60 protein-coding genes and 1 tRNA gene (1 of these 61 cut by a window edge) are annotated in these 55,402 nt (G+C 76.2%); 39 read left to right on the top strand and 22 right to left on the bottom strand.

Annotated features, from left to right (window positions below; genetic code table 11):
- Both ctaD and serB read left to right on the top strand, forming a co-directional pair.
- Window positions 1–913 carry the 3' portion of an aa3-type cytochrome oxidase subunit I gene (gene ctaD / locus ACI79Z_RS12760; RefSeq protein WP_387985789.1) on the top strand. Its footprint begins 845 nt before the window's first position, so the window shows 913 of its 1,758 coding nt (coding positions 846–1,758); the start codon falls outside the window, past its left edge; the stop codon is at window positions 911–913.
- A 128-nt stretch (window positions 914–1,041) separates the two neighbouring features.
- Window positions 1,042–2,301, top strand: a complete 1,260-nt coding sequence (serB, locus tag ACI79Z_RS12755; RefSeq protein WP_456902837.1) for a phosphoserine phosphatase SerB — start codon at window positions 1,042–1,044, stop codon at window positions 2,299–2,301.
- Window positions 2,302–2,456: 155 nt separating this feature from the next.
- Here serB and ACI79Z_RS12750 read toward each other — a convergent pair whose 3' ends face one another.
- Window positions 2,457–3,023 carry an isochorismatase family protein gene (locus ACI79Z_RS12750; protein WP_387985785.1) on the bottom strand — a complete coding sequence of 189 codons (567 nt, stop codon included), beginning with the start codon at window positions 3,021–3,023 and terminating at the stop codon, window positions 2,457–2,459.
- 14 nt (window positions 3,024–3,037) lie between these two features.
- On the bottom strand, window positions 3,038–4,321 hold the full coding sequence (locus tag ACI79Z_RS12745) for a nicotinate phosphoribosyltransferase (protein ID WP_456902836.1): 1,284 nt from the start codon (window positions 4,319–4,321) through the stop codon (window positions 3,038–3,040).
- Window positions 4,322–4,393: 72 nt separating this feature from the next.
- Here ACI79Z_RS12745 and clpS point away from each other — a divergent pair, with 72 nt between their 5' ends.
- Window positions 4,394–4,690, top strand: a complete 297-nt coding sequence (gene clpS / locus ACI79Z_RS12740) for an ATP-dependent Clp protease adapter ClpS (protein ID WP_387985781.1) — start codon at window positions 4,394–4,396, stop codon at window positions 4,688–4,690.
- Window positions 4,687–5,184 (top strand): DUF2017 family protein, encoded by a 498-nt coding sequence (locus ACI79Z_RS12735; RefSeq protein WP_456902835.1) that lies wholly within the window; start codon window positions 4,687–4,689, stop codon window positions 5,182–5,184. The genes clpS and ACI79Z_RS12735 overlap by 4 nt, the downstream gene beginning before the upstream one ends.
- On the opposite strand, the gene ACI79Z_RS12730 is transcribed toward ACI79Z_RS12735, so the two are convergent.
- Entirely contained in the window at window positions 5,123–5,479 is a 357-nt protein-coding gene (locus ACI79Z_RS12730; protein ID WP_387985778.1) for a hypothetical protein, read from the bottom strand. The two genes, ACI79Z_RS12735 and ACI79Z_RS12730, sit on opposite strands and share 62 nt — an antisense overlap.
- Before the next feature lie 107 nt (window positions 5,480–5,586).
- On the opposite strand from ACI79Z_RS12730, the gene ACI79Z_RS12725 reads away from it, so the two are divergent.
- The 9 genes from ACI79Z_RS12725 (at window position 5,587) to ACI79Z_RS12685 (ending at window position 12,731) form a co-directional block, all read left to right on the top strand.
- The gene (locus ACI79Z_RS12725) at window positions 5,587–6,060 is read left to right on the top strand and encodes a Mov34/MPN/PAD-1 family protein (RefSeq protein ID WP_456902834.1); all 474 of its coding nucleotides are present in this window, start codon (window positions 5,587–5,589) and stop codon (window positions 6,058–6,060) included.
- 159 nt (window positions 6,061–6,219) lie between these two features.
- Window positions 6,220–6,498, top strand: coding sequence for a ubiquitin-like small modifier protein 1 (locus tag ACI79Z_RS12720; RefSeq protein WP_387985774.1), 279 nt, complete (start codon window positions 6,220–6,222; stop codon window positions 6,496–6,498).
- Between the two features lie 47 nt (window positions 6,499–6,545).
- On the top strand, window positions 6,546–7,496 hold the full coding sequence (locus ACI79Z_RS12715) for a PLP-dependent cysteine synthase family protein (protein ID WP_387985771.1): 951 nt from the start codon (window positions 6,546–6,548) through the stop codon (window positions 7,494–7,496).
- Window positions 7,487–8,149, top strand: coding sequence for an HAD-IA family hydrolase (locus tag ACI79Z_RS12710; protein WP_456902833.1), 663 nt, complete (start codon window positions 7,487–7,489; stop codon window positions 8,147–8,149). The genes ACI79Z_RS12715 and ACI79Z_RS12710 overlap by 10 nt, the downstream gene beginning before the upstream one ends.
- Before the next feature lie 54 nt (window positions 8,150–8,203).
- A complete protein-coding gene (locus ACI79Z_RS12705) occupies window positions 8,204–8,941 on the top strand; it encodes an MBL fold metallo-hydrolase (RefSeq protein ID WP_456902832.1) in 738 nt (245 codons plus the stop codon).
- A gap of 109 nt (window positions 8,942–9,050) precedes the next feature.
- Window positions 9,051–10,004: a DNA polymerase domain-containing protein gene (locus ACI79Z_RS12700; RefSeq protein WP_456902831.1), complete on the top strand. Its 954-nt coding sequence runs from the start codon at window positions 9,051–9,053 to the stop codon at window positions 10,002–10,004.
- 114 nt (window positions 10,005–10,118) lie between these two features.
- Window positions 10,119–10,598 (top strand): DUF4262 domain-containing protein, encoded by a 480-nt coding sequence (locus ACI79Z_RS12695; RefSeq protein ID WP_456902830.1) that lies wholly within the window; start codon window positions 10,119–10,121, stop codon window positions 10,596–10,598.
- A 100-nt stretch (window positions 10,599–10,698) separates the two neighbouring features.
- On the top strand, window positions 10,699–11,940 hold the full coding sequence (locus ACI79Z_RS12690; protein WP_456902829.1) for a low temperature requirement protein A: 1,242 nt from the start codon (window positions 10,699–10,701) through the stop codon (window positions 11,938–11,940).
- Window positions 11,941–12,140: 200 nt separating this feature from the next.
- Complete coding sequence (locus ACI79Z_RS12685; RefSeq protein WP_387985759.1) at window positions 12,141–12,731, top strand: QsdR family transcriptional regulator; 591 nt, start codon at window positions 12,141–12,143, stop codon at window positions 12,729–12,731.
- Window positions 12,732–12,735: 4 nt separating this feature from the next.
- Here the strand turns inward: ACI79Z_RS12685 and bcp are convergent, their stop codons facing one another.
- Both bcp and ACI79Z_RS12675 read right to left on the bottom strand, forming a co-directional pair.
- The gene (gene bcp / locus ACI79Z_RS12680) at window positions 12,736–13,218 is read right to left on the bottom strand and encodes a thioredoxin-dependent thiol peroxidase (RefSeq protein ID WP_456902828.1); all 483 of its coding nucleotides are present in this window, start codon (window positions 13,216–13,218) and stop codon (window positions 12,736–12,738) included.
- A gap of 48 nt (window positions 13,219–13,266) precedes the next feature.
- Window positions 13,267–13,671, bottom strand: a complete 405-nt coding sequence (locus tag ACI79Z_RS12675; RefSeq protein WP_387985754.1) for a YjbQ family protein — start codon at window positions 13,669–13,671, stop codon at window positions 13,267–13,269.
- 75 nt (window positions 13,672–13,746) lie between these two features.
- On the opposite strand from ACI79Z_RS12675, the gene rph reads away from it, so the two are divergent.
- The 5 genes from rph to ACI79Z_RS12650 all read left to right on the top strand — a co-directional run bounded on the left by rph (window position 13,747) and on the right by ACI79Z_RS12650 (window position 17,724).
- Entirely contained in the window at window positions 13,747–14,469 is a 723-nt protein-coding gene (gene rph, locus ACI79Z_RS12670; protein WP_456902827.1) for a ribonuclease PH, read from the top strand.
- Window positions 14,466–15,077, top strand: a complete 612-nt coding sequence (rdgB, locus tag ACI79Z_RS12665) for an RdgB/HAM1 family non-canonical purine NTP pyrophosphatase (protein WP_387985749.1) — start codon at window positions 14,466–14,468, stop codon at window positions 15,075–15,077. The genes rph and rdgB overlap by 4 nt, the downstream gene beginning before the upstream one ends.
- An 88-nt stretch (window positions 15,078–15,165) precedes the next feature.
- Window positions 15,166–16,251, top strand: coding sequence for an HPP family protein (locus ACI79Z_RS12660; protein ID WP_456902826.1), 1,086 nt, complete (start codon window positions 15,166–15,168; stop codon window positions 16,249–16,251).
- A gap of 88 nt (window positions 16,252–16,339) precedes the next feature.
- A complete protein-coding gene (locus ACI79Z_RS12655) occupies window positions 16,340–17,542 on the top strand; it encodes a glycosyltransferase family 2 protein (protein ID WP_456902825.1) in 1,203 nt (400 codons plus the stop codon).
- 20 nt (window positions 17,543–17,562) lie between these two features.
- A complete protein-coding gene (locus tag ACI79Z_RS12650; protein WP_387985743.1) occupies window positions 17,563–17,724 on the top strand; it encodes a hypothetical protein in 162 nt (53 codons plus the stop codon).
- A 16-nt stretch (window positions 17,725–17,740) separates the two neighbouring features.
- Here ACI79Z_RS12650 and ACI79Z_RS12645 read toward each other — a convergent pair whose 3' ends face one another.
- Complete coding sequence (locus ACI79Z_RS12645) at window positions 17,741–18,703, bottom strand: hypothetical protein (RefSeq protein ID WP_456902824.1); 963 nt, start codon at window positions 18,701–18,703, stop codon at window positions 17,741–17,743.
- 217 nt (window positions 18,704–18,920) lie between these two features.
- Between ACI79Z_RS12645 and ACI79Z_RS12640 the strand changes: the two genes are divergently transcribed.
- Complete coding sequence (locus tag ACI79Z_RS12640; protein WP_456902823.1) at window positions 18,921–19,847, top strand: DUF6910 family protein; 927 nt, start codon at window positions 18,921–18,923, stop codon at window positions 19,845–19,847.
- An 8-nt stretch (window positions 19,848–19,855) separates the two neighbouring features.
- On the opposite strand, the gene ACI79Z_RS12635 is transcribed toward ACI79Z_RS12640, so the two are convergent.
- Window positions 19,856–19,936: transfer RNA gene (locus tag ACI79Z_RS12635), tRNA-Leu, on the bottom strand.
- A 102-nt stretch (window positions 19,937–20,038) separates the two neighbouring features.
- Here ACI79Z_RS12635 and ACI79Z_RS12630 point away from each other — a divergent pair.
- Complete coding sequence (locus ACI79Z_RS12630) at window positions 20,039–20,269, top strand: DUF3618 domain-containing protein (RefSeq protein WP_387985736.1); 231 nt, start codon at window positions 20,039–20,041, stop codon at window positions 20,267–20,269.
- Between the two features lie 53 nt (window positions 20,270–20,322).
- Window positions 20,323–20,775 (top strand): DUF427 domain-containing protein, encoded by a 453-nt coding sequence (locus ACI79Z_RS12625; protein ID WP_456902822.1) that lies wholly within the window; start codon window positions 20,323–20,325, stop codon window positions 20,773–20,775.
- A gap of 3 nt (window positions 20,776–20,778) precedes the next feature.
- On the opposite strand, the gene ACI79Z_RS12620 is transcribed toward ACI79Z_RS12625, so the two are convergent.
- Window positions 20,779–21,390 carry a TetR/AcrR family transcriptional regulator gene (locus ACI79Z_RS12620; protein ID WP_387985731.1) on the bottom strand — a complete coding sequence of 204 codons (612 nt, stop codon included), beginning with the start codon at window positions 21,388–21,390 and terminating at the stop codon, window positions 20,779–20,781.
- Window positions 21,391–21,511: 121 nt separating this feature from the next.
- On the opposite strand from ACI79Z_RS12620, the gene ACI79Z_RS12615 reads away from it, so the two are divergent.
- Window positions 21,512–22,609 carry an EAL domain-containing protein gene (locus tag ACI79Z_RS12615; protein WP_387985729.1) on the top strand — a complete coding sequence of 366 codons (1,098 nt, stop codon included), beginning with the start codon at window positions 21,512–21,514 and terminating at the stop codon, window positions 22,607–22,609.
- Here the strand turns inward: ACI79Z_RS12615 and ACI79Z_RS12610 are convergent.
- Window positions 22,587–23,168 (bottom strand): histidine phosphatase family protein, encoded by a 582-nt coding sequence (locus tag ACI79Z_RS12610; protein ID WP_387985727.1) that lies wholly within the window; start codon window positions 23,166–23,168, stop codon window positions 22,587–22,589. The genes ACI79Z_RS12615 and ACI79Z_RS12610 overlap by 23 nt on opposite strands.
- A 129-nt stretch (window positions 23,169–23,297) precedes the next feature.
- Here ACI79Z_RS12610 and ACI79Z_RS12605 point away from each other — a divergent pair, with 129 nt between their 5' ends.
- On the top strand, window positions 23,298–24,152 hold the full coding sequence (locus tag ACI79Z_RS12605) for an aldo/keto reductase (RefSeq protein ID WP_387985725.1): 855 nt from the start codon (window positions 23,298–23,300) through the stop codon (window positions 24,150–24,152).
- Between the two features lie 54 nt (window positions 24,153–24,206).
- Here ACI79Z_RS12605 and ACI79Z_RS12600 read toward each other — a convergent pair whose 3' ends face one another.
- On the bottom strand, window positions 24,207–24,746 hold the full coding sequence (locus ACI79Z_RS12600; protein ID WP_456902821.1) for an STAS domain-containing protein: 540 nt from the start codon (window positions 24,744–24,746) through the stop codon (window positions 24,207–24,209).
- A 190-nt stretch (window positions 24,747–24,936) separates the two neighbouring features.
- Between ACI79Z_RS12600 and ACI79Z_RS12595 the strand changes: the two genes are divergently transcribed.
- From ACI79Z_RS12595 to ACI79Z_RS12575, 5 genes are all read left to right on the top strand, one after another.
- Window positions 24,937–26,091, top strand: coding sequence for an acyl-CoA dehydrogenase family protein (locus ACI79Z_RS12595; RefSeq protein WP_456902820.1), 1,155 nt, complete (start codon window positions 24,937–24,939; stop codon window positions 26,089–26,091).
- A 49-nt stretch (window positions 26,092–26,140) separates the two neighbouring features.
- The gene (locus ACI79Z_RS12590; RefSeq protein ID WP_387985720.1) at window positions 26,141–26,827 is read left to right on the top strand and encodes a PaaI family thioesterase; all 687 of its coding nucleotides are present in this window, start codon (window positions 26,141–26,143) and stop codon (window positions 26,825–26,827) included.
- A gap of 1,121 nt (window positions 26,828–27,948) precedes the next feature.
- Entirely contained in the window at window positions 27,949–28,152 is a 204-nt protein-coding gene (locus ACI79Z_RS12585; RefSeq protein WP_387985718.1) for a hypothetical protein, read from the top strand.
- Window positions 28,153–29,310: 1,158 nt separating this feature from the next.
- Complete coding sequence (locus ACI79Z_RS12580; protein ID WP_456902819.1) at window positions 29,311–29,976, top strand: hypothetical protein; 666 nt, start codon at window positions 29,311–29,313, stop codon at window positions 29,974–29,976.
- A gap of 48 nt (window positions 29,977–30,024) precedes the next feature.
- Window positions 30,025–30,636: a hypothetical protein gene (locus ACI79Z_RS12575; protein WP_456902818.1), complete on the top strand. Its 612-nt coding sequence runs from the start codon at window positions 30,025–30,027 to the stop codon at window positions 30,634–30,636.
- Window positions 30,637–30,657: 21 nt separating this feature from the next.
- Here the strand turns inward: ACI79Z_RS12575 and ACI79Z_RS12570 are convergent, their stop codons facing one another.
- Genes ACI79Z_RS12570 through ACI79Z_RS12555 form a run of 4 tightly spaced genes read right to left on the bottom strand, consistent with a single transcriptional unit; the run spans window position 30,658 to window position 33,912 of the window.
- On the bottom strand, window positions 30,658–31,776 hold the full coding sequence (locus tag ACI79Z_RS12570; RefSeq protein WP_387985712.1) for an NAD-dependent epimerase/dehydratase family protein: 1,119 nt from the start codon (window positions 31,774–31,776) through the stop codon (window positions 30,658–30,660).
- A gap of 9 nt (window positions 31,777–31,785) precedes the next feature.
- Complete coding sequence (locus tag ACI79Z_RS12565; RefSeq protein WP_456902817.1) at window positions 31,786–33,075, bottom strand: MFS transporter; 1,290 nt, start codon at window positions 33,073–33,075, stop codon at window positions 31,786–31,788.
- Window positions 33,072–33,653, bottom strand: coding sequence for a helix-turn-helix domain-containing protein (locus ACI79Z_RS12560; RefSeq protein WP_387985707.1), 582 nt, complete (start codon window positions 33,651–33,653; stop codon window positions 33,072–33,074). Before ACI79Z_RS12560 ends, ACI79Z_RS12565 begins: the two co-directional genes overlap by 4 nt.
- A 58-nt stretch (window positions 33,654–33,711) precedes the next feature.
- Entirely contained in the window at window positions 33,712–33,912 is a 201-nt protein-coding gene (locus tag ACI79Z_RS12555; protein ID WP_387985704.1) for a hypothetical protein, read from the bottom strand.
- 216 nt (window positions 33,913–34,128) lie between these two features.
- Here ACI79Z_RS12555 and ACI79Z_RS12550 point away from each other — a divergent pair, with 216 nt between their 5' ends.
- The 3 genes from ACI79Z_RS12550 to ACI79Z_RS12540 are packed head-to-tail and all read left to right on the top strand — an operon-like array spanning window position 34,129 to window position 38,785.
- Entirely contained in the window at window positions 34,129–35,679 is a 1,551-nt protein-coding gene (locus ACI79Z_RS12550; RefSeq protein ID WP_387985701.1) for an MFS transporter, read from the top strand.
- Entirely contained in the window at window positions 35,676–37,358 is a 1,683-nt protein-coding gene (locus tag ACI79Z_RS12545) for an FAD-dependent oxidoreductase (protein ID WP_387985700.1), read from the top strand. The genes ACI79Z_RS12550 and ACI79Z_RS12545 overlap by 4 nt, the downstream gene beginning before the upstream one ends.
- Complete coding sequence (locus tag ACI79Z_RS12540; RefSeq protein WP_387985698.1) at window positions 37,355–38,785, top strand: ATP-binding protein; 1,431 nt, start codon at window positions 37,355–37,357, stop codon at window positions 38,783–38,785. Before ACI79Z_RS12545 ends, ACI79Z_RS12540 begins: the two co-directional genes overlap by 4 nt.
- A 71-nt stretch (window positions 38,786–38,856) precedes the next feature.
- Here ACI79Z_RS12540 and ACI79Z_RS12535 read toward each other — a convergent pair whose 3' ends face one another.
- Together ACI79Z_RS12535 and ACI79Z_RS12530 are read right to left on the bottom strand one after the other, a co-directional pair.
- Complete coding sequence (locus ACI79Z_RS12535) at window positions 38,857–39,327, bottom strand: Hsp20/alpha crystallin family protein (RefSeq protein WP_456902816.1); 471 nt, start codon at window positions 39,325–39,327, stop codon at window positions 38,857–38,859.
- 80 nt (window positions 39,328–39,407) lie between these two features.
- On the bottom strand, window positions 39,408–40,241 hold the full coding sequence (locus ACI79Z_RS12530) for an alpha/beta fold hydrolase (RefSeq protein ID WP_387985692.1): 834 nt from the start codon (window positions 40,239–40,241) through the stop codon (window positions 39,408–39,410).
- Between the two features lie 59 nt (window positions 40,242–40,300).
- Here ACI79Z_RS12530 and idi point away from each other — a divergent pair, with 59 nt between their 5' ends.
- The 4 genes from idi (at window position 40,301) to ACI79Z_RS12510 (ending at window position 42,869) form a co-directional block, all read left to right on the top strand.
- Complete coding sequence (idi, locus tag ACI79Z_RS12525) at window positions 40,301–40,849, top strand: isopentenyl-diphosphate Delta-isomerase (RefSeq protein ID WP_387985690.1); 549 nt, start codon at window positions 40,301–40,303, stop codon at window positions 40,847–40,849.
- Window positions 40,850–40,953: 104 nt separating this feature from the next.
- Window positions 40,954–41,736, top strand: coding sequence for a polysaccharide deacetylase family protein (locus ACI79Z_RS12520; RefSeq protein WP_456902815.1), 783 nt, complete (start codon window positions 40,954–40,956; stop codon window positions 41,734–41,736).
- 108 nt (window positions 41,737–41,844) lie between these two features.
- Window positions 41,845–42,618, top strand: coding sequence for an SDR family NAD(P)-dependent oxidoreductase (locus tag ACI79Z_RS12515; protein ID WP_456902814.1), 774 nt, complete (start codon window positions 41,845–41,847; stop codon window positions 42,616–42,618).
- A complete protein-coding gene (locus ACI79Z_RS12510; protein ID WP_387985684.1) occupies window positions 42,615–42,869 on the top strand; it encodes a hypothetical protein in 255 nt (84 codons plus the stop codon). Before ACI79Z_RS12515 ends, ACI79Z_RS12510 begins: the two co-directional genes overlap by 4 nt.
- A 33-nt stretch (window positions 42,870–42,902) precedes the next feature.
- Here ACI79Z_RS12510 and ACI79Z_RS12505 read toward each other — a convergent pair whose 3' ends face one another.
- From ACI79Z_RS12505 to ACI79Z_RS12495, 3 genes are all read right to left on the bottom strand, one after another.
- Window positions 42,903–45,284, bottom strand: coding sequence for a SpoIIE family protein phosphatase (locus ACI79Z_RS12505; protein WP_456902813.1), 2,382 nt, complete (start codon window positions 45,282–45,284; stop codon window positions 42,903–42,905).
- Window positions 45,281–45,883 (bottom strand): biliverdin-producing heme oxygenase, encoded by a 603-nt coding sequence (locus tag ACI79Z_RS12500; RefSeq protein WP_456902812.1) that lies wholly within the window; start codon window positions 45,881–45,883, stop codon window positions 45,281–45,283. The genes ACI79Z_RS12505 and ACI79Z_RS12500 overlap by 4 nt, the downstream gene beginning before the upstream one ends.
- 101 nt (window positions 45,884–45,984) lie before the next feature.
- On the bottom strand, window positions 45,985–46,551 hold the full coding sequence (locus ACI79Z_RS12495; protein ID WP_456902811.1) for a TetR/AcrR family transcriptional regulator: 567 nt from the start codon (window positions 46,549–46,551) through the stop codon (window positions 45,985–45,987).
- Window positions 46,552–46,626: 75 nt separating this feature from the next.
- On the opposite strand from ACI79Z_RS12495, the gene ACI79Z_RS12490 reads away from it, so the two are divergent.
- On the top strand, window positions 46,627–47,202 hold the full coding sequence (locus tag ACI79Z_RS12490; RefSeq protein ID WP_456902810.1) for a hypothetical protein: 576 nt from the start codon (window positions 46,627–46,629) through the stop codon (window positions 47,200–47,202).
- Here ACI79Z_RS12490 and ACI79Z_RS12485 read toward each other — a convergent pair.
- A complete protein-coding gene (locus ACI79Z_RS12485; RefSeq protein WP_456902809.1) occupies window positions 47,100–48,203 on the bottom strand; it encodes a PucR family transcriptional regulator in 1,104 nt (367 codons plus the stop codon). The genes ACI79Z_RS12490 and ACI79Z_RS12485 overlap by 103 nt on opposite strands.
- Window positions 48,204–48,330: 127 nt before the next feature.
- Between ACI79Z_RS12485 and ACI79Z_RS12480 the strand changes: the two genes are divergently transcribed.
- The 3 genes from ACI79Z_RS12480 (at window position 48,331) to ACI79Z_RS12470 (ending at window position 53,481) form a co-directional block, all read left to right on the top strand.
- Window positions 48,331–49,260 (top strand): proline dehydrogenase family protein, encoded by a 930-nt coding sequence (locus ACI79Z_RS12480; RefSeq protein ID WP_456902808.1) that lies wholly within the window; start codon window positions 48,331–48,333, stop codon window positions 49,258–49,260.
- A 19-nt stretch (window positions 49,261–49,279) separates the two neighbouring features.
- Complete coding sequence (gene pruA, locus ACI79Z_RS12475; protein ID WP_456902807.1) at window positions 49,280–50,905, top strand: L-glutamate gamma-semialdehyde dehydrogenase; 1,626 nt, start codon at window positions 49,280–49,282, stop codon at window positions 50,903–50,905.
- A 200-nt stretch (window positions 50,906–51,105) separates the two neighbouring features.
- Window positions 51,106–53,481 carry an ATP-binding cassette domain-containing protein gene (locus ACI79Z_RS12470; protein WP_456902806.1) on the top strand — a complete coding sequence of 792 codons (2,376 nt, stop codon included), beginning with the start codon at window positions 51,106–51,108 and terminating at the stop codon, window positions 53,479–53,481.
- Between the two features lie 21 nt (window positions 53,482–53,502).
- On the opposite strand, the gene ACI79Z_RS12465 is transcribed toward ACI79Z_RS12470, so the two are convergent.
- Window positions 53,503–54,021 (bottom strand): DUF488 domain-containing protein, encoded by a 519-nt coding sequence (locus tag ACI79Z_RS12465; RefSeq protein WP_387985663.1) that lies wholly within the window; start codon window positions 54,019–54,021, stop codon window positions 53,503–53,505.
- Window positions 54,022–54,095: 74 nt separating this feature from the next.
- Window positions 54,096–54,584, bottom strand: a complete 489-nt coding sequence (locus ACI79Z_RS12460; RefSeq protein ID WP_456902805.1) for a hypothetical protein — start codon at window positions 54,582–54,584, stop codon at window positions 54,096–54,098.
- Window positions 54,585–55,402 lie beyond the last annotated feature (818 nt).

Raw genomic sequence — 55,402 nt, 5'->3', positions numbered from 1 at the left:
CCGCAAGCCGCTGTTCGGCTACAAGGGCATGGTCGGCGCGACGCTGCTCATCGGTGGCCTGTCGCTCACGGTGTGGGCGCACCACATGTACGCGACCGGCGCGGTCCTGCTGCCGTTCTTCGCGTTCCTGACCTACCTCATCGCCGTGCCGACCGGCATCAAGTTCTTCAACTGGATCGGCACCATGTGGCGCGGCCAGCTGACGTTCGAGACGCCGATGCTGTTCTCCATCGGCTTCCTGGTGACCTTCCTCCTGGGTGGCCTGACCGGCGTGCTGCTGGCCAGCCCGCCGCTGGACTGGCACGTCAACGACAGCTACTTCGTCGTCGCCCACTTCCACTACGTCGTCTTCGGCACCGTGGTGTTCGCCGCCTACGCCGGCATCTACTTCTGGTTCCCGAAGATGTCGGGCCGGATGATGGACGAGCGGCTGGGCAAGCTGCACTTCTGGCTGGTGTTCATCGGCTTCCACGCGACGTTCCTGGTCCAGCACTGGCTGGGCACCGAGGGCATGCCGCGCCGGTACGTCGACTACCTGCCCACCGACGGGTTCACCACCCTGCACGTGATCTCCACGATCGGGTCGTTCGTCCTGGGCGCCTCGACCATCCCGTGGCTGTACAACGTGGTGAAGTCGTGGAAGTACGGCCGCCTCGCGCTGCGCGACGACCCGTGGGGCCACGGCAACTCGCTCGAGTGGGCCACCTCCTCGCCGCCGCCGCGGCACAACTTCACCGAGATCCCGCGGATCCGGTCGGAGCGTCCGGCGTTCGAGGCGCACTACCCGCATCTGGTCGAGCGGCTGCACGCCGAGGCGCACGTCGGCAAGCGGCACCAGCCCTACGCCGGTGTCAGCGAGCTGGCCGAGGGCACCGGCCCGCGTCAGGGTCCCAACGACCCCGACCCGTTCTGATCCCCGGGGCCCGGCCCCACGCGATCGCACGTCACGACGACGCCCCGTCGGCTCCGGCCGGCGGGGCGTCGCCTCGTCCGCGGGACCACCGCCCGGAGCCGCCGGGGGAGTGCGGCACCATGGCCGCCGTGCCGCTCGACCCCGCACCCCGCACGCGTCCGCAGGCCGCCCCCGACGGGCCCCGCGCGGTCCTGACGGTCACCGGCGCCGACCGGCCCGGCGTGACCGCCCGGCTGTTCGGGGCCCTCGCCTCCGGCGACGAGGGGCTCCCGCCGGTCGAGGTCGTCGACGTCGAGCAGGTCGTCGTGCACGGCCAGCTGGTCCTCGGGGTGGTCATCGGCGCCCGGCCGGCCGACGGCGCGGTGGACGAGGCCGGCTTCCTCGCCTGCCTGGGCCGGCTGGCCACCGAGGTCGCCCGCGCCACCGGGGTCCGGGTCGAGGTGGAGACCGCCTCCGGTCGCGGTGCCGGCACCACACCCACCGGGCGCCCCCACCACGTGATCCTGCTCGGCCGGCCCGTACCGCCGTCCGCGGTCGCCGGCGCGGCCACCGCCATCGCGGGCGTCGGCGGCAACATCGACGCGATCCGGCGGCTGTCGGACCACCCGGTCACGTCCCTGGAGCTCACCGTCTCCGGGGCCGGGGCCACCGAGCTGCGCACCGCGCTGGCCGCCGTCGCCGCCGCCACCGGCGCCGACATCGCCGTCGAGCAGGTCGGGCTCGCCCGGCGCAGCAAGCGGCTGATCGTCCTCGACGTCGACTCCACGCTGGTGCGCGGCGAGGTCATCGACGAGCTGGCCGCCCGCGCCGGGCGGGCGGCCGAGGTCGCCCGGATCACCGCGGCGGCCATGAACGGGGAGCTGGACTTCGCCGAGTCGCTGCGGGCCCGGGTGGCCACGCTGGCGGGCCTGCCGGTCGAGGTCCTCGACGAGGTGCGCGAGCACCTGGAGCTCACCCCCGGCGCCCGCACGCTCATCCGCACGCTGCAGCGGCTCGGGTTCCGCTGCGGCATCGTCAGCGGCGGCTTCAGCCAGATCACCGACCCGCTGGCCGCCGCGCTCGGCCTCGACTTCGCCGCGGCCAACACCCTCGAGGTCGCCGACGGGAGGCTCACCGGCGGCCTGGTGGGCGAGATCGTCGACCGGGCGGGCAAGGCCCGCGCGCTGGCCCGCTTCGCCGCCGAGCACGGCATCCCGCTGGAGCAGACGGTCGCGGTCGGCGACGGCGCCAACGACCTCGACATGCTCAACGCCGCCGGGCTCGGCATCGCGTTCAACGCCAAGCCCGTGGTGCGCGAGCAGGCGCACACCGCGCTCAACCAGCCCTACCTCGACGCCGTCCTGCAGGTCCTCGGCTTCACGAGGGACGAGGTGATGGACGCGCTGTGACACCGTGTGACTGTGACACCGTGTGATCTGCCGTCCTGCCGGACGGCACCGCGGCCACGAGCCGTACCCCTGCTGCGCTGAGCCCTGCCACGACGTCCCGACCGGAAGCCTCCGGCCCCGCGGTCGGTCCGCCGTCCTGCGCGGGGCGGCTCGCTTCAGGGGCGGGTGACCGTGCCCTCCAGCTCCACGCCGGCGGTGCGCAGCTGGTCCAGCGCCGCCTCGGTCGACGCCTCGGACACCCCCGCGGTGAGGTCGAGCAGCACGCGGGTCGCGAAGCCCGCCGCGACGGCGTCGAGGGCGGTGGCCCGCACGCAGTGGTCGGTCGCGATGCCGACGACGTCGACGGCGTCCACGCCCCGCTCGCGCAGCCAGTCCGCCAGCGGCACGCCGTCGGCCCGCCCCTCGAAGCCGGAGTAGGCCGCCGCGTAGTGGCCCTTGTCGAAGACGGCGTCGAGCGGCCCGCGGTCCAGCGACGGGTGCAGCTCGAGCCCGCTCGTGCCGGCGACGCAGTGCGCCGGCCAGGTCTCCAGGTAGTCGGGCTCCTCGTGGAAGTGGTCGCCCGGGTCGACGTGGTGGTCGCGCGTGGCGACCACGTACGCGTAGTCGGCGGACCGCACGTGCTCGGTGATCGCCGCCGCCACCGCCGCACCCCCGGCCACCGCCAGGCTGCCGCCCTCGCAGAAGTCGTTCTGCACGTCCACCACCAGCAGTGCGCGCGTCACCGCGGGACCTCCGTTCACGCCGTCACCGTCTCCAGTGCGGGTTCCCCGCGGGAGAGCGCCCATGCCTCCTGCGGCAGGGCCTCGCGCGCCCGGCGGTGGTGCGCGGCCGCCGCCTCGAGCGCGTCGGCCGGCGACGACGGCGTCACCACCTCGCCGCCGCGGACCAGCTCCACCAGCAGCCGCCGGTCGCCGTCGCGCGGCTCGACCCGCCCGCTGCTGACCACCTCGGCGGTCGCCGTCCCGTCGGCGTCGTGCCGGCGGACGGCGGTCTTGCGGCCCCCGGTGGAGTTCTTGCCCTCGGAGCGCTTGGCCACCGGGACGCCGTCGCGCTCGACCAGCTTGTAGACCATCCCGGCGGTCGGCGCGCCCGACCCGGTGACCAGCGAGGTGCCGACGCCGTAGCCGTCGACCGGCGCGGCCATGAGCCCGGCGATCGCGTACTCGTCGAGGTCGCTGGTGACGATGATCCGGGTCTTCGTGGCGCCCAGGTCGTCGAGCTGGCGGCGGGCGGCGGTGGCCAGCGTCGGCAGGTCGCCGGAGTCCAGCCGGATGGCGCCGAGCTCCGGCCCGGCCACCTCGACCGCCGTCCTGATGCCCTGGACGACGTCGTAGGTGTCCACCAGCAGCGTGGTGCCGACGCCGAGCGTGTCGACCTGCGCGCGGAAGGCGGCGGCCTCGTCGTCGTGCAGGAGGGTGAACGCGTGCGCGCTGGTCCCCGTCGTCGGCACCCCGTACCGGCGGCCGGCCTCCAGGTTGGAGCTGGCGGTGAAGCCGACCAGGTACGCCGCCCGCGCCGCGGCGACCGCGGCCTGCTCGTGGGTGCGCCGCGAGCCCATCTCGATGCACGGCCGCTCGCAGGCCGCCCCGACCATGCGGGCCGCGGCCGAGGCGATTGCGCTGTCGTGGTTGAGCACCGAGAGGACCAGGGTCTCCAGCAGCACGCCCTCGGCGAAGGGCGCGCGCACGGTGAGCACCGGGGAGCCGGGGAAGAACAGCTCGCCCTCGGCGTAGCCGTCGACGTCGCCGGAGAAGCGGAAGTCGGCCAGCCAGTCCAGCAGCCGCGCGTCGGTCAGGCCCTGCTCGCGGAGGGTGGCCAGCTCCTCGTCGCCGAAGCGGAAGGCGGGCAGCAGCTCCAGGAGCCGGCCGGTGCCGGCGACCACGCCGTAGCGGCGGCCGTGCGGGAGGCGCCGGGCGAAGACCTCGAAGACGCAGTCGCGGTCGGCGGTGCCGTCGGCCAGGGCGGCGGCGACCATCGTCAGCTCGTACCGGTCGGTGAGCAGGGCGGTACCCGTCGGCATGATCCCGACCCTAGGTCGACCGCCGCGACCGCACCCGGGGGACCGGGGGAGCGACCGTCCTAGAGTGGTCGGGTGGCCGGACCACTCGCGCCGACACGGACGCCCGAACCCACGGTCGAGGAGACCGCCGACCTCGACCGGCCCTGGGTCACCATCGTCTGGAACGACCCGGTGAACCTCATGACCTACGTGACCCACGTGCTGCGGGAGCTGTTCGGCTACGACGAGCCGACGGCGACCACGCTCATGCTGCAGGTGCACAACGACGGCAAGGCGGTGGTCAGCTCCGGCCCGCGCGAGCGGATGGAGCACGACACCAGCCGGCTGCACGCCTACGGCCTGTGGGCCACCTACCAGCAGGACGCATGAGGCCGTTCCGCCGCAAGGGGGCCGACGTCGTCGCGCGGCTCGAGCCGGCCGAGGCCGGCGTCCTCGGGCTGCTGCTCGACCAGCTCGAGCAGCTGCTGGGCGCCGACCCCGAGGACGTCGACGGCGACCCGGTGGTCGCGCGGCTGCTGCCGGCCGGGCACCGCACCGACCCGGAGCTCGCCGCCGACTACCGCGAGCTGACCGAGTCGGCGCTGCGCGCGGGCAAGACCGACGACCTGGCCGCCGTCCGGGCCACCCTCCCCGCCGACGGCGGTGAGGTGCGGCTGGACCGGGACCAGGCCGGCGCGTGGCTGCGCACCACGAACGACCTGCGGCTGGCCCTGGGTGAGCGGATCGGGGTCACCGAGGAGACCGAGCCGCCCGAGGACCCGGCCGGCGAGGAGGGCCAGCAGCTGGCCGTCTACTACTGGCTCACCGGGCTGCAGGGGTCGCTCGTCGACGCGGTCGCCGCCGGGCGCGACGCCCGAAGGTGAGCAGCACCAGCGCCGCCAGCAGCAGGTCCAGCACGAAGAAGACCAGCACCAGGCTGGGCAGCTCCAGCTCGCGGACGGCCGCCCCGACGGTGGAGACGAGCGTGACCACCGACAGGGCCAGCACCAGCAGGAGCACCAGCACCCGCAGCGCGACGAGCAGCGCCAGCGACAGGCGGTCGGCGGCGACGTCGCTGCTGTAGTGCCCGCTGCGCAGGGTCAGCCCCCGGATGCCGAGCCACAGCGACGGCAGCGCGACGACGACCACGCCGGCCGCCATGATCAGGTCGAGCACCACGGGTCCGCACCGTATCCGGTCGGTGACGAGCGGGTGACCTGCCCCGGTCGGGCGAGCGTCGCCCGGTGCCCGCGGTGCCGCTCCCGGGCGCCGCCTAGACTGGCGGTGTGCTGCGCATCGACCGCGCGACCTACGACGCCATCGTGGCCCACGCCCGGGAGGACCACCCGGACGAGGCCTGTGGCGTCGTCGCCGGGCCCGAGGGCAGCGACCGTCCCGAGCGGTTCATCCCGATGCTCAACGCCGCCCGGTCGCCGACGTTCTACGAGTTCGACTCGGCCGACCTGCTGCGCCTGTACCGGGAGATGGACGACCGGGACGAGGAGCCGGTGGTGATCTACCACTCCCACACCGCCACCGAGGCGTACCCCTCGCGCACCGACGTTAGCTACGCGTCCGAGCCCAACGCGCACTACGTGCTCGTCTCCACCCGCCACCACGGCCGGGAGACCGGCCTGGCCGGGGACGACGTCGAGTTCCGCAGCTTCCGGATCGTCGACGGCGAGGTGAGCGAGGAGGACGTCGAGGTCGTCGAGTCCTACCTGTTCGGCCACTCGCCGACCACCGTCGTCTACGACTGACCGAGGACCCCGTCCTCCCCACCCCTCGCGAGCCCGGGGCGGGGCCCTGGACGGGCCGGCCGCGGAATGACCCGCGGCGAGCGGGCGTTGCCCGCACCGACACGCGCTCACGCCGAGCGCTCCCGCACGTCCCCACCCTCCCGAGGAGAACCGCACGCCATGGCCATCGAGGTCCGGATCCCGACCATCCTGCGCACCCACACCGGCGGCAACAAGACCGTCGAGGGCAGCGGGGACACCCTCGGCGCGCTCGTCGACGACCTCGACGCCAAGCACCCCGGCCTCAAGGGCCGCCTGGTGACCGAGGAGGGCAAGCTGCACCGCTTCGTCAACGTCTACGTCAACGACGAGGACGTGCGCTTCACCGGCGCCCTCGACACCGCGGTCAAGGACGGCGACTCGGTCACCATCCTCCCGGCGGTCGCCGGCGGCTGCTGAGGCCTCCCGCCCCGCCGTCCCGTCCCCTCACCCGGAAGAGCTCCCGCATGGCCCGCTTCAACTCCCTCGTCGACTCCCTCGGCGGCACCCCGCTGGTGGGGCTGCCGAACCTGTCGCCGACGCCGGACGTGCGGCTGTGGGCCAAGCTCGAGGACCACAACCCGACCGGGTCGATCAAGGACCGTGCCGCGATCTCGATGATCGAGGCGGCGGAGAAGGACGGGACGCTGCAGCCGGGCGCCACCATCCTCGAGCCGACCAGCGGCAACACCGGCATCTCGCTGGCGATGGTGGCCCGGCAGCGCGGTTACCGGCTGATCTGCGTCATGCCGGAGAACACCTCCGTCGAGCGGCGCCAGCTGCTGGAGATGTACGGCGCGCAGATCGTCAGCTCGCCGGCGGCCGGCGGGTCCAACCAGGCGGTCGCGATGGCCAAGGAGATGGCCGCCGAGCACGACGACTGGGTGATGCTCTACCAGTACGGTAACCCGGCCAACGCCGAGGCGCACTACACCGGCACCGCCCCGGAGATCCTCGCGGACCTGCCGTCGATCACCCACTTCGTCGCGGGCCTGGGCACCACCGGCACGCTCATGGGCTGCTCGCGCTACTTCCGCGAGCACAAGCCCGGCGTCCAGGTGATCGCCGCCGAGCCGCGCTACGGCGAGCTGGTCTACGGCCTGCGCAACATCGACGAGGGGTTCATCCCCGAGCTCTACGACCCGTCGCTGCTGGACTCGCGGTTCTCCGTGGGCCCCGAGGACGCCGTCCACCGCACCCGGCAGCTGGTCGAGCGCGAGGGCATCTTCGCCGGCATCTCGACCGGGGCGATCCTGCACGCGGCACTCGGCGTCGCCGACCGCGAGGTCGCCGCCGGCCGCCGCGCCGACATCGTGTTCATCGTCTGCGACGGCGGCTGGAAGTACCTGTCCACCGGCGCCTACGCCGGCACCCTCGAGGAGGCCACCTCGGCCCTCGAGGGCCAGCTGTGGGCCTGAGCCCGGAGCTGCCCGCCCGGGCCCTGCTGTTCGACAACGACGGCGTCCTGGTCGACTCCGACGCCGCCGTCACCTCCTCCTGGTCGCGCTGGGCCAGCGAGCACGGCCTGGTGCCCGCCGACGTGCTCGCCGTCGTACACGGCCGGCGGTCGGCCGACACCGTCGCCGACCTGGTGCCCGGGCCCGGGCGGGCCGCCGCGACGGCGCTCATCGACCGGTACGAGCTCGAGGACGCCGCCACCGTGGCCGCCGTCCCCGGCGCCGCCGACCTCCTGGCCGGCCTGCCCGCGGACGTGTGGGGCGTGGTCACCTCCGGCACCGCCGACCTCGCCACCGCCCGGCTGACCGCCGCGGGGCTGCCGCTGCCCCGCACCCTGGTCACCGCCCGCGACGTGCGCACCGGCAAGCCCGACCCCGAGGGCTACCGCCTCGGCGCCCGCCTGCTCGGCGTGCCCCCGGAGGACACCGTGGTGTTCGAGGACAGCCCCGCCGGCATCGCCGCCGGCCGGGCGGCCGGCGCGCGGGTCGTCGGCGTGGGGGAGCGGGCCCTCGGCACCGGGGCCGACGTCGTCGTCCGCGACCTGCGCGGCCTGTCCTGGGCCGGTGGCGTCCTGTCCGTCCCGGCCGCCGCCCTGCTCCCGACCGGCGGCTAGCCTGGCGCCCGCGATGGACAGCGGATGGACGTGCGACCGGCCGGGGGTCGCGGCATGAGGCTCACGGTCGTGGGCTGCTCGGGCAGCGGGCCCGGCCCCGCGTCGGCGGCCTCCTGCTACCTCGTCGAGCACGACGGCTTCCGGGTGCTGCTCGACCTGGGCAGCGGCGCGTTCGGGGCGCTGCAGGCGCTGGCCGACCCCGACTCGATCGACGCCGTCTACCTCTCCCACCTGCACGCCGACCACTGCCTCGACGTCGTCCCGTTCGTGGTCTGGCACCGCTACTCCGGCCGCTCGTCGCGGCGCCGGGTCCCGCTGATCGCCCCGGCCGGGGCCGAGCGGCGGCTGGGCCTGGTCTACGACGAGGGCGGCGCGCCGCTGACCGACGTCTTCGACTTCGCGGCCACCCCGGTGTCGGCGGTCCTCGGCCCGTTCACCGTGCAGACCGCGCGGACCGCGCACCCGGTCGAGTGCCACGCCGTCCGGCTGACCGCCCACGGCAGCTCGCTGGTCTACACCGGTGACACCGGGCCGTCGCGGGCCGTCGTCGACCTGGCGCACGGTGCCGACGTGCTGCTGGCCGAGGCCGCCCACCCCGACCGGGACGGGCTGCCGCCGGACCTGCACCTCACCGGCCGGCAGGCGGGGGAGGCCGCGGCCGCGGCCGGGGTGCGGCGCCTGCTGGTCACCCACGTGCCCGCGTGGGTGGACCCCGTCGCGCAGCTGGCCGCGGCGCGGACGGCGTTCCCCGGCGCGGAGCTGGTCGCCCCGGGCGCCACCTACGACGTGTGAGCGGACCCCTCGCGCCCCGCGTGCTCGGCGCGGGCCCGCGGAGGGTGGCCGGCGGGGACCAGCGGTGGACTCACTTGCCGCGCCCGTGCCGGGCGGGCACGGTGGGCCGGTGGTCGACGACGAACGGGACGGCGTCCGGCTGACCAGCCTCGACGCGCCGCTGGGGGACGGGCTGGGCGTCACCAAGGGCGACCTGGTCGACCACCTCGACGCGTTCGCGGACCGGCTGGTGCCGCAGCTGGCGGGCCGGCCGCTGTCGGTGAAGCGCGTGCGGCCGGGCCAGGAGCCGTTCATGCAGCGCAACGTGGCCAAGGGCGCGCCGGACTGGGTGCGCACCGTGCCGGTGTGGTCGTCCGGCGCCCACCGCCAGGTGCACCAGGTGCTGTGCGACGACCGCCGGACGCTCCTGTGGCTGGCCAACCAGCGCGCCGTGGAGTTCCACGTCCCGTTCTTCCGCGCGGGCGCCGAGACCGAGCCGACCGGCGTCGTGCTCGACCTCGACCCGCCGGAGGGCGCCGACTTCGCGGTGGTCGTGCGGGCCGCGGAGCTGGTGCGGCGGGCGCTGGCCGACGCCGGGCTGGCCGGGGCGGTGAAGACCAGCGGGTCCAAGGGCGTGCACGTCGTCGTCCCGGTGCGCGGGGCCGGGCCCGAGGACGCCGCCGCCGCGACCCGCGCGCTCGCCGCCCGCGCCGCGGCCCTCGACCCGGACCTGGCCACGACCGCCTACATCAAGGAGGACCGGCACGGCCGGGTCTTCCTCGACTCCACCCGCTCGGGGTCCTCGACGATCGTGGCCGCCTACAGCCCGCGCATCCGGCCGGGCCTGCCCGTGTCGGCGCCGGTGGCGTGGGAGGACCTGCCCTCGGCCCGGCCGGGCGACGTCACCGTGACGACCGCGCCGGACCGGCTGGGGGACGGCGACCCCTGGGCGCGGCTGCTGCCCCCGCCGCAGGCGCTCCCGGCCGACCTCGTCGCCGAGGGCCACACCATCCCGGTCGCGCGGGTGGCCGCGATGCACGAGGGCAAGCGGCGGGCGCGGGCCAAGCGGTCCGCGGAGGGCTGAGCGGGCGACCCGGGGGCCGACGCTCCGGCCGCCGTCGTCCCCAGGGGGGACCCGCGTCCACCACCGGGTGTGCGCGGGCGCGTCCTGTCGGTGCCGACCCGCAGGCTCCCGGGCATGACGCACGACCCGCAGACCACCGCCTGGCTCGACCAGGAGGACGCCCACCTCGCCGCCGTCGTCCGCCGCGCCCGCTTCGCCGTCCAGTACGTCGGGCCGGGGGACCGTCCCGACGAGCCGGCGTTCGGCTACACCATCGGCCTGTTCGGCCTCGGCCACCCCGAGCTGGTGGTCGTCGGGCGCGGGACCTCCGCCACGCACTCCCTGCTCGACGCGGTGGCCCGCGAGGTCGTGGCCGGCCGGTCGCTGGTGCCCGGGGAGCTGCTCGAGGCCGGCCGGGAGGAGCTGGTCGTGGAGGAGTGCCCGAACCCGGGCGAGGTGCTGCTCGGCGCCAACCGCTGGTACCGGCGGCCGGCCGAGTACTCGGTGCCGGCGCACGTGCTCACCTGGGCCTCGCCCGCCGGGTGCTTCCCGTGGGACCCGGACTGGGACGACGGCCGGTGCGGGCAGCCCCGCCCGGGCACGTGGACGGCCTGAGTCCGCCCTGGGAGAACGCCTCTCGTCCCGGGCGCCGGGAGGGGCCAGGATGGCCCGCGTCGCGGGATGCCGGGACGCGCCCGGCGGGCGGGAGGTGCACGTGACCGCGCGAGCCGATCGACCGTCCGGGGTGCGCGCCCACGCCCGGGTGCTGCCGACGACGGAGCACCACACGGTCACCACGCTGGAGCTCTTCTTCGACCTGGTCTTCGTCTTCGCGATCACCCAGGTCACCGCCTTCATGGCCGAGGACGTCGGCTGGCGCAGCGCGGTGCGCGGCCTGCTCGTCCTCGCGCTGCTGTGGTGGGCCTGGAGCAGCTACGCGTGGCTCGGGAACCAGGCCCGGGCCGACGAGGGCGTCGTCCGCGGTGCGCTGATCACGGTGATGGGGGCGCTGTTCCTCGTCGCGCTGTCGATCCCGGAGGCGTGGCGCGACGAGGGCGACGGGTTCAGCGCCCCGCTGGTGCTGGCCGCGTGCATCGCCGTGGTGCGTCTGGGTCACCTCGCGGTCTACCTCGTCGCGGCGGGGCAGGACGCCGGGTTGCGCCGGCAGCTGCTGCGGACCGCGGTCCCGGTCGTCCTGGCCGTCGGGCTCCTGGTGGCCGGGGCGCTGGCCGGCGGGACCGCCCAGACGCTGCTGTGGGTCCTGGCGCTGGTCGTCGACTACACCGGCGTCTATGCCTCCGGAACCGACTGGCGGTTGCCGGCGCCGCGGCACTACGCCGAGCGGCATGGCCTCATCGTGATCATCGCCCTCGGCGAGTCGATCATCGCGGTCGGCGTGGGGGTCGTCGACCTGCCGCTGACCCTGCCGATCGCGGCCGTCGCGCTCCTCGGGCTCACGGTGAGCGTGTGCCTGTGGTGGTCCTACTTCGACGTGGTCGCCCCGGTGGCGGAACGGGTGCTGGCCGGCAGGCAGGGCGTGGACCGGGTCCGGCTGGCCCGCGACTCCTACACCTACCTGCACTTCCCGATGATCGCCGGGATCATCTTCCTCGCCCTCGGGCTGAAGAAGGTCGCCGAGTACGTCGGCGACGTCGAGCACCACGACCTGACCGACCCGCTGAAGGGGACGGGCCTGTGGTCGCTCTACGCCGGCGTCGCGGTGTACCTGCTGGCGCACCTGGCCTTCCGGCTGCGCAACGTCGGGTCGGTCAACCGGCCGCGGGCCGTCGTCGCGGTGGTGCTGCTGCTCGCGCCCCTGGCCGTGGCGCCCCTGCCGGCGCTGGCGCAGCTCGCGGTGCTCGCCGCGGTCCTGGTGGCGCTGCTGAGCTTCGAGGTGGTCCGCTACGCCGACGCGCGGGCGCGGGTGCGGGCGGAGGCGGCCGCCGAGCACGGGTGACCGCCTCCGCCCGTGCCCGGCCGCCGCGCCAGGAGCGGTGCGTGGACACCGGCACCCGGCACTCGCGGTGCACCGGCCCGACCCGGCGTCCTGACGACGGGGACGGCCGCCGTGCACGCACGGTGGCCACCCTCCCGCGGGCGGGTGAGGCCGGTGCCGGGGCCGTGTCGACGCCGGACGCCCGCGCCTACGCTGCGTCCGTGATCGCGCCGCGTGAGGAGGTCGTCCGCCGGGCGGCGCGGACCCTCCTCGACGGCGAGCGGCTCGACACCACGACCCTCTCCGCCCAGCTGGGCATCTCGCGGGTGACGCTGTTCCGCCGGGTGGGCAACCGGGACGCCATCCTCGGCGAGGCGATGTGGTGGCTGGCCGAGCGCACGCTGCGTCGAGCCGCGGAGGCGCACGACGCCCGGCCCGAGGGCGCGGAGCCCGCGGCCCGGCTGCGCAGCCTGGCGATCATCGAGGACTACCGCCACGTCCTGGGCACCGCGTCGTCGCTGCGCCGCTTCATCGACGACGAGCCGACCACCGCGATGCGCGTCCTCACCGACCCGCGCGGCCGGGTGCAGCCGCGGCTGGTCGAGGCCTACACCGCGCTGTTCGAGCGCGACGTCGAGGAGCGCGGGCTGACGCCGGAGGTGCCCCTGCCGGTGCTGGCCTACGCCGTCGTCCGGCTGGGGGAGTCGTTCCTCTACTCCGACGTCATGGTCGCCCGCGACCCCGACCTCAAGGCCGCGACGACGGTCGTCGACGCGTTGGTGACCGGGGTGCTCGGCGTCCGCGGGGACTGAGCGCTCAGCCCAGGCCGAGGTCGCGGCGCAGCTTCGCCACGTGCCCGGTGGCCTTGACGTTGTAGGCGGCCCGCTCGATGCGGCCCTCGGCGTCGACGACGAAGGTCGAGCGGATGACGCCCTGCACCTCCTTGCCGTAGAGCTTCTTGGCGCCGAAGGCGCCGTAGGCGGTGAGCACGCGCTTGTCCGGGTCGGACAGCAGCGTGATGCCCAGGCCCTCCTGCTCGCGGAAGCGCTGCAGCTTCTCCGGCGGGTCGGGGGAGATGCCGATGATGTCCAGCCCGGCCTCGGCCAGCTCGCCGGCGGCGGCGGTGAAGTCGACGGCCTGGGTGGTGCAGCCCGGGGTGAGGGCGGCGGGGTAGCAGTAGACGATCACCCGGCGGCCGCGGCGGTCGGCGAGGGAGACCGGGGTGCCGTCGGCGTCGGGCAGCGTGAAGTCCGGCGCCGGGTCACCGGGCGCGAGGCGGACGGAAGCGGTCTCGGTCATGCCCGGCATGATGCCGTGCCCGCCCGGCGGGGTCGGGGAGCAGGGGCGTCAGCCGCGGAGGAACGACAGCCGCACCTGCCGCTCGGGGTTGTCGCCGTTGGGGTCGACCAGGCAGATCCGCTGCCAGGTGCCCAGCTGCAGCCGGCCGCCGAGCACCGGCACGCTCAGGTGTGGTGGCACGAACGCCGGCAGCACGTGGTCGCGCCCGTGGCCGGGGCTGCCGTGCCGGTGGCGCCAGCGGCCGTCGCGGGGCAGCAGCTCGTCGAGCTGGGCGAGCAGGTCGTCGTCGCTGCCCGCGCCGGTCTCGATGACCGCGAGCCCGGCCGTGGCGTGCGGGACGAACACGGACAGCAGGCCGTCGTCCTCCTGCCGGACGAAGTCCTCGCACTCGCCGGTCAGGTCGACCACCACCGGCTCGCCGCCGGTCCGCACCGTCCGCAGCTCCGATCGCACGTCGTCGATCGTGGCACGCCGATCGCGGCATCTCGCCGGGAGGACGGCGTGCCGGCGTCGATAGGCTCGGTGCCCGTGACCCGCCCCGACGGCCGCGCGGCCGACCAGCTCCGCCCGGTGACCATCACCCGCAACTGGCTCGACCACGCCGAGGGCTCGGTGCTCGTCGAGTTCGGCCGCACCCGCGTGCTGTGCGCGGCCAGCGTCACCGAGGGCGTGCCGCGCTGGCGGAAGGGCTCGGGCCTGGGCTGGGTCACCGCCGAGTACGCCATGCTGCCGCGCGCCACGCACACCCGGGGCGACCGCGAGTCGGTCAAGGGCCGCATCGGCGGGCGCACCCACGAGATCAGCCGGCTCATCGGCCGCTCGCTGCGCGCCTCGATCGACCTCGCGGCGCTGGGGGAGAACAGCGTCGCCATCGACTGCGACGTCCTGCAGGCCGACGGCGGCACCCGGACGGCGGCCATCACCGGCGCCTACGTCGCCCTCGCCGACGCCGTCGCGTGGCTGGCCGACCGCCGGAAGCTGGCGAAGAAGAACGCGATCGTGCAGTCGGTGGCGGCGGTCAGCGTCGGCGTGGTCGACGGCGAGCCGCGGCTGGACCTCGCCTACGAGGAGGACGTGCGCGCCGGCACCGACATGAACGTCGTCTGCACCGGCGAGGGCGGGTTCGTCGAGGTGCAGGGCACCGCCGAGGGCGCGGTGTTCGACCGGCCCACCCTCGACCGGCTGCTCGACCTCGCCGTCGCCGGGTGCGCCGAGCTCACCCGCGTCCAGCAGGAGGCGCTGCAGCGATGACCACCCGCCTGCTGCTGGCCACCCGCAACGCCGGCAAGCTCGCCGAGCTGCAGCGGCTGCTGACCGACGCCGTCCCGGGCATCGAGGTGGTCGGCCTGCGCGACGTCCCCGAGTACCCGGAGGCCCCCGAGACCGGCGCGACGTTCGCGGAGAACGCGCTGCTCAAGGCGCGCGAGGCGGTCCGGTACACGGGCCTGCCCGCGGTGGCCGACGACTCCGGTCTCGCCGTCGACGCGCTCAACGGGATGCCCGGGGTGCTCTCGGCGCGCTGGTCGGGCCGGCACGGCGACGACGCCGCCAACACCGCGCTGCTGCTCGGCCAGATCCGCGACGTCCCCGACGAGCGGCGCGGCGGGGCGTTCGTGTGCGCCGCCGCCCTGGTCACCCCGGACGGCGCGGAGTCGGTCGTCGAGCGGCAGTGGCGCGGCCGGGTGGTCCGCGAGCCGCGCGGCAGCAACGGCTTCGGCTACGACCCGGTGTTCGTCGCCGACGGCCTGGACCGCACCGCCGCCGAGCTCGAGCCCGCGGAGAAGGACGCCCGCAGCCACCGCGGGCAGGCCTTCGCCGCGCTGGTCCCGGTGATCGCGCAGACGCTCGGCGCGGCCTGAGCGCCGCGCCGCGGCGGCACCTCGGCACCGCCCCGACGACGTAGGGTCCACGCCCGCGGCGGGCGGGGGCCCGCGGGAGGGGAGCCGGGTGCGCGCGGACGTCGGGGCGTGGAGGACCGGGCTGCGGCCCTCGCCGGTGGGCTACCGCCGCTCGGAGGTGGTGCGCGGCGGGCTGGGCGCACTGGCCGGCATCGCACTGGCCGCGCTGACCGCCTCCGCGGTCCCCGGCGGGCCGGCCGGGCTGCCGTGGATCGTCGCGCCGATGGGCGCCACCGCGGTGCTGCTGTTCGCCGCGCCGGCCAGCCCGCTGGCCCAGCCCTATCCCGTGCTCGCCGGCAACACGGTGTCCACGCTGGTCGGCGTCGCGGCGGGCAAGCTGCTCGACGACGTCACGCTGGCCGCGGCGGTCGCCGTCGGCGTGGCGGTCCCGCTGATGATGGTGCTGCGCTGCGTGCACCCGCCGGGCGGCGCCTGCGCGCTGTTCACCGCGGTCGGCGGGGCGGCGGTCGCCGACCACGGCTGGGCGTTCGCGCTGTGGCCGGTCGGCGTCGACACCCTCGTGCTGCTGCTCGTGGCCGCGCTGGTGAACAACCTGACCGGCCGGCCCTACCCGCACGTGCCCGAGCCGCCGCGCACCGGGCCCGGGGCGCCGCCCAGCGAGCGGGTCGGGCTGCAGGCCGAGGACGTCGCGGCGGCGATGCAGCGGCTGGACCGCGGCCTGGACGTGCTGCCCGGCGACGTGCTGGCGCTGGTCCGCGACGCCGAGGCGCACGCCCTGGACCGCCGGCTCGGGCAGCTGCGCGTGGGCGCGCTGATGGAGCGCGACGTGCGGACCGTGCAGCCCGACGAGACGCTCTACCGCGCCCGGATGCTCATGAACCAGCACGCGGTGAAGGCCCTGCCGGTGGTCACGCCCGACCGCCGGGTCGTCGGGATCGTCACCGTCCACGACCTGTTCAACCTCGACGTCGTGGACTTCGACCCGGTCGCGAAGGTCATGACCAGCCCGGTCACCACCGTCGGCGCCGACACCCCGGTCTCCGAGCTGGTCGGGCTGATGGCCGACCGCGGGCTGCGGCACCTGCCGGTGGTCGACGCCGACGACCGGCTCGCCGGGATCGTCACCCGCGCCGAGCTCGTCGCCGTCCTGCACCGGGCGCTGGTCGGCTCCTGACCCGTACGGGTGGTCCCGTCGGCGCCGGCTGCGGGATCCGCCTCGGGCTGCCGTTGACCTCCTGACGGGCCGACGGCAGGGGGCGGGCATGGCAGGGGACGACGGGCGTCCGGCGGCGCGGCTGGTCGTGCTGATCCCGGCGCACGACGAGGCCGCGAACATCGGGGACACCCTCGACGCGCTGCAGCGGCAGACGCGCCGTCCCGACCGCGTGGTCGTCGTCGCCGACAACTGCACCGACGACACCGCCCGGATCGCGCGCGAGCGCGGGGCCGAGGTCTACGAGACCGTCGGCAACACCGACAAGAAGGCCGGCGCCCTCAACCAGGCGATCGTGCAGCGGTTCCGCCGCACCGCCACCGCCGACCGGCGGGGCGCCTCCGACGACCCGCGGCGCGGCCCCGACCGGCGCGGGGGCGCGGCGGACGACAGCGCGCCCGCCGGCCCCACACCCGACCTGCGCGACGACGACCTCGTCCTCGTGATGGACGCCGACACCGAGCTCGCGCCCGGCTTCCTCGAGGCCGCCGCGGCCAGCCTCGAGTCCTCGCCGCGGATCGGCGCCGCCGGGGGCCTGTTCTACGGGCACCCCGGGGCGGGGGTGCTCGGGCAGCTGCAGCGCAACGAGTACCTCCGGTACAGCCGCGACGTCTCGCGGACCGGCCGCGTGATGGTGCTGACCGGCACGGGCACGCTGTTCCGCGTCCGGGCGCTGCGGGAGGTCGCCGCCGCCCGCGGCACCGCGCTGCCCGGCCGGGAGGGGCAGGTCTACGACACCCTCGCGCTGACCGAGGACAACGAGCTGACCCTCGCACTCAAGACCCTGGGCTGGCGCATGACCAGCCCGGCGGCGTGCTCGGTGATCACCGAGATCATGCCGACCTGGCGTGACCTGTGGAAGCAGCGCATGCGGTGGCAGCGCGGCGCCCTGGAGAACCTCCGGCACTACGGGCTCACCCGGGTCACGCTGCGCTACTGGGGCCAGCAGCTCGGCATCGGCCTCGGCGTCCTCGCCTTCCAGGCCTACCTGCTGCTCACCGTGCTGGTCCTCGCGCGCGACGGCGGCCTGCACCTGGACCCGTTCTGGACCTCGGTCGGCCTGGTCTTCCTGGCCGAGCGGCTGGTGACCGTCCGCCGGGGCGGCCCGCGGGCGCTGCTGCTGGCGCTGCCCCTGGTCGTCGAACTGGTCTACGACCTGTTCATCCAGGCCGTCTTCGTCCGCTCCCTGGTGGACCTCGTCCGCCGCCGGGAGGCCACCTGGCACCACGTCGCGGTCCCCGCGGCGGGCTGACCCACCGAGAGGAGGTGCACGTGTACAGCAAGGCGGGTTACGTGACGGCCAGCGGCGTGGGCGGGTCGACCGCCCTCGCCTCCACCGGCTTCGACGCGCTGGCGGTCGTGGTCGCCGGCGTCACCCTGCTGTTCGCCGGGCTGGCGCTGCTCAAGCTGGTCCCGCGGCGGGCGAAGGACTGACGGCGGGGCGGCCGGCTCAGGCGGCCGGCTGCGCCCCGCTGTCCGCCTCGGCCTGCGGCTCGGTGCCCGACCCGGAGCCCGAGCCGCCGCCGGAGCCGCCGCCGGAGCCGCTGTCGGAGTCGCTGCCGCTGTCCGGGGCGGTCCCCGGTGCCTGCGTCGACGGCTCGGCGGGCGCGGACTCCTCCGTGCCGCCGTCCGTGTCGCCGCCGGTGCCGCCCCCGGTGTCCTCGCCGGTGCCGCTGTCGGTGCCGTCGTCGGTGCCGTCGTCGCTGCCGCTCTCACCGGCGGGCGCGGACTCCTCGGGCGGGGTCGCGCTCTCCCCGGCGTCCCCGGGCGTCCCCGTGACCGGCGCCCCCGTCGTCGGCGTGGTCGGGTCGGAGTCCGACGGCGTCAGGTCCCGCGAGGACGAGGCGTTGGACAGCTCGCCGATCGTGGTGGACGACGACGAGGTGTCGGACCCGCCGACCAGCGCCGACACCGGCTTCTGCCCGACCAGCTCGATCGCGGTGACGATCCCCATGGCCAGCACGAAGACCGCGGCCGCGTACGCCGCCACCCGCGGCCAGCGGATCCGCCTGCGCGGTGCTGGGGCCCGGCGCGGGTCCAGGTGCGCGGGCAGCTCGCGGGTCGCCGCCTCACCGGCCGCCGGCCCGGCCGCGGGCATCGCCCGGGTCGGCGCCTCGCCGGCCGCCGAGGCGGGCCGGGTCGCCAGCTGCTCGCGGGCCTTCCGCAGCTTCTCGCCGGTGCGGTTCAGGGAGGCGCTGTAGAGCGCGGAGCCGACGGTGCTGACCACGCTGACCAGCGCCGCGCCGATCACCGTGCCGGCGACTCCGAAGAACGAGGCGAGGACCGCCGCGGACACCGCGGCCAGGGCGCCGGCCGCCACCTGGGTGACGGTGAGCGAGGCGCGGGGCTTGTCGGGGACCGGCTCGGGGTCCGTACCGGGGGAGGTGCTGGTCTCGGTGCGCGGGGAGGTCATGGGCTCCGACGGGTCGTGTCCGGAGGACGGTGTGCGGGGAAGAGGACCGGCCCCGGGCACCCCGTCGTGCGGCCGGCCGGCCGATCCGAGGCTACGTCGGATGCGGCGCCCGTGCAGCGGCCCCGGACCGGCTTCAGCGTGCTGAGCTGCGGAAAGACAGTTGTGTGATCCGGTCCCAGCGGTCGTGCGCGTGGGGCCGCAGGGGAGCGGGCACCCCGTGCCCGTGCGCGTCGACCTCACCGCTGTCCGCGAGCTCCGCTTCGACGACGGGACGCCGGTGACCGCGGCCTCGGGCCTCGCGCCGCTGGGCGACGGCTGGCTCGTCGTCCAGGACGACGCCACGTCCGCGGCCTGGCAGCGCCCGGTCGGCGTGGTCCCGGTGCGGCTGCTGCCGCCGGTCGAGGGGCACGACCGGTTCTCCGAGGCGGCCGGGACCAAGTCCCTCAAGCCCGACCTGGAGACGGCCTGCCCGGTGGAGGCCGACGGGCGGCCCGCGGTGCTGCTGCTCGGGTCGGGGTCCACGCGGCGGCGCACCCGCGGGGTGCTGGCCGCCCTCGACGGCGACCGGCCCTCCGCCCGGGCGGCCGACCTCGGGCCGCTGTACGCCGCGGTCGGCGACCGCCTCGGGGTGCCGGACGGGCAGCGGAACCTGGAGGGCGCCGCCCGCGTGGGCGACGTCCTCCGCTGGTACCAGCGCGGCAACCGCGCCGCCGGGGTGCCGAACGCCTGCGTCGAGGTACCGCTGGCGCCGCTGGTGGCTGCCGTGCTCGGGTGCGCGGACCCCGGCTCGGTGCCGCTGGGGCCGGTGCACGCCCTCGATCTCGGCGAGGTCGCCGGCGTCGGGCTCGCCGTCACCGACGCCGTCGCCCTGCCCGACGGCCGGGAGCTGCTGTCCGCGGCCGCGGAGGACACGCCGAACGCCGTCGACGACGGCCCGGTGGTGGCCACGGCGCTGGTCCTGGCCGAGCACGGGCGGGTGCTCGACATCGCGCCGGTGCCGGAGGTGGACGGCCGGGTCGCGAAGGTCGAGGGCCTGGCGCTGCGCGGCGTGGACGGCGACCGGGTGCGCCTGCTGGCGGTGGTCGACGCCGACGACCCGGGGCTCGCCTCGCCGCAGGTCGAGCTCACCGTGAGCCTGGGCTGACCCCTGGGTGCGGGAGGCGGGAGTCGAACCCGCACGCCCGAGGGCACCAGATCCTAAGTCTGGCGTGGCTGCCGTTACACCACTCCCGCGTGGCCGCCGAGTCTAGGTCGCATCCGGGGGCGCATCGCCCGCGCGGGTGCCGCTGATCGCCGGAACGGGCCGGTCGGCGCGGTGTCTGGCAGGCTGTCGCCGTGCCTCGCGACCCTCGAGAGATCCAGCTGGAGATCGACGCCGCCCGTGAGTCGCTGGCGGCCACCCTGGACCAGTTGGCGTACCGGAGCAGCCCGACGCGGCTGCGCGCCCAGGGGCAGGCCGCCGTCGTGCGCTTCCTGCAGTCGACGGCGGGGCGCGCCACCGTCGGCGCGCTCGGCCTGCTGGTGACGCTGGTCGTCGTGCAGAAGGCCCGGCACCGCAACGACTGAGCCGCACCGTGCGCCCGCCGCGCCGCGACCCGGTCGGCCCGGGTCAGGAGTCCGTGTGGGACTACCCGCGCCCGCCGTCGGCGGAGGTGACGCCGCGCCGCGTCGTCGTCGAGCTGGGCGGGCGGGTGGTCGCGCGGACCGGCCGCGCGGTGCGGGTCTGCGAGACCAGCCACCCGCCGGTCTACTACGTGCCCCGCGAGGACGTCGCCCCCGGCGTGCTCGAGCGGGCCGCCGGGTCGTCGTGGTGCGAGTGGAAGGGGCGGGCCACCTACTGGGACGCCGTCGTCGACGGGCGGCGGTACCCGGCGGTCGGCTGGTCCTACGAGGACCCGGCCCCGGGCTACGAGCACCTGCGCGGCGCGGTGGCGTTCTACCCGAGTCGGGTGGACCGGGCGCTGGTCGACGGCGAGCAGGTGCGCGCGCAGGCGGGGGACTTCTACGGCGGCTGGATCACCGCGGACGTCGTCGGCCCGTTCAAGGGCGAGCCGGGCACGCTCGGCTGGTGAGCGTCAGCTCCGGCGGACCAGCGGGAGCACCACGGTCTCGAGCACGGCGTCGGCGTAGGCCGCGTCCACCGGCTCGCGGGTGACCAGCCAGCGCTGCACGAGCAGCGCGGTGGTGGCCTCGGCGGGGATCGACTGCGGCAGCCCGGGCCCCACCTCGCCGCGCGCCTGGGCGCGGTTCCACACCTCGTCGTAGGCCCGCCGCCAGACGGCCAGCGGGCCCTCGCGGAACGCCTCGATCAGCGCCGGCTCGTGCTGCATCGCCGCGAGCAGCGAGCGGGTGGCCGCCCCGACCGGGCTGGCCATCATCTCCACCATGCGGTGCACGAGCTGACGCAGGTCGCCCTCGAGCGACCCGGTGTCGGCGGTGACCGTCCACGCCCGGTTCAGGTCGGAGACGGTGTCGACGACGAGGTCCTGCTTGGTGCGCCAGCGGCGGTAGATGGTCGCCTTCCCGACGCCGGCCTCCGCGGCCACGGCGTCCATGGTCAGCGCGCCGTACCCGACCTCCCCGAGCAGCCGGAGGATGGCCGCGCGGATGACGTCGTCGCGGCTGGGGTCCCGTGGTCGGCCGCCGCGGCCTGTGCGCGTCGGCGGCTCGGTGATCACAGCAGCCATGCAGCGACAGTAGGGCCTCCGCGCCGCGTGCAGGCAGGTCCGCGGCGCGGCATCCTGAACGGTCGGACCTCGTCCGCGCGCCTGCCCGCCCCGGCCGGGCGGGTCGGTCATCCTGCTGCGCGTGGGGAGTCCGATCGGCGCGGCGCGGCGGCGCGAGCAGTGGCCCCTGCCCGAGGCCGCGACCCGCGTGCTGCTGGCGACCGCGGAGGAGAACGTGCTGCCCGCCGTGGCCGCCGTCGCCCGGTCGGCCGGGCTGTCGGTCTTCGCCGCCCCCGGTCTGCTCGACCTGTCCGACGAGCGCGACGGCGTCGGGGTGGAGGTCTTCTTCGACCGGCTCTCCCGCGCGCTGACCGGTGCCGAGGCCGAGGCCGTGCGGGTGGCCACCGACCCGGCCAACGAGTACACCGCGCTGACCCTCGGCCTGCTCACCGCGCCGACCCTGGCGCAGGAGCTGGCCCGCCGCGGGGTGACCGCCGAGGTCGGCGTGCTCGCCGAGGCCGAGCTGTGGTCGGCGTACCAGCCGATCGTGGCGCTGGCCGACCGCGCCGTCGTCGCCCACGAGGCGCTGCTGCGCGGCGACTCCGACGGCCGCACCGTCGACGGCGGGGACCTGTTCTTCGTCGCCGACTCCGCGGGCTGGCTGACCCGGCTGGACCGGGTCGGCCGCGAGTGCGCCATCGCCGGCGCCGCGGGCTGGCTGGGGAGCGCCGACCTGTTCGTCAACACCCGGCCCACCTCGGTGCTGCACCCCGACGCCGACCTCGCCAGCACCGTCGAGGCGCTGGAGGCCGCGGGGCTGGAGCCGGGGCAGCTGGTGCTGGAGGTGGGGGAGCGGGCCGCCGTCGCCGACCGCGGGCACCTGCTCGCCGTCCTCGAGTCCTACCGCGAGCGCGGCTGGCGGGTGGCCCTCGACGAGGTGGCCGCCGGGTGGTCCAGCCGCTCGCTGCTCGACGTCGTCCGGCCCGACGTCGTCAAGCTCGGCCGGGCGCTGGTGTCCGCGCTGCCCGACGACGGCGCCCGCGCGGTGGTGCGCACGGTGACCGAGCACGCGCACCGGCTCGGGGCGGTCGTCGTCGCGGAGGGGGTGGAGACCGAGCAGGTGGCCGCGGAGGTGGCGGCGCTGGGCGCCGACCTCGCGCAGGGCTGGCTGTTCGGCCGGCCCGCCGCGCCCGCCGGCGCCGTCGAGCCGGCGGGCCTCAGCCCAGTCCCCATCCCGTGAGCACCGGGCGCGCGTGCTCGTGCCCGAGCACGCCGTAGGCGCCGGCCGGCAGCGCGAACAGCGCTCCCGCGGCGGGCTCGAGGCCCAGCCAGCGCGCGGTGAGGACCCGCAGCACGTGCCCGTGCGCGACGAGGGCGACGTCGCCGTCGTCGAGCCGGGCCCGCGCCCGGTCCAGCACCCGGTCCACCCGCTCGCCGACCTGCTCGAGGGTCTCGCCGGGGGTCTCGCCCGCCACCACCGGGTCGCGCCAGACCGACCACTCGCGGCCGAGCTCCTCGCTGATCTCGGCGGTGGTGCGGCCCTCGTAGCCGCCGTAGTCGAGCTCTACGAGGTCCTCGTCGACGGCGGTGGCGGTCAGCCCGGCCAGCTCGGCGGTGCGCCGGGCGCGCTGCCGGGGACTCGTCCACACCTCGACGACGTGCCGCTCGGCCAGCGCCGGGGCCAGGGAGCGGGCCCGCTCCTCGCCCTCGGGCAGCAGCGGCAGGTCGGTCACGCCGGTGTGCTGGCCGCTCTTGCTCCACTCGGTCGCGCCGTGCCGCAGCACCAGGATCTCGCCCATCGCCGTCCTCTCGCTCGCCGTGTCGCCGGTCACACCGCCGGCGCGCCGGGAAGACCGGCGCGGACCGCCGTGCTGGCGGGGTGCGGGACCCCGGGCAACCGGCCCGGGGCACACGCACCGGGAGGGTCCATGACCGCCACCGCACCTGCCGACACCTTCGCCATCGGCGGCGACCTCACCGTCCACCGGCTCGGCTACGGCGCCATGCAGCTGCCCGGCCCGGGCGTCTGGGGCGAGCCGGCCGACCGCGACGCCGCTCTCCGGGTGGTCCGCGCCGCCGTCGAGCAGGGCGTCGACCTCATCGACACCGCCGACTCCTACGGGCCGTTCGTCAGCGAGCAGGTCATCGCCGAGGCGCTGCACCCGTACCCGGAGGGCCTGGTCATCGCCACCAAGGCCGGCCTGACCCGCCAGGGCCCGGGCATCTGGACGCCGGTCGGGCGCCCGGCCTACCTCAAGCAGCAGGTCGAGCTGTCGCTGCGCCACCTGCGGGTGGAGCGCATCGACCTCATCCAGCTGCACCGCATCGACGCCGAGGTGCCGCTGGCCGACCAGCTCGGCGCGTTCAAGGAGCTGCAGGACGAGGGCAAGGTTCGCCACATCGGCGTCTCCGAGGTCTCGGTCGAGGAGCTGCAGGCGGCGCGCGAGATCGTCGACGTCGTCAGCGTCCAGAACCTCTACAACCTGACCAACCGGCAGTCGCAGGACGTCCTGGACCACGCCACCGCCCACGGGATCGCGTTCATCCCGTGGTTCCCGATCGCGACCGGCGACCTCGCCGCCCCGCACAGCCCGGTGGCCGACATCGCCCGCGAGCTGGACGCCACCCCGGCGCAGGTCGCGCTGGCCTGGCTGCTGCAGAAGTCCCCGGTGGTGCTGCCCATCCCCGGCACGAAGTCGGTGGACCACCTCACCGAGAACATGGGCGCGGCGCGGCTGACGCTCTCCGACGAGGACATGGCCCGCCTGGACGCCCTGGCGTAGGCACTGCCCGGTCGTGCCCCGGTCCGCCGCGTGCGGGCCGGGGCACGTGCGCGTTCAGCGCCAGCGGTCCAGCGGGACGGGGACACGGCGGCGGGACGCCCCGGCCGGTCCCCGCACCGGGTGTGCCGCAGCCCGCGGCCGGGGGGCCTCCTCGGGCGCCGGGGCCGGCAGGCCCGCCGCCGCGAGCAGCGACCCGACGGGGAGGGGCTGCGTGGGGCGCGGGTCGGTTCCGGACTCCGGGGCCGGCCGCGGCAGGGGGCGTACCGGGTCGGCGCCGGTGAGCGGGCCGTCGAGCTCGAGGACGCCGGCGAGGCCGGCCTCGGCCACCTGGCGCCGGGTGGCCGCGGGCGCGCCGACCACCCGGCACCGCCGGCCGGCGGCGCTGAGGGTGTCGCTGAAGCCGGCGAGGGTCCGCAGCGCCGCGCGGTCGTGGAAGCGGGCACCGGCCACGTCGACGACGACGCTGGGGGTGCCGTGCTCGGCGGCGCGGGTCAGGCCCGCGGCCAGGCGGGGGAGGGTCGGGCGGCCGGCGTCGCCGGTCAGGCGGACGACGACCTGGCCCGATGCGGGCACGACGGCGACGGAGAGGTGCACGGGGGCTCCCGGGGGGAGGACACGGCGCCGCTGGTTCGGGTGCCGTCCGTGACGCTAGTGCCGCTGACCGTGACCGGCAACGGGGTGTGTCCGGACGACGACGTTCCGTTCGCGCGTGTCCGTAACACCGTCGGTGCGGTGTTGCACCCCCGGCTCGTCGGGAGGCCGCCCGGGGCGGCACCATGGGGCCGTGGACGCCGAGGACTTCACGCAGATCCGGGACGCGGTTCGCCAGCTGGTGCGGGAGGTGGTCGTCCCGCGCGAGGAGGAGATCGACCTCGACGACCGCATCCCCGAGGAGCTGCGCGGCGCGGCGGCGGAGATGGGCCTGTTCGGCTACGCGCTGCCCGAGGAGTACGGCGGCCTGGGCGTCTCCATGAGCGAGGACGTCGAGCTGGCGTTCGAGTTCGGCTACACGACGCCGGCCTTCCGGTCGCTGTTCGGCACGAACAACGGCATCGCGGGGCAGGTGATCGCGAAGTTCGGCAGCGAGGAGCAGAAGAAGGCCTACCTGCCGCGGCTGGCCGCGGGCGAGCTGATCGGCTCCTTCGCGCTCACCGAGGCCGAGGCCGGCTCCGACCCCGCGGGCCTGCGCACCAGCGCCCGCCGCGACGGCGACGGCTGGGTCCTCAACGGCGCCAAGCGCTACATCACCAACGCCCCGCTGGCCGACCTGTTCGTCGTCTTCGCCCGGACCGACCCGGAGGAGAAGGGCGGCCGCGGGATCTCCAGCTTCGTCGTCGACGCCGGGGCGCCCGGCGTCACGCTCGGCCCCAAGGACAGGAAGATGGGGCAGTCCGGGGCGTGGACCTCGGAGGTGTTCTTCGACGACGTCCACGTGCCGGCCGACGCGCTGATCGGTGAGGAGGGGCGCGGCTACTCGAAGGCGCTCACCGTGCTGTCCCGCGGCCGGCTGCACATCGCGGCGCTGTGCGTGGGGATGGCGCAGCGGGTGCTCGACGAGTCGGTCGCCTACGCCGCCACCGCCAAGCAGGGCGGCGCCCCGATCGGCCGGTTCCAGCTGGTGCAGGCGCTGATCGCCGACATGCACGCCGAGACCCTGGCGGGGAGGGCGATGGTCCGCGAGGTCGCCGCCCGCTACGACTCCGGCGAGGACACCTCGATCGGCCCCTCGTCGGCGAAGCTGTGGTGCAGCGAGATGGTCGGCCGGGCGACCGACCGCGCCGTCCAGGTGCACGGCGGGCTGGGCTACCTGCGGACCACGCCGGTCGAGCGCTTCTACCGCGACGCCCGCCTCTACCGGCTGTACGAGGGCACCAGCGAGGTGCAGCGGGTCATCGTCGGCGGCGGGCTGCTGCGCGCGGCCGGCATGCCGCGTGGCTGACGAGGGACCCTCCTGCCCCCCGCCCCTCGCCGCCGCTCGGGGCGGGTCCGTGCAGGAGGGCCGTCCCAGCCCGTCACCCGAGGAGCGGGCCGCCCGGCGGGTGGCCGTCGGCGAGCTCGGCGACGCTCTGCGCGAGCTGGTCGACGCCGCCGTCCGCACGGAGGTGCCGGAGGCCGAGCTCGAGGCGGCCGCCGCCGTCGCGCGGGAGCTGGCGGCGCGGCTGCGGGTGGCCGGCCGCGGCCTGCACGAGATCGCCCGCGTCGACGACCCCGAGACCGGCGAGCGCTGGTACAGCCCGGTGTACGGCCCGGGCAGCCCGGTGGCGCCGCCGCTGGTGGCCACCGACACCCCCGACGGGACGGCGACCGGCCGGGTCACCGTGGGCAAGGCGCACGAGGGGCCGCCCGGGCTGGTGCACGGCGGCGTGGTGGCGACACTGCTCGACCACGTCCTGGCCCGCGCGCTGCGCGCCGCCGGCCGGGGCGGGCTGACCGCGACCCTCACCGTGAAGTACCGGCGCCCGGTGCACCTCGGGGTGCCGCTGCTGGTGACCGCCGAGATGGGGGAGACCGCCGGCCGGCGCACCACCGCACACGCCCGGCTGGTGGCCGAGGACAGTCCCGAGGTGGTGCTCGCCGAGGCGGAGGGCCTGTTCGTGGCGCTGCGCGCGGAGCAGGCCGCCGACGTCTTCGCGGCCACCGGTCGCTCGGTCGGCGCCTGGACGTCACGCACCTGACCCGGCACCGCCTCCCGCGGATCACACGAAGCGTCCCTGCCGCCCGAGTCCCCGAGCGGCCCACTGCGGGACGAGCCCGGCTCAGACGCCCTTCCGACGTGAGTGCTGCTCATGGGCGGTCAGTCACGGCCCGTAGCGCTCCGGCAGGCCCCGCCACGGCGCTCCGGCGCGGGCGCGCCGCAGTGGCGCGTCGATCACCTGCCGGTGATCGCGCCACCGCTCACCTGTCGTCCGGTCAGGGCCGGCAGCGGCTCGATGCGGACCCGGGCCCCGTCGGTGAGCTCGTGGCGGCCGACACTCGACCACCCCCCGGCGCGGATCACCTCTCCTGGGCGTTGGCGCCCGTGGCCGGCCCCCTTGATGGAGCGGCGCTGAACGGGATGGAGCCGTCACGCCCGCACCGGGAGGATTGACGTGGGGCCGCGGGTGGGTACCTCCGAGGGTCAGCGACGGGGCGTGTTTCCGCTTTCCAGTGGGGGAGGCGTCGCAGTATGGCTCAGGAGCGTCGTGCGGCGCCGGAGCGGCGTGCGGCGGCGCGGGCCGCTGGTCCACAGCGCAGCCCCGCCCGTTCCACGCGGACCGCCGGCTCGTCGCGGACCGGCACAGCCGCAGTCCCGCGGCCGGCCGCCGGTGCTGCTCGGGCCGGGCAGATCCGTCGTGACGCCGGACACGGTCGGGACGCGCGCGCGGTCACCGGACGACGTGCCGACACCGGCACCCGCGTGGCGCAGCCACCCACCGAGCGCCGACGGCGCCCGGCGAGCGCCGAGAAGCACCTGACCGGCGGCACGCCCGAGGTGAGCCGCGAGGCCAGGGCAGACGGCGGACCGGCTCGAACCCGCGACGCCGGCCGCACCGACGACCGCACGCCGGGTTCCGGCCGGCCTCGGTCGCCATCCCGCCCCGCCCCCCGCCGCACGGGCACGGCACGGCGGTCCCGCGGTCTCGGCGCCGTCCTCTCGGCGGTGCTGCGCCGCGCCCGTGCCGCACTGGACGGGCTCGGCGCTCGTCTGGGGCGGACGGTCCGGCGCATGATCCGTCGGTTGTCACCCCGGATAGCCGAGGCCTTGCACGGCCTCGCCGGCCGCGGCAGCGGGCTACAGCGGGCCGCGTGGGCCGCCTTGCGAGCCGTCCTGACCGGCCGCAACCCGGTGCTCGCGGCGATCAAGGCCTGGTTCGCCGCGCTGAGCACGCCGATGAAGATCCTGGTGATCGGGGCGCTGGTGTTGCTCGCCGTACTCGCGCCGCTGCTGCTGTTGCTCCTCCTGCTGGCCCTCGCCATCGCCCTCGTGGTCATCGCCGTACGGGCGCGGGCCACCGCCTGAGCCCTGACCGGCCGATCCTCCTCGCCCGCGGACCCGGCGGCTCCTCCTGACAGCCCGAGGCAACGTCTCCTCCGGGCTGCGCGCCCTGCGCCGCCCTCGGCCTGCGTGGACGTCTCCGGCCGCTGACACCCGCCGGGGCGCCACGCCGGCCTGGGCGACGTCGGCCGTCGAGGGACCGGTCGAGGTGTCAGGGCGGCACCGCCGCACCCGGTACGTCAGGGGAGTCGCCGTCACGGCTGCACGTGAGCAGACTCCCTGCCGTCGACACGGTCCGCCGGGTTCGCTGGGGGACCACTGTCCCCCAGCGGCTCACTACGGGACACCTGAACTCGGCGGGCACGCCTTCTGCCACGGCGGGGACTGGGACGCCGACTTCGAGGTCAGGTGCCACTGCCCGCGACACTGGGAACAGAGGTAGACGCCCGTCGGCCGCTTGCGCTCGGCTTCCGGACTCCGCTTCTGAATGGCCCGTAGAGCCAGCAGTGCTGCCACTTGGGACGGGTAGCGCTTCTTGAGGCAGCCCGACATCTCGGTGCATCCCTCTATGCGAGGTGCTCGGCCGGCTCACATCCGGCCCGACACCGCGGCACACGCCTCATAGCGGGCGGCCACATCACTCCTGATGGAGCGCTCCAGGTCAGCATACGTGGGCGCCGAAGCCACTGCTTCGAAGCCGCCCTCCCGGCGAGCCGGCCCGGTGTCCCGTAGTGGACTCTCGGGGCGGGCACAGAGGGACCACGGCGTGTCCTGCGAATCATGTGCGCACTGCTGCTGCCGGTATCCTTGAGCGGCTCACTGAGGGACAGTCGCGCAAACCCAGTTCGGGACTCCCCGCAGGTCGTCTTGGGCTCCCGGGTCCGGTGGCATCCGACTGATCCGGCGGCTGAGTCGGTCCGCGCGCGGCGCCCCGTCCTTCGCCGCCCCACGGTCGCGACCTGTGGTCAGCCGGCGCGGGTCACTGCGCCGCGGTGTCGTGGCGGCACGGTGTCGTGGCGGCACGGTGTCGTGGCGGCGGTGTGCCGGTGCGGCATCCTGCAGCCTGGTCCGGAGGGGCGGAGGGCGATGAGCCGATCGGTGGGTGGCAGCGCGGTGCTCCGCGCGACCGGGGCTCGGCGGAGCGCCCGGCGCCCGAACCAGCGCAGGCACGTACGGATCGGGGTGCTGACGGCTGCACTCCTGGCCGGTGGCACCGGCTGCGGCGACCCGGACCTGCTCGACCCGACCGAGGATCCGCTCGCCGCCGACCGCGAGCGCGTCATCTCCTCGATGACCGAGGGCATGGCCGCAGCCGCCGACCAGCTCGGCGCCGGCGAGGTGTTGGGTACCCGCGTGGATACCTGGTGCTCAGCCGGTGAGGACACCTGGAAGTACACCGACGACCACCGCTCCACCTGCCAGATGTCGCTGTCCACCGGCTTCCCGCTTTCCACCGGCGTCGACGTCGCGCTCGGCGGCAGCCTCGAGGGGATGCTCGCCTTCGAGGAACGGATGGACGCCGCAGGATGGGGCAGCGCTGACTGGTTCCTGAGCATCAACCAACCCGGTGTCGGGGTGGAGGTGGACCACCTGCGCGAGTACGGCCTGCCGGTGACTCAGGTGACCGGTGTCCGGCTCTACAGCGCCCAGGGCAACGATGACTCGATCACCCTGTCGTTCCAGCCGGCGGCCACACCGGTCGACCCGGCCCGGCCGAGCTCGCCGGCGGGTTACTACAGGGACACCGAGGGCGCGGACTGGCAGACGGCGTGGTCGGCCGAGAGCGCCTGGCACCCATATGTGCTCGTCGGGTACGGCGACGCCGTCTTGGCCGAGCAGCCGTGGTGAGCAGCGGATCGCGCCGTTGTGACCCGCGCTGATCGCAGCGACGCGTCGGTGAGCCCTCCCGACGGCGTCACACTCGCCGCGGTCAGCCCGAGGCCGTGGCCGACCGCCACCAGCTGGCTGGTGTGTGTCCTGCTCGGCCTGGGCCTGGGCCTGGGCCTGGGCCTGGGCATGGCGTGTCGGCTGCCGCTGGTCTTCACCGTCGTCACGGGCTCCGCGGCCACGATGACGACCGGCTGGGTGACGCCTGCCCCCACCCTCGTCGACGATGGCCTGTTCTCGGCGGTCTTCGCCACCGCCGCGCTGTGGGCGCTGTTCGCCCTGACGGCAGTGCCGGCGACCACGTTCCTGCGGCGACGGACACCCGTGCCGCCGCGCGCGTGGTGGAGCGTGTCCCTGCTGCTGTGGGGCGCCCCGTTCGTCGTCGCGGACGTGCTCGGCGGCCGGATGGCACCTGACTGCACCGCGGCGGTGCGCGCAGCGCTTCAGTGGTGCGCGTGCACACCGCATCGTGTTCGGACCTCGACCGGCACACGGAGACCGCCCCGTAGGGCCGTGTCACCTCAGGCCGGCAGGGCTGGCACCCAGTTCACGTACCGGCGACCCCGCCACGTGTTCGATCATGGGTTCGAACGGGCAGGGGAGCAAGTCTGTGGATGGTGAAGTGCCTGGCCACGGGCCTGTTCAGCCCGGGCGGTGGTCCGGCACGTTGGACGGGTCGCCGCCCGGGTCGTGCTCCTTGCCGCCGGTCGCGGCCAGCAGCGGGCCGGGGCCACCTTCGCCGCGGCCGAGGGCGGCCACGAACTGACGCAGGGAGTCGTCGCCGCGGTAGGCCGGCTGCCAGTCCAGCTGGGTGCGGGCGCGGGCGGTCTCGAGCACCGGCGACTTCAGGGCGAGGTCCAGCCAGCCCGGCTCGGTGGGCACCAGGCGCGCGTGGAAGGCCGCGCTCAGCCCGGCGCGCAGCACCGTCGCCGGCACCGGGATCCGGGTGGTGCCGAGCGCGCGGGCGATCCCGTCGGCGTCGAGAGCCGGGTCGGCGGAGAGGTTGAACGGGCCGGGGGCGCGCCGGTCGAGCATGCGGGTGATGGCGTCGGCGACGTCGTCGGCGTGGATGAAGCCGACCCGCAGCGACGGCAGGGGCAGCGGCAGCAGCGAGGCCACCTGCCCGGGCACCAGCCGGGCGGCGCCGAGCAGCAGCGGCCCGAGGAAGTAGCGGCCGATCTCGCTGGCCGCCTCCGGCTGCAGGACCAGGGTCGGGCGGACGACGGTCAGCGTGACGTCCCTCCTCCGCCCGACCACCTCGCGCACCACCCGCTCGGCCTCGGACTTCTGCCGGCTGTACTGCGAGCTCGGGATGCCGGTGACCGGCCAGTCCTCGGTCACCGGCCGGTCCCCGGCCCCGGCGGCGTAGGCGCCGAGCGAGGACATGTGCACGACGTGCCTGACCCCCGCCGCCACCGCGGCGCGCACCACCCGGCGGGTGCCGTTGACGTTCGCCTCGTGCAGCGCGTCCGGCTTGCGGCCCGGCTGCAGCACCCAGGCCAGGTGGACGACGGCGTCGACGTCCTCGAGCAGGTTGGTCAGCGCCTGCTCGCTGGAGGTCTCGCCGAGGTCGGCGGTGTACCAGGTGACGGAGTCGTAGGGTGCGGTGTCCGGCGGCTGCCGGCGGGCCAGACCGCGGACCTCGGCCACCCCGCTGCCCGGGGCGGTCAGCCGCCGCAGCAGTGCCGTCCCGACGTTGCCGCTCGCGCCGGTGACGGCGACCCGGAGGCCCTTCAGGTGGTCGCGGGGGAGATCAGCCATGCCCCGCCGCTACCCGCGCTGCCGCGAGGCAACCGGGGTGGCCGGCCCCGAGGCGGCCGCCGCGCCGGAGCGCAGACCCAGTGACACCGCCGCGACGACGAGCAGTGCCCCCGCGGCCACCCAGAACCCGGTCGCGGTGCCCAGGGCGTCGGCCAGCCGCAGCACCAGCAGGCTGGCGAGCAGGCCGCCGACCTGCAGCGTCAGCGACGACGCCGACAGCGCGGTCGCCCGCTGCCCGGCGGCCACCCGCGCGTGCAGCGCGTCCTTCCACAGCGGCCACGCCGCGGCGTTGCCCACGTAGAAGACGGTGAACAGCTCGCCCAGCGCCGGCGGCCCGCCGAGGGGCACGACCGCGACGGCGAGCGCGCCGAGCAGGGCCAGCCCGGCCGTCGCCGCGCCCGCCGACCCGCGCGCCGCCCGGCGGGCGAGCGGCGCGAGCAGCGCCCCGACCCCGGCCGCCGCGTACGACACCGCCATCACCACGCCGAACACCGCGGCGCCCTCGGCGTCGTCGCCGGTGAGCGCGGCGACGTGCAGCGGCCCCACCAGCTCGAGCGTGCTCAGCGTGCAGCCGACCAGCAGCGAGATCGCCAGCAGCCGGCGCAGCACCCGGTCGCGGACGACCAGCCGCGCGGTGTCGCGGACGACCGCGGGCACCTCCCGGACGCCGGCGCGCAGGGCGGCCACCCCCGCGTGCCGCGCGGGACCCACCGGGACGACGAGCGCCGCGACGGCGGCCACCGACAGCAGGGCGACCCCCGTGGCGGCCAGCACCGGCAGCACGAGCACCGCGTCGCCCGAGCCGTCGGCCACCAGGGGCAGCAGCCCGCCGAGCACCGCGCCCAGGCACAGGCCGGCCCCGTCGGCGGCGCCCGCGCGGGACAGGCCCGGGGTCACGTCCGCGGACGGGTCGGCGGCGCGGACGGCGTCGACGTACCAGGCCTCCAGCGGCCCGGAGTCCAGCGCCCGGCCGACGCCCTTGAGCGCCCACGCCACCGCGAACGCCGCGACGGAGTGCGCGAGGGCGGAGGTGACCAGCCCGGCGGCGGTCATCAGCCCGGACAGCACGAGCACCTGCCGGGTGCCGATCGCGTCGGCCAGCCCGCCGGTGGGCAGCTCCAGCAGGAGGGTGACCAGCGAGTAGACGGCGACGACGACGCCGACGTCGGCCGGCGACAGCCCGCGGGAGGCGGCCAGCAGCACGGACACCGGCGCGGCGAGCCCGATCGGCAGCCAGCGCAGCGCGGTCAGCCCGACGAAGCGGCGGCCGGCGGAGCGCACGGTCAGCGGCGCGCTCACGCCGGGTCCTCGGTGAGCGGGAACAGGTCCAGCAGGACGTGCACCAGCGGCTGACCGGGCTCCTCGCGCTCGGCCCGCCAGCGGGCGAGCACGCCGTTGAGCTCCTCGGCCAGCGCCGCGGTGGCCTCCGGCGACAGGTGCAGCGCCCAGTCGTTGAGCGAGACGGCGTCGCGCCAGACGGGCTCGAGGGCCTCCCGCTGCTCGGCGTGCGCGGCGAGCATCCGGCGCTGCCGGCCCAGCGACTGGTGGGTCAGCTCCTCGACGACCTCGCGGCCGCCGGGCTGGGTGACCAGGTCCTCGGTGCGCCAGCGGGTGCTGCGGTGCCGGGCGCGCCACCAGCGCTCCCGCGCGGTGCCCTGGCCGGCCACCTCCTCGACGAAGCCGAGGTCCGCGAGCTGGCGCAGGTGGTAGCTGGTCGTCCCGCTGCTCTCGCCCAGGCGCTGGCCCAGCCGGGAGGCCGTGGACGGCCCCTCCGACCGCAGCAGGGCGAGCAGCCCGGTGCGGATCGGGTGCGCCAGCGCCCGCAGCGTCCGCGGGTCGGTGACGTCGACGGTCTCCTCGGGGGCGGTGTCGGACACGCCGCCAGACTAGGGATGCAGAGACCTCTTTGCAAAGAGGTCTCTGCATCCGGTGGTGTCAGCCGTCGGAGTCCTCGCCGTCGGTGGCGTCCTCGACCTCCTGCTCGGCCTCGTCGACGCCCTCCTCGACGTTCTGCTGCACGTCGTCGTCCACGACGTCGGAACCGCAGGCGGCGACGGTCCACGGGGACGCGGCGAGGGCGAGGCCGACGGCGGCCAGGCGCCAGCTGCGGCGGCGGGGCGTGGTGGCGGGCGACATGGTGGCTCCCTGGGGTCGGGGGTGGGGGCACGGGGTGCCCCGGACGGGCGGCGTCCATGCGCCCGGGCCCGCCGCCCGGGGTGATTGACAGCCCGCGACCGGCGGGGCGAGGCTCGCGGCCACAGGCATCCGCCGACGTCGCCGGGCCTCGGAGCAGCGCACTCCCGCTGCCCGGCACCGGTGGGGGATCGAGGTGGCGCTCAGGTGACGTCCCGGGTGCGGCCGACCCCGGCGGAGGGCCTGCGGATGGGCACCCCGCAGGGGCGGTGGGTGCTGCTGACCACCGTCCTGGGCTCCAGCCTGGCGCTGCTGGACAGCACGGTGGTCAACGTGGCCCTCGAGCGCATCGGGGCCGACCTCGGCGCCGGGTTCACCGGGCTGCAGTGGACGGTGAACGCCTACACCCTCACCCTCGCCTCGCTGATCCTGCTCGGCGGCTCGCTGAGCGACCGGTTCGGCCGGCGGCGCGTGTTCGTCGTCGGCGTCGTCTGGTTCGCCGCCGCGTCGCTGCTGTGCGGGCTGGCGCCGGACACCGGGACGCTCGTCGTCGCCCGCGCGCTGCAGGGGGTCGGGGGAGCGCTGCTGACCCCGGGCAGCCTGGCGATCATCTCGGCGTCCTTCGCCGGGGAGGACCGGGCCGCGGCGGTGGGCGCCTGGTCGGGGCTGGGCGGGGTGGCCGGCGCGGTCGGGCCCTTCGTCGGCGGCTGGCTGGTCGAGTGGAGCTGGCGGGCGGTCTTCCTGGTCAACCTGCCGGTGGCCGCGGTGATCGTGGTCGTCGCGGCCCGGCACGTGCCCGAGACCCGCGACCCCGCCGCCGCACCGGGCCTGGACTGGACCGGGACCGTCCTGGTGGTCGTCGGCCTCGGCGGGCTCACCTACGCCCTCACCGCCGCCGGCGGACCCGCCCCCGGGCCGGCGGTCTGGGCCTGGGGGGTCGCCGCGGTGGTCGCGCTGGCCGCCTTCGTCGCCGTGCAGCGCCGCTCCCGCCACCCGCTGGTGCCGCCCGTGCTCTTCCGCAGCGTCCAGTTCACCTCCGCCAACGTGGTGACGCTGCTGGTCTACGCCCCGCTCGGGGTCGTCTTCGTGCTGCTGGTGCTGCAGCTGCAGGTCGTGTCCGGCTACAGCCCCCTGCTGGCCGGGACCGCGCTGCTGCCGGTCACCGTGCTCATGCTGCTGTTCTCCTCGCGGGTCGGCGCCCTCGCCCAGCGGATCGGGCCGCGGCCGCTGATGACCTCCGGGCCGCTGCTGTCGGCCGCGGGCCTGCTGCTGATGCTGCGGATCGGCGAGGACGCCTCCTACCCGCTCGACGTCCTGCCGGCCACCGTCGCGTTCGGCGCCGGGCTGACCCTGCTGGTCGCCCCCCTCACCGCGACCGTCCTCGACTCCGCCGACGACCGCTACGCCGGCGTCGCGTCCGGGGTCAACAACGCCGTCGCGCGGGCCGCCAGCCTGCTCGCGGTGGCCGTCGTCCCGGTCGTGGCGGGCATCGGCGGGGACGACTACACCGACCCCGCCGCCTTCGGGTCCGGCTTCCGGACGGCGGTGCTCGTCTGCGCCGCGCTGCTGGTCGCGGGCGCGCTCGTCGCCCTCGCCGGGATCCGCCGGCCGCTGCGCACGGCGGAGCCCGGACCCGGCGGGCGGCTGCCGGTCGAGGAGTACGCGCACTGCAACGTCGAGGGCCCGCAGCTGCACCCGCGCGAGCCCGTGGGCTCCCGCCCGGCCCGCGGGGGCGGTCCCCGCGGCCCCGAACCCCTGGAGGACCAGTGACCCAGGCCCCCGAGGCCGCCGGGCGGGCCCGGCCCGTCCTGCTCACCGTCGACGACGACCCCGGGGTGTCCCGGGCGGTCGCGCGCGACCTGCGCCGCCACTACGGCGAGCGGTTCCGGGTGGTCCGCGCCTCCTCCGGCGAGGAGGCGCTCGGGGCGCTGCGGGAGCTCAAGCTGCGCGGGGACCGGGTGGCGGCGGTGCTCGCCGACTACCGGATGCCCGGGATGAACGGCATCGAGTTCCTCGAGCAGGCGATGGACCTGTTCCCCCGCGCGCGCCGCGCGCTGCTCACCGCGTACGCCGACACCGACGCCGCCATCCAGGCGATCAACCTCGTCGACGTCGACCACTACCTGCTCAAGCCGTGGGAGCCGCCGGAGGAGAAGCTCTACCCGGTCGTCGACGCCATGGTCGCCTCCTGGGAGGCCAGCCCGGACACCGCCGTCGAGGACGTCAAGCTGGTCGGCCACCACTGGTCGGCGCCGTCGTTCGCCGCCCGCGACTTCCTGGCCCGCAACGCCGTCCCGTACCGCTGGTACAGCGTCGAGGAGCCCGAGGGACGGCGGCTGCTCGCCGCGGCCGGCGCGGGTCCCGACGACGTCCCGGTCGTGGTGCCGCCGGGCGGGGAGGCCCTGCTGGCGCCGACCGAGGCGGAGCTCGCCGCCGCGGTCGGCCTCACGGTCGAGCCGAGCACCGACTTCTACGACCTCGTCGTCGTGGGCGGGGGTCCGGCCGGGCTCGGCGCCGCCGTCTACGGCGCCTCCGAGGGGCTGCGGACGGTGCTGGTCGAGCGGCAGGCCACCGGCGGGCAGGCCGGGCAGAGCAGCCGGATCGAGAACTACCTCGGCTTCCCCGACGGCGTCTCCGGCGGGCAGCTGGCCGAGCGGGCCCGGCGGCAGGCCATCCGGTTCGGCACCGAGGTGCTCACCGCCCGCAAGGTGACCGCGCTCGAGGTCCGCGGCTCGGCCCGGGTGGTGCACTTCGCCGACGGCGGCAGCATCGCCGCGCACGCGGTCGTGCTGGCCACCGGCGTCGCCTACCGGACGCTGCCGGCCGCGGGCGCCGACGGGTTCACCGGCCGCGGCGTCTACTACGGCTCGGCGCTGACCGAGGCCGAGGCCTGCGCCGACCAGCCCGTGTACGTCGTCGGCGGGGCGAACTCGGCCGGGCAGTCGGCGGTGTTCTTCTCCCGGCACGCCAGCTGCGTCACGCTGGTGGTCCGCGGCTCCTCGCTGGAGACGTCCATGTCGCACTACCTGGTGCAGCAGCTGGCCGCGATCCCGAACGTCGTCGTCCGGACCGGCACCACCGTGACCGCCGTGCTGGGCGACGACCACCTGGAGCAGGTCGAGCTCACCGACCGCTCCGGCCGGGTGGAGACCGTGCCCACGTCGCACCTGTTCGTCTTCATCGGCGCCGAGCCGCGCACCGACTGGCTCGACGGCGTCCTCGCCCGGGACGAGCGCGGGTTCGTGCTCACCGGCCCGGAGCTGCTCGTCGACGGCGAGCGGCCACCGGGCTGGCGGCTGCAGCGCGACCCGTTCTTCCTCGAGTCCAGCGTCCCGGGCGTGTTCGTCGCCGGCGACGTCCGCGCGCAGTCGGTGAAGCGGGTGGCCTCCGCCGTCGGCGAGGGCGCCATGGCGGTCACGCTGGTGCACCGCTACCTGGAGGAGCGGTGACCGCGCCCGCCCGCCTGGAGCCCGCGCGGCTGCGCGAGCTGTTCCTGTTCGCCGACCTCGACGAGGCGCAGCTGGCGTGGGTGTCGGAGACCGGCGACGTCGTCGCGTTCCCCGCCGGCAGCGACGTCTCCACGGAGGGCGAGCCGGCCGAGTGCTTCTACGTGCTCCTCACCGGCACCCTGCGGATGGTCCGGCGCGTGGGGCGCGACGAGGTGGAGACCGTGCGCACCGACCAGCCGGGCGTGTACAGCGGCGCGGTGCAGTTCTACCTCGGCGACCAGGTCCCGCAGGTCTACCCGGCGACGGTGCGCGCGGTCACCGACTGCACCTTCCTGGCGCTGCCCGCGGCCGAGTTCGCCGCGGTGTTCCGCCGCTGGTACCCGATGGCCGTCCACCTGCTGCAGGGCCTGTTCCTGGGCACGCGCAACTCCGAGGAGCTGGTCGGCCAGCGGGAGCGGCTGCTGGCGCTGGGCAAGCTGACCGCGGGGCTCACCCACGAGCTCAACAACCCGGCCGCGGCCGCGTCCCGGGCCACCGCGGCGCTGCGCGAGCGGGTCGCGGGCATGCGGCACAAGCTCGCGCTGCTGGCCGACGGCACCTTCGACGGCTCGCAGCTGCGCCGGCTGACCGAACTGCAGGAGCGGTTCGTCGCGGGCATCGGCAGCGCGGTCGAGCTGAGCGCGCTGGAGCGGTCGGACCGGGAGGACGAGCTCGGCGACTGGCTCGAGGACCACGACGTCGACCGGCCGTGGGAGCTGGCGGCGGTGTTCGTCCCGGCCGGGCTGGACACCGAGTGCCTGGAAGCGGTCGCCGGCGCCGTCGACGCCGACTTCCTCGAGCCGGCGCTGCGCTGGCTGGGCTACACCGTCGAGACCGAGATGCTGCTCGCCGAGATCCTCGACAGCACCTCGCGGATCTCCCACCTGGTGGGCGCGGCCAAGCAGTACTCGCAGGTCGACCGCACGCCGCACCAGCTCACCGACCTGCACGCCGGACTGGACGCGACGCTGGTCATGCTCAGCGCGAAGACCGGCCCGGGCATCCGCGTGGTCAAGGAGTACGACCGCGCGGTGCCGCCGGTCCCGGCCTACGCCGCCGAGCTCAACCAGGTGTGGACCAACCTCGTCGACAACGCGCTCGACGCCATGGCGGGGGAGGGCACGCTCACCCTGCGCACCGCCGTCGACGGCGACTCCGCCGTCGTCGAGGTCGCCGACACCGGCCCGGGCATCCCGGAGCCGGTGCGGCGCCGGGTGTTCGAGCCGTTCTTCACCACCAAACCGGTGGGCCACGGCACCGGCCTCGGGCTCGACGTCGCCTGGCGGATCGTCACCAACCGGCACGGCGGGGTGATCAAGGTCCGCTCGGAGCCGGGGAACACCCGGTTCGTGGTGCGGCTGCCGCTGTCCGAGCCGCCGGCGGGCTGAGGCGTCCGCGTCCGCCGGCGGCCGCCCCGTCCGGGCGGGAGGGGTGCCGCCCGGACGGGGAAGCGCGGAGGTCAGCCGGTGATGGCGATCCGGCGCGGCCTGGCCTGCTCGGCCTTGGGCACGCGGACGGTGAGCACGCCGTCGGACAGCGCGGCGGTGACGTGCTCGGCGTCGACGTCGCCGGGCAGGGTCACGGAGTAGGAGAACCGGCCGACGCGGCGGGTCGTGCGGCGCAGGATGCCGGTGCGCTCCCTCTGCCTCACCTCGCCGGCCACGGTCACCCTGCGGTCGCTGAGCTCGATGTCGACGTCGTCCCGGGTCACGCCCGGCAGCTCGATCTCGACCGACCAGGCGTCCTCGGTCTCCTCGACGTCGGCGAGCGGGGACCAGCGGTCGACGGCGCCGCCGAACCCCTCGGTCCAGAGCCGGTTCACCCCCTCGTAGAGGTCCTCGAGCTCGCGGAAGGGGTCCCAGGTCGCGACGTCCCGGGAGGACTCCCGGGAGCTGAGGGGACGGGACGACGAACGGACGGGCAGGGTCATCGTGGTGTCCTCCTCTCGACTCGGTGGTGGTCCGTCCGTCTGCTGGAACCTGTAGTGGTCGCTGGAGATTCCCGGCCGGGTCAGGAGGCGCCGCGGACGTGCGCGGCCACCATGTCGGCGGTGCGCTCGGCGGCGAGCTCGGGGATCCAGTGCGGCACGTCCTCGAGCACCTCCAGCCGGTAGGGCCCGGTCACGTGGTCGCGGGTCCTCTCGGTGGCGGCGCGGCCGAGGAAGGTGTCGCCGGTGCTCCACACGTGCAGGGTCGGCACGGTCACCTCCCCGACGGTGTCGCGGGCGGCGAGGGGCACGGCCCGGTACCAGGCCAGGGCGCTCGACAGCGCGCCCGGCTCGCGCATCCGGGAGACGTAGCGCTCGACGACGTCCGGGGGCAGGCCGCCGTTCTCCAGCACGCCGCGCAGCGCCCGCCCGTCACCGGCGAGCAGCAGCCGCTCGGGCAGGACGGGGAGCTGGAAGAGGGCCATGTACGACGAGCGCAGCCCCTGGTCGCTGGTGAGCACCGCCCGCCCGACCGCGGCCGGGTGCGGGGTCGACAGGGAGGTCAGCGTGCGCACCCTGTCCGGGTGCCAGGCCCCCAGCGCCCACGCGACCGCGCCGCCCCAGTCGTGCCCGACGACGTGCGCCCGCTCGAGCCCGGCGGCGTCGAGCAGCGCCAGGACGTCGCCGGTCACCGCGCGCAGCCGGTAGGCCGAGCGCCCGGGCGGCCGGGCGCCGGGGCTGTAGCCGCGCTGGTCGAGGGCCAGGGTGCGCAGCCCGGCGGCGTGCAGCAGCGGCGCCATCCGGTCGAAGGCGCTCGCGTCCTGCGGGAAGCCGTGCAGGAGCACCACCGGCTCCCCGTCGGACGGGCCACCGTCGTGCACGTCGAAGGTGAGGCCGTCGTTCTGGCACCGCTCCATGCCCTCCCCCTGCCCGCCCGGCGGCTGCCGGAACCCCCGGCGTCGGGGAGGATGGGGCGGTGACGGTGACCGCGGCGGAGCTGATCGTGCTGGTCGACGACGACGGGACGCCGATCGGCACCCTGCCCAAGCCGCTGGTGCACCACGGCGAGACGCCGCTGCACCGGGCGTTCTCCGCCTACCTCTTCGCCGACGACGGGCGGCTGCTGGTCACCCGCCGCGCCGAGGACAAGCAGACCTTCCCGGGCATGTGGACCAACACCGTCTGCGGCCACCCCGGCCCCGGCGAGGACGACGGCGCCGCGATCGCCCGCCGCGCCGGCCAGGAGCTCGGCCTGCGGGTCGCCGACCTGCGCCCGGCGCTGCCCGGCTACCGCTACCGCGCCGAGTTCCGCGGCGTCGTCGAGAACGAGGTCTGCCCGGTCTACCTGGGCCGCTTCACCGGCACGCCCGACCCCGACCCGCGCGAGGTGGGGGAGTGGGAGCTGCTGGAGTGGACGGCGTTCCGCCGCCGCCAGGAGGACTCCGAGCGCGACGAGTGGTCGCCCTGGTGCCGCGAGCAGGCGCGCCTGATCGAGCAGGCCGGGCTGGTCCCGAGGAGCCGTTGACGCGCGGGAGGCGGTAGCCGGCAGGACACGGACGGTGGCGGGCGCGCCCGCCCGCTCGTGTCGCTGCGCCGGACACGCGGGGGCGCCCTCCTAGCGTCCGCCGCGTGGACCGCCGGGGCTTCCTCCTCCTGCTCGCCACCGGACTCGCCGGGGCCGCCGTCGGGCGCGGCGCCGCCGAGATGGACCTGGGGGCACCGGACCTCGTCGCCCCGCCGCCCGCCGCGGCGGCCACCCCCACCGGCCCGGGCGGCCTGGTCGCCGTCCCGGCACCGGCCGGCGTGGTCGAGGAGATCCCCGGCAGGGGCAACCAGCTGGCCCTGACCATCGACGACGGCAGCAACGGCGAGGTGGTCGCGGCGCTGGTCACCCTCGTCCGCGAGACCGGCACCCGGCTGACGTTCTTCCCCAACGGCAGCTACCGCACCTGGGGTGACAACGCCCGCGACCTGTGGCCGCTGATCGAGTCCGGCGAGGTCGCGTTCGGCAACCACACCTGGTCGCACCCGGACCTCACCACCGTCTCCGACGCCGAGGTGGCCGAGGAGCTGCGGCGCAACCAGGAGTTCATGCGCCGCACCCTCGGCGTCACCGACACCCCGTTCTGGCGGCCGCCGTTCGGGTCGCACGACGAGCGCGTCGACGCGATCGCCGCCGACCTCGGCCACCCGACCACGGTGATGTGGAACGGCACCTTCGACGACGCCCGCGCGATCGGCGCCGAGGAGCTGATGGCCGCCGCGGAGCAGTGGTTCGCCGCCCGGGCGATCATCGTCGGCCACGCCAACCAGCCGGCCGTCACCACCGTGCTCGACCGCCTGCTGGAACTGATCGAGACCCGGCAGCTGCAGACGGTGACCCTCGCCGACGTCTGGTCCTCCCCGGCCTGACCGCCCCGACCTGCGGGCCGCGCGGACCTCGGCGAGAGTGGCGGGGACGCATCGTGATCACGGGTCCGCTGGTCGCGTACCGGTGCGGGCCGGAGGACGGAGGAACGGGTGGCAGGGGAGCTGAAGGGCCGCGTGGCGCTGGTCACCGGCGGGGCCAGCGGGCTGGGCCGGGCGACGTGCGTGTCGCTGGCCGAGGCCGGCGCGCACGTCGTCGTCGCCGACATCGACGCCGACGGCAGCGAGCGCACCCGCGAGCTGGTGACCGACGCCGGCGGCAGCGCCGAGGTCGTCCCGCTGGACGTGACCGACGACGCGAGCCGCCGCGAGGTCGTGGCCCGGCTCTTCGAGCAGCACGGCGACGCCTTCGACGTCCTGGTCAACGTAGCCGGCATCGACCGGCCGGGCTACATCACCGACATCGACCTCGACGACTACCGCCGGGTCATGGCGGTCAACTGCGAGGGTCCGATCTTCCTGACCAGCGAGTTCATCAAGCGGGTGCAGCACCTGCCCGAGGGCCGCACCGCCGACGTCGTGCACGTCGTGTCGCTGTCGGCGATCACCTCGGGCAGCGGCGCGATCGCCTACAACGGCTCCAAGGCCGGCTTCCTCAACGCCACCCGCTGCATCCAGCGCGAGCTGCGGGAGAAGGCGGTGAGGCAGGAGGACGGCAGCGAGCGGCCCTTCCCGGCGCGGGTCATGAGCGTCATCCCGGCGGCGATGGACACGCCGATGATGGAGCAGTGGGGCATCCCCGGGCACCTGATGATGCCGCCGTCGGCGGTGGCCGACACCGTCCGCACGCTGCTCCTGCTGCACCCGTCGGCGTTCGTGCCGGAGATGCAGGTCGTGCCGCGCCTCGAGCCGAACTTCCCGCGATGACCGACCCCGACCTCCCCGACAGCGGCATGGCCTCCGGCTCGGACGCCGGCGAGCCGGGGGAGCACCTCGGCAGCGGCGACCTGCGCCCCGACGAGGAGCGCCTGCTCGCCGAGCTGACCCGGGGCGTCGACGCCCCGCCCGACTCCACCGAGGCCGAGGTGCGCGCCGCCGAGGACGAGGCGCCGCTGCCCGACGACGGCGGCGCCCAGGACGACGGCCTGGAGGCCGACTTCTCGGACCCCCAGCCGTGAACGCGGCCCCTCCCGGATCCCGGGAGGGGCCGCTCACGCCTCCGGGGACAGGCGGACGGCGACCAGGGCGACGTCGTCCTCGGCGCCGTCGGGGACCATCCGCGCCAGCACCTCGTCGCAGACCTGCTCCACCGGCCGGTCGCGCAGCTCCGCGAGCGCCCGGGCGAGTCGCGTGACGCCGTCGTCGAGGCCCTCGGTCCGGCGCTCCACCAGGCCGTCGGTGAACAGCAGCACCGTGGAGCCGCGGGCGAGGACCACCTCGGCGTCGGCGCGGACCGCCTCCGGGCGCACCCCGAGCAGCAGGCCCGGCCGGCCGCCGTCCAGCGGCGCGCTGGTGCCGTCGGGGGCGGCGACCAGCGGGGGCAGGTGGCCGGCGCTGGCCCACCGCAGGCGGGTGACCCCGGCAGCGCGGTCGTCGCCGGTCTGCTCGAGCCGGCCGACCAGCACGGTGGCCATGGCGCCGAGCTGCAGGCCCTGGATCGCCGCGTCGAGCCGGGCGAGCACCGCCGCGGGGCTGTCCCCGCTGTCGTAGGCGATGCCGCGCAGCAACCCCCGCAGCTGGGCCATGCAGGCGGCGGCCTGGACGTCGTGGCCGACGACGTCGCCGATGACCAGCATCGTCGAGCCGTCGGGCTGGACGAAGACGTCGTACCAGTCGCCGCCGACCTGGGCCTCCCGGGTGGCCGGCACGTAGCGCACCGCCATCTGCAGGTGGTCGGGCTGCGGCGGCTCGGACAGCAGGCTGCGCTGCAGCGTCTCGGCGGCGCGGACGATGCTGCGCGAGCGGGCGTAGAGCGCCTCGAGCAGGTGGCTGCGCAGCTGCAGCACCTCGGCGCGCTCCTGCGGCGTCCACGGGTGCGAGCGCTCGCGGACGGTCTCCCGCCAGCGGTCGAAGCTCTTGCGCGGGCTGAGCCGGACGTCGTCGCCCTCCCGCTCGGCGATCGCCTTGTTGTGCGGGTCGCCGCCCCAGTCGACGTGCCGCACGGCCTCGCGCCGGTGCCACAGCACGTACTGGCCCTCGGGGAGCGGCAGCACGAGCACGCCGCAGGCGACCTCGACCGGGACGCCGAGCCCGGGCGCCTCGCGCTGCAGGGCGTCGGTGGCCACCACGTCCTCGCCGCTCGCGGCCGCCCAGGCCACCACCCGCTCGAGGACGTCGGCCGGCAGCTCCGCGCCCTTGGTGCCGCTGCTGCCCTGGAGGCAGACCGCGACGCCGTCGGCGGGCAGGACGTCGAGCAGGCTGGTGGTGCCGAGCAGCGTGTCGGCCAGCGGGCGGTCCTCGTCGAGGGTGGCCGCGGTCAGCCAGGCCAGGGTGGAGCGGACCTGCAGCGCCCGGTGCACCTCGTCCTCGGCGGTGCGGTCGACCAGCCGCAGCGACAGCGTCGAGCCGAGGAACTCGGCCGCGGCGCGGGTGGCGTAGGGCGGCTGGTGCGGGCCGGAGTAGTGGTGGCAGGCGATGAGGCCCCAGAGCCGGTCGTCCTGCAGCAGCGAGATCGACATGGAGGCGCGCACCCCCATGTTCTGCAGGTACTCGACGTGGATCGGCGAGACGCTGCGCAGCGTCGACAGGGTGAGGTCCAGCGGCCGGCCGGTGGCCGGGTGCGCGGCCGGCTGGATGCGGCTGGGGACGTAGTCGACGTCGCTGATCAGCCGGATCCAGTTCTTCTCGTACAGCGCCCGGGCCTGCGCCGGGATGTCCGAGGCCGGGTAGTGCAGGCCGAGGAAGGAGTTGAGGTCCGCGGCCTTCGCCTCGGCCACGACCTCGCCGTTGTGGTCGGCGTCGTAGCGGTAGACCATCACCCGGTCGAAGCCGGTGAGGGCGCGGATCGCCCGCGCGGTGATGTCGTAGAGCTCCTGCAGCGTGGAGGCCCGGTTGAGCTCGGCGACGGTCCCGCGCACCGCCTGGTAGGTGTTCGGGAAGGAGAACGGCCGCGGCCCGCGCGCGGGCTCGAGCTCCACGACGAGGTTGGTCAGCGGCGGGTCGCCGTCCTCGGGCTGCCCGTGCTCGTCCCGGGCGCCGTCCAGCACCGCCCGGTGCAGGATCGCGTCCACCGGCACGGGGCCGCCGTCGACGTCGAGGGTGACCTCCACCGGGTTGCGCTCGCGCAGGTCGCCGAACGCGCTTGCCGAGCGGACGACGGCCTCGGTCTGCGCGACCCCGAGGACGTCGGCGAGCGGGCGGCCGAGCGCGTCGGACCAGACGACGCCGGTCAGCCCGGCGAGGTTCTCCGACGCCTGGACGACGACCAGGTCGGGCTCGCTGACCGCCAGCAGCACGCCCCGCGGCTGGATGCTGCCCGGGACGTGGATCGGCTCGCGGGCGCAGTTGTCCAGGTCGACCGGCTCACCCGGTGACAGCCACGCGACGTCTGCCCCGGCGGTGTCCGCCCCGGAGGTGGCGTCGACGTCGGTCACGCGGTGGCCCCCTGCGCCGCCGGGGCGCACCAGTCGGCGAGGACGGCGAAGGTCTGCCGGGCCGCGGCGACCACCCGCCCGGCGTCCCCGGCGCCCGCGACGTGCGCCCGGGTGACCCGGCGGAACCCGGCCCACATCGCGCCGGTGTCCTCGCCGTAGGGGCTGAAGCAGCGCAGCCGGGGCAGTCCCGGCAGGCCCGCCAGGTGGCGGTCGATGAAGGTGCCGCCGAGGGTCGAGCCCTCCATCACGTACAGCCGGCCCAGCGCCTCGTCGGTGTCCGGAACGGCGGGCAGGTCGGGCCGGCCGGCGTCGGGGGAGCCGCCCAGCCCGGCCAGGTCGGCGGCGTAGAGACCGGTGCGGCGGCGGCGCTCCCAGTCGAGGGCGGCGGCGTCGGCGGGGTGGCGGGCGGCCCAGTCGTCCAGCCCGGCCTCGGCCGCGGCCCAGAAGGCGTGCAGCCGCGCCAGGACGGTGACCAGGCGGCCGCGGTCCAGTGCGGGGTCCATCAGGTCGAGGGTGGCCTCGACCCGTCGGTGCTCCACGGCGGTGGCCGTGCGCAGGTCCCGGAGGACGTCGCCGGCGCCGCCCGCGTCTCGAGGCAACGCCTCTCCTCCCGCAGCCATCAGCCCTTCGAGCGTAGGTCACGCCCCGGACAGCGTCGCGGGGGAGAAGGTGCAGTGCGCAACAGTCCTCCTCCGGCGGGTCAGGAGGTCCGCGGCGGGCGGTCCAGCAGCAGGTCGGCGGCGCGGGCGAGGACCTGCGCCCGGGTGCGCCCGCCGTGGCCGGTGACGAGGAAGTGCTCGCCGATCGCCAGGCAGAAGGCGATCAGGGCGCGCGCCTCCACCTCGTCGGGGTCGGCGCAGAACGTGCCGATCAGCTCGCGCAGCAGCCCCATGCGCCGCTCGTCGACCCGGCGCAGGCGCGCGGCGACCGCCTCGTCCCGGCGGGCCCAGTCGCGGACGGCGAGGTCGATCGGGAGCAGGCGGTCGCTGGAGAAGGTGAGGACGCCGGCCCACGCGATGCGCGTCCGCGGGTCGCCGCCCTCCCGCTCGACGCGCTCGAGCACCTCGTCGGTGCTCTCCCGCTCCCAGGTGTCGAGCATCGCCTCGAGCAGGGCCTCCCGGTCGGCGAAGTGCCCGTAGAAGCCGCCCTTGGTGACGCCGAGGTCCTTGGCCAGCGCCTCCACGCGCACCGCGTCGGGACCGCCCGCGGCCAGCGCCCGCAGGCCCTGCTCGACCCACCGCTCCCGCGGCGTCCGCACGACCGCCACGCCCACCTCCTGTACGCCACCGTACACATCCGCTACCGTCGTCTGTACGGCACCGTATACGAGAGGGGACCCGCCATGGCCCGGCTCGACGGCACGGGGGTGGTCCGCGGGATCACCGCGTCCGCGCGGGAGGCCTGCCCACTGCCCCGGATCGACTACGCCGACCGCTGCACCCTGGTCACCGACGCGACGGCGACGCCGGAGCGGTGGGCCCGGGCGATGTTCGGCGACGTCCCGAGCCCGGCGGAGCGGTTCGTCTGGCGGGGGCTGCTCGCCTTCCGGCTCGACCCGCGGCGCTCCCCGGACACCGTGGGGGGCTGGCGGGTCGGCGGGCGCGGCGAGGACTGGATCCGGCTGGAGACCGCCTCCCGGTCGCTGCGCGCGGCCATGGTCGTGCAGACCGCCGGGCGCCGGGTCACCTGGACGACGTGCCTGTCCTACGAGCGGTCGTGGGGCCGGCTGCTGTGGCCGCCGCTGTCGGCCGTGCACCGCCGGCTGGTGCCGCGGGTGCTCGCCGCCGCCGGGCAGCGGCTCCGGGAGACGGACGGTCAGGACAGCCGGGCGCGGCGCAGCGAGGCGTGCACCAGCAGCCGGGTGTCGCCGTCGGCCAGGTCCAGGCCGGTCAGCGCGGTGATCCGGCCCAGCCGGTAGTACAGCGTCTGCCGGTGGATCGACAGCGCCGCCGACGTCCGGACCACGCTGCCGCCCGTGTCGAGGTAGGCCTCGGCCGTGGCGGCCAGCACCGGGTCGGCGAGCAGCGGCGCGACGGCCGGGTCCGGCGCGGGCAGCGCCGCGGCGACCCGCCAGCCGCCGAGCTCCGACCAGCGGGCCACCGGCGCGAGCCCCGGCGCCACGGCCGCGACCCGGGCCGCGGTGCGGGCCTGCGCCCAGCACGCGGGCAGGCCGGCGGGACCCGCGGTGGGGTCGGACACCCCCGCGGCCGCGCCGCCGGGCAGCCGGGCGAGGGCCGCGGACGCGGTGGTCGCGGCCGGGCGCAGGTCGCCGGGGCGGGCCAGCCGGACGAGGACGGCGACCTCGCGGCGGTCCTCGCCCGGCACCGCCGCGGCCGGCGGGAGCCGCCACCCCTCGGGGAGCGCGCCCCGCAGCGCCACCAGGGCCAGCGGCGTGTCCTCGCCGAGCCGGGCGGTCAGGGTGCGCGTCGCCCGCTCGCGCGCCGGCGGGGTGCCGGTGAGCGACGCGGCCAGGGCCTCGCCGAGGTCGCCGTCGTCGTCCCCGCCGGCCAGCAGCCGTCCCGCGCGGGCGGCGAGGGCGACCGCCGCGGCCAGGGCCGGGTCGGCGTCGTCGTCGGGGTCGGTGCGGCCGCCGTCGAGCAGCCAGAGGTAGCCGAGGGTGCGGCCGCCGTGCCGGACCGGCAGCAGCAGGCGGGTGAGGATCCCCGCGTCCGGGTCGGCGGGGGTGCGCACCGGCCGCTGCGCGGTGGCGATGCCGAGGTCCTCGAACCAGCGGCGGGTGTCGGGGGTGGAGCCACGGCCGAGGATGGAGCGGGTGCGGACGGCGTCCATCGCGGTGTCGCCGCCGTCGAGGGGGTGCGCGGCGAAGGCCAGCAGCGTGAAGTCGACGTCCTCGAGCGTGGCCGGGGCGCGCAGCAGCCGGGCGACCTCGTCCACCACGTCCTGCAGGTCGTCGCGCACCGTACGACTGTATGAAACCGGACGTCCGGAGTCCGTACGTCCGTCCCTGGTGGACCCGATCGGGCGCTCCTAGCGTTCGGGCCAGGCGTGCACTCCCGCGGGAGCGCACCGACGACGGAGGTGGCCGGTGCTGTCCACGAAGACCCTGCTGCTGGGGGCCTCCCGCCGCCCGGCGCTGCGCCGCGCGCTCGTGGGCACCCCGGTGACCCGGCGCGTGGTCGAGCGGTTCGTGGCCGGCGAGACGCTGCCCGACGCGCTGGCCGTCGTCGGCCGGCTCACCGGCGAGGGCATCGAGGTGACCCTCGACCACCTCGGCGAGCACGTCACCGACCCCGCCGAGGCGCGCGCCTCCCGCGACGCCTACCTCGCCCTGCTCGAGGCGCTGGCGCCGCTGGACCTCGGCCCGCGCGCGGAGGTGTCGGTGAAGCTGTCCGCCTTCGGCCAGGCGCTGCCGGGCGGGGAGGACCTCTCGCTGGAGCTGGTCCGGCCGGTGGTCGAGTGCGCGGCGCGGATCGGCACCACGGTCACCCTCGACATGGAGGACTCCTCGACCGTCGACGCCACCCTCGCCGTCCTCGCCGAGCTCCGCCGCGACCACCCGCAGACCGGCGCCGTGCTGCAGGCCGCGTTGCACCGCACCGAGGACGACGTGCAGGCGCTGGCCACCCCGGGCTCCCGGGTGCGGCTGGTCAAGGGCGCCTACGACGAGCCGCCGTCGGTCGCCCACCAGGGCCGCCGCGACGTCGACGCCGCCTACGCCCGCTGCCTCGGCGTGCTCATGCGCGGTCCCGGCTACCCGATGGTCGGCAGCCACGACCCGGCGATGATCGCGCTGGCCCAGCGGCTGGCCGGCGAGCACGGGCGCGCCGCCGACTCGTGGGAGGTGCAGATGCTGCACGGCATCCGGGTCGACGAGCAGCGCCGGCTGGCCGCCTCCGGCACCCGCGTGCGCGCCTACGTGCCCTACGGCCGCGACTGGTACGGCTACTTCGTCCGCCGGCTGGCCGAGCGCCCGGCGAACCTGCGCTTCTTCCTCCGCGCCCTCGTCTCCCGCTGACACACCCTGGAGGTCCCCCGTGGACGGCACCACCCGCGTCCCCCCGCCGCGCAACGAGCCGGTGCTCACCTACGCGCCCGGCTCGTCCGAGCGCGCCGAGCTCGAGACCCGCCTGGCCGAGCTGGCGGCCGAGCCGCTGGAGCTGACGGCCACCATCGGCGACAAGCAGCGCATGGCCGGCGGTGAGCGCTTCGACGTCGTCCAGCCGCACCGGCACGCCGCGGTCCTCGGCACCTCGGCGCACGCCACGCACGCCGACGCCGAGGAGGCCGTGGCCACCGCCAAGGCCGCCGCCCCGGCCTGGCGCGACCTGTCGCTGGACGACCGCGCCGCGGTGTTCCTCAAGGCCGCCGAGCTGCTGGCCGGCCCGTGGCGGCAGACGCTCAACGCCGCCACGATGCTGGGCCAGTCGAAGACCGCCCACCAGGCCGAGATCGACAGCGCCTGCGAGATGATCGACTTCTGGCGCTGGAACGTGCACTTCGCGCGCGAGGTCGTGTCCGCGCAGCCGGTGTCCTCACCGGGCGTGTGGAACCGCAGCGACCACCGGCCGCTGGAGGGCTTCGTCTACGCGGTGACGCCGTTCAACTTCACCGCGATCGCCGGCAACCTGCCCACCGCGCCGGCGCTCATGGGCAACACCGTCGTCTGGAAGCCCGCGCCCACCCAGCAGTTCGCCGCGCACTTCCTCATGCGGCTGCTGGAGGAGGCCGGCCTCCCCCCGGGCGTGATCAGCATGCTGCCCGGCGACGGCATCCCGGTGTCGGAGGTCGTGCTCGCCGACCGCGACCTCGCCGGCATCCACTTCACCGGCTCGACGCCGGTCTTCCAGCACCTGTGGCGCACGGTGGGGGAGAACATCGCCGGCTACCGCGGTTACCCGCGGATCGTCGGCGAGACCGGCGGCAAGGACTTCGTCGTCGCCCACCCCTCGGCCGACCTCGACGTGCTGCGCACCGCGCTGGTCCGCGGCGCCTTCGAGTACCAGGGGCAGAAGTGCTCGGCCGCCTCGCGCGCCTACGTGCCGCGCTCGGTCTGGCGGCGGCTGCGCGACGACCTGGTGGCGACGACGGAGTCCCTGACGATGGGCGACGTCACCGACCTGTCGAACTTCATGGGCGCGGTCATCGACCGGAAGTCGTTCTCGAAGCTGTCCGGCGTCATCGACCGGGTCGACGACGACCCCGCGCTGTCGATCGTCGCCGGCGGGCAGGCCGACGACAGCGAGGGCTTCTTCGTCCGCCCGACGGTCATCGAGGGCACCGACCCCGAGCACGAGGTCTTCACCACGGAGTACTTCGGCCCGATCCTCGCCGTCCACGTCTACGACGACGCCGACTACGACACCGTGCTCACGCAGCTCGAGTCGGTGGCCCCGTACGCGCTCACCGGCGCGGTGATCGCCCAGGACCGGGCGGCCATCGCGCACGCGCAGCGGGTCCTGCGCTTCGCGGCCGGCAACTTCTACGTCAACGACAAGCCCACCGGCGCCGTCGTCGGGCAGCAGCCCTTCGGCGGCGGGCGCGCGAGCGGTACCAACGACAAGGCCGGCGCCGCGCAGAACCTGCAGCGCTGGACCTCGACCCGGTCGATCAAGGAGACGTTCGTCCCGCCGACCGACCACCGCTACCCGCACATGGGGTAGCCGCCCGCCTCCGGCCCGGGACGCCGGGGAGCGGAGCGCGGGCGCAGCGTGACGACGGGCACGCCGGGGACCCGGCCGCCCGGGTCCCCGGCGCCCGGCGACCGCGAGGCGGTTGACGGGCGCCGGGCGGACCGGGACGGTGCCGTCGTCCCGGTCCGCACCGACGGCCCCGGCTGCACGGGGGCAGGAGGGGCTCCGTCATGGCCGGTCGCCGTCTCGACCAGCCGCCCCCGCCCGGGCGGCCCGGCGCCCGGACGGTCGCGGCCCGGCCGCGGGACGGCACGGTCGTGCAGCTGTCCGCCTCCGGCCGCGTGTGGACCTTCGACGGCTCCCGCGCGGTGGTGGTGGGCCGGGACCCCCGCAGCGACGTGCACCTGCCGGACGAGCGGGTCAGCCGCGCCCACCTGGCCGTGCGGCACGAGGCGCGCGGCTGGGTGCTGCAGGACCTCGGCAGCCGCAACGGCACCTCCCTCGACGGGACGGCCCTGCCGCCCGGCACGGTGGGCGGGCCACCCGGCCCGGCGGTGCCGCTGGAGCCCGGCCGGGAGCACCGGGTGCAGGTGGGCGGGCACGGCGGGCCGGAGCTGCTGGTCCGGTCCGTGTCCGGGGGGCAGCGCCCGGGGGCGGACGCCGGCCCGGCCGCGGAGCGGGTGGTCGTCATCGGTCGCGACCCCGCCTGCGACGTCGTCGTCGCCGACGACCCGATGGTGTCCCGCCGCCACGCCGCCATCGAGCTCGGCGCACCCGGCACCGCCGTCGTGCGGGACCTGGGCAGCTCGAACGGGACCTACCTGAACGGCACGCGCCTGGCCGGGACGGCGGTCCTCACCGCCGGGGACACCATCGGCATGGGCGGCACGATGGTCACCTGGGACGGCCGGGAGGCCGTCCTCCCCGGCCGCCGCGCGGCGACCCTCAGCGCCCGGCACCTGGGCGTGTCCACCCGCGGCGGCAAGCGCCTGCTCGACGACGTCTCGCTCACCGTCCGGGCGGGCCAGCTCGTGGCGGTGATCGGCCCCTCCGGCGCCGGCAAGTCCACCCTCCTCGGCGCCCTCACCGGCCTGCGCCCCGCCGGCACGGGCCGGGTCACCTGGGACGGGCGGGACCTGTACGAGGGCTACGGCCACCTGCGCCACCTCATCGGGCTCGTGCCCCAGGACGACGTGCTGCACCGCCAGCTCACCGTCCGGCGGGCGCTCGGCTTCGCCGCCCGCCTGCGGCTGCCCCGCGACACCACCGCCGCCGAGCGCGACGAGCGGGTGCGCCGGGTCCTCGCCGAGGTCGGGCTGTCCGAGCAGGCCGACCAGCGGATCGACTCCCTCTCCGGCGGCCAGCGCAAGCGCACCTCCATCGCCCTCGAGCTGCTCACCGCGCCGCAGCTGCTCTTCCTCGACGAGCCCACCTCCGGCCTGGACCCGGGGCTGGACCGGCAGGTCATGGAGGGCCTGCGGGCGCTGGCCGACGGCGGCCGGGTGGTCCTCGTCGTCACCCACAGCGTGCTCGCCCTCGACCAGTGCGACCTGGTCCTGCTGCTCGCCACCGGCGGCCGGGTCGCCTTCTTCGGCCCGCCCGGGCAGCTGCTGTCGTTCTTCGGGGTGCCCGACCACGCGGCGGTCTTCCGGGCGCTGGACGACCCCGCCTGGGTCGCCCGGTTCGCCGCGTCCCCGGTCCGCCGGGCCTACGTCGGGGCGACGTCGGTGGAGGCGCGGCCCCCGCCGCCGGCCGGTGAGGCCCCGGCGCCGCCGCGGCCGGCGCCGGTCCGCCAGCTGGTCACCCTGGTCCGGCGCAACCTCGCCGTCGTGGCCGCCGACCGGCTGTTCCTGGCCCTGCTGGTCGGGATGCCGGTGGTGCTCGCGGTCATGGCGCACGCCTTCCCCGGCGAGGCCGGCCTGTCGCTGCGCGCGGCCGACGGGGACCCCGCCGAGGCGCAGCAGCGGATCATCGTGCTGGTGGTGGGCGCGGCCCTGATGGGCGCCGCGCTCGCGGTCCGGGAGTTCGTCGCCGAGCGCCCGATCTACCGCCGCGAGCACGCCGTGGGCCTGTCGCCGACCGCCTACCTCACCAGCAAGGTCCTCGTCGTGGGCGGGGCCGTCGCGGTCCAGTCGGTGGCCTTCACACTGCTGGCGCTGATCGGGCTGCCCGGCCCCGACGACCCGCGGCTGCTGCCCTGGGGGCAGGCGGAGGTCGCCGTCGCGGCGGCCGCGGTGGGCGTGACGATGTGCATCGCCGCGCTGGCCGTCTCCGCGCTGGCCCGGTCCACCGACCAGACCATGCCCGCCCTGGTCGCGCTGGTGATGGGGCAGCTGGTGCTGTGCGGCGGGCTGTTCCCGCTGGCCGACCGCGCGGGCCTCGAGCAGTTCTCCTGGGCGCTGCCGGCCCGCGCCGGCTACGCGGCGATGGCCGCGACGGTGCAGCTGCAGCCCCTGTCCGGCCCCCAGCCGGACCCGCTGTTCACCCCCACCACCTCCCGCTGGGCGCTGGACCTGGGGCTGCTCGCCGCACAGGCGGCGGTCTTCCTGGCCCTGACCGCCTGGGCGCTGGCGCGGTCGGTGGCGCGCCACGGTGCCCCGCGCTGACCGGTCCGCACCGCGCCGCGGTCACGGCCAGTGCACGAGGCCGTCGTCGCCGAGGACGGCACCCCCGGACGGGCGGTGCGGGGCGAGCCGCCCGTCGGGCATCAGGTGCGTGACCGGCACGCCGCGGGCCAGGACGGCGACATCGGCGACCAGCCGCCGGTGGCAGCGCCACCACACGCCCTCGCTGCACATCACCGCGACCGTGGCGTGCGCCGCCTCGGCCAGCACGCCGTCGAGGGCGGCCGCGAACCCCGCGGTCCGGGTGTGCGCGGCGTAGGCGGCGAACTGGGCGACGGTCCACCAGCCGTCGGCCACCGGCTCGCCCGGGGGCAGCCGGCGCCGTCCGCCGAGCCGCTCCTCCCACCGGTAGCCGACGCCGGCGGCCGGCAGCCACTCCTCGAGCGCCTCCCGCCGGACGTCGGGGTTGCCGCGGCTGCCGGGGAAGCGGCGGACGTCGACCACGAGCTCCACCCCGGCACCGGACAGCCGGGCGGCGAGGGCGGTCCGGTCGTCGGCCCCGTGGCCCACGGTGAGCAGCACGGGCACCCCCTACCCGCGCGGCGCGCGCCGCCGGGACCGCCTGCGGCTGCGGACGGTCCCGGGACGGGTGCGGGTCAGCCGGTGAACGCCAGCCAGACGGCGGCGGCGACGGTCAGGACGGCCAGGGTCAGGCCCGCGGCGGCTGCGGCGGGGAGCCGCCCGAGGCGGCGGCGGGCGTCCAGCGCGAGGCCCGTGGCGGCTCCGGCGAGGACGGCCGGCACCCCGGTCCAGAAGACCAGGACCGAGACGGCGCCGAGCGCGGCGAGCACGAGGGCGACCCGGGCGGTGCGTGCAGGCGGGGCGGTCCGGGCGCGCACGGCCACGAATCCCGCGACGAGCGCCGCCACCGCGACGAAGGCGACCAGCAGCACCAGGCCGCCCCAGCCGCCGTTGCCGTGGAAGTCCGTCCCCCACGCGTCGGACCCGGACCTCCACGGCGTCTCCACGAACTGGCCCACGAGCGTGCAGCCCAGGCCCACACCGGCGCCGGCGGTGGTCCAGCCGTCGGGGAGCGGCGTGGGCCGGCGCGCGGCGACGGGCGGGCGGGCGGGACTGGCGGTCATGACGGTCCTCCTCCATCGGGCCGGCCCTCGCGGCCGGACGGGACGACCGTGGCCGCCCACGGCGACCCGCCGGACGGGGCACGCGACCCGGCCGACCCGGGAGGACCTCCCGGCCCGGCCGGGACGCCGGAGGCCCCACCCGGGACGCCGCCGGAGCCACACTGACGCCGTGCGCGGGCGCGCTCTCCCCACCACCGTCGCCGTCGCGGCGGTCCTGCTCTGCGCCGCCGCCGGTGCACTGGCCGCGTGGGTCGCCCCGCGACTGCCCGAACCCGAGCCGACCGCGATCGGCGCCCTGTACGCCGTGGCCAGTGCCGCCACCGGGGCCCTGCTCGTGCGCCTGCGGCCGCGCAACGTCATCGGCTGGCTGCTCGTGCTGTGCGGGCTGCTGCAGGCGGTCAGCGTCGGCACGGGCGCCTACGGCGGCTACGGGGTGGACGTGGCCGACCCGCCCTGGCCGGGGGCGCGGTGGGTGGCGCAGGCCGGGTCGATGACGTGGTTGCCGTCCCTGGTGCTGCCCGCCACCGTCCTCGTGGCGTTCTACCCCTCGGGCCGGCTGCCGGCCCGGTGGTGGGGGGGGGGGGGGGGGGGGCCCCCCCCCCCCCCCGGCGGGCGGCCCGGCCCGGCCGCGCTTAACGCCCACAACAAAAAAAAAAAAACAAACCCCCCCGGCCCGCCCCCCCCCCCCCCCCCCCCCCCCCCGGGGCCGGCAGCTCGCCGCCCGGGCCCGGGGTCGTCCGCACCGTGTCACCGTCCTGCGTGCTCACGACGGGGAAGCCTGCCACCGGCCGCGCAGCCGGTCCGCGGGACCCCCGCGC

Source organism: Geodermatophilus sp. SYSU D00663 (assembly GCF_054050655.1).
Note: the sequence above shows the minus strand (reverse complement) of the source record. Positions and strands in the feature narration are given on the sequence as shown.

Coding starts and splice junctions, on each gene's coding strand:
- ACI79Z_RS12745 (WP_456902836.1), bottom strand. CDS start 4,321: ATGCCGACGGGTACCGCCCTGCTCACCGACCGGTACGAGCTGACGATG.
- ACI79Z_RS12735 (WP_456902835.1), top strand. CDS start 4,687: ATGAGGCCGTTCCGCCGCAAGGGGGCCGACGTCGTCGCGCGGCTCGAG.
- ACI79Z_RS12720 (WP_387985774.1), top strand. CDS start 6,220: ATGGCCATCGAGGTCCGGATCCCGACCATCCTGCGCACCCACACCGGC.
- ACI79Z_RS12715 (WP_387985771.1), top strand. CDS start 6,546: ATGGCCCGCTTCAACTCCCTCGTCGACTCCCTCGGCGGCACCCCGCTG.
- ACI79Z_RS12705 (WP_456902832.1), top strand. CDS start 8,204: ATGAGGCTCACGGTCGTGGGCTGCTCGGGCAGCGGGCCCGGCCCCGCG.
- ACI79Z_RS12695 (WP_456902830.1), top strand. CDS start 10,119: ATGACGCACGACCCGCAGACCACCGCCTGGCTCGACCAGGAGGACGCC.
- bcp (WP_456902828.1), bottom strand. CDS start 13,218: ATGACCGAGACCGCTTCCGTCCGCCTCGCGCCCGGTGACCCGGCGCCG.
- rdgB (WP_387985749.1), top strand. CDS start 14,466: ATGACCACCCGCCTGCTGCTGGCCACCCGCAACGCCGGCAAGCTCGCC.
- ACI79Z_RS12655 (WP_456902825.1), top strand. CDS start 16,340: ATGGCAGGGGACGACGGGCGTCCGGCGGCGCGGCTGGTCGTGCTGATC.
- ACI79Z_RS12645 (WP_456902824.1), bottom strand. CDS start 18,703: ATGACCTCCCCGCGCACCGAGACCAGCACCTCCCCCGGTACGGACCCC.
- ACI79Z_RS12620 (WP_387985731.1), bottom strand. CDS start 21,390: ATGGCTGCTGTGATCACCGAGCCGCCGACGCGCACAGGCCGCGGCGGC.
- ACI79Z_RS12610 (WP_387985727.1), bottom strand. CDS start 23,168: ATGGGCGAGATCCTGGTGCTGCGGCACGGCGCGACCGAGTGGAGCAAG.
- ACI79Z_RS12605 (WP_387985725.1), top strand. CDS start 23,298: ATGACCGCCACCGCACCTGCCGACACCTTCGCCATCGGCGGCGACCTC.
- ACI79Z_RS12570 (WP_387985712.1), bottom strand. CDS start 31,776: ATGGCTGATCTCCCCCGCGACCACCTGAAGGGCCTCCGGGTCGCCGTC.
- ACI79Z_RS12555 (WP_387985704.1), bottom strand. CDS start 33,912: ATGTCGCCCGCCACCACGCCCCGCCGCCGCAGCTGGCGCCTGGCCGCC.
- ACI79Z_RS12535 (WP_456902816.1), bottom strand. CDS start 39,327: ATGACCCTGCCCGTCCGTTCGTCGTCCCGTCCCCTCAGCTCCCGGGAG.
- ACI79Z_RS12530 (WP_387985692.1), bottom strand. CDS start 40,241: ATGGAGCGGTGCCAGAACGACGGCCTCACCTTCGACGTGCACGACGGT.
- ACI79Z_RS12510 (WP_387985684.1), top strand. CDS start 42,615: ATGACCGACCCCGACCTCCCCGACAGCGGCATGGCCTCCGGCTCGGAC.
- ACI79Z_RS12490 (WP_456902810.1), top strand. CDS start 46,627: ATGGCCCGGCTCGACGGCACGGGGGTGGTCCGCGGGATCACCGCGTCC.
- ACI79Z_RS12470 (WP_456902806.1), top strand. CDS start 51,106: ATGGCCGGTCGCCGTCTCGACCAGCCGCCCCCGCCCGGGCGGCCCGGC.
- ACI79Z_RS12460 (WP_456902805.1), bottom strand. CDS start 54,584: ATGACCGCCAGTCCCGCCCGCCCGCCCGTCGCCGCGCGCCGGCCCACG.